Origin of the sequence: Streptomyces sp. NPDC000983, assembly GCF_040299205.1 — a bacterium.
Lineage (GTDB): Bacteria > Actinomycetota > Actinomycetes > Streptomycetales > Streptomycetaceae > Streptomyces.
In genome coordinates, this window is sequence record NZ_JBEPBM010000046.1 from 1 (window position 1) to 47,076 (window position 47,076).

Consider the following 47,076-nt stretch of genomic DNA (forward strand, 5'->3'; position numbering starts at 1 on the left):
GACCAGGACACCACCCCGGTGGCGTCGAAGCCTCGTGGAGCCGACCACAAGACCCGCACCACCCGCCCCCGCCGCAAGGCGGAGGCGGGGCGGGCAGGTGGCGCAACCCTGCCGCACCAGCGGCAGAAGGAAACGAGAGACCGTCCTCAAACCGAAGCCCCTGACGCTTCGGCGATGTGACGGACCTTCCGGGCCGAAATACCCGGAATACTGAGAGCCACTGAGGCTCTCAGCAACGGCATCGCACCCGAACAGAAGCCGCGGGTCATCCACCAGGACACCGCGGGTGTGCCCGGCACCGGCGAGGACGGTGACCAGTTCGGCATGTCCCTCGGTGTCGGCGACACCAACGGTGACAAGTACGCCGACGTCCTGGTCGGCGCGCCGGGGGAGGCCGTCGGGTCCGCGACGTACGCGGGTGCGGCGACGCTGCTGCGGGGATCGGCGGCCGGTCTCACCACGGCCGGGGCGACGGCCTACACCCAGAACACCGGCGGCGTGCCCGGCACCGCTGAGGGCGGCGACCGGTTCGCCGCCGCCACGCACCTCGCCGACGTCACGAAGGACGGCCGCGCGGAGGTCGTGGTGGGCGCACCAGGTGAGAACTCCGACGGTCTGCTGTGGACCGCCCGCGGATCGGCGTCCGGCCCTGCGGTCGGCGGGTCCACGGCGGTGAGCGGTACGGCCGCCGGAGTCAAGCGCAGGTACGCGGAGATCGACTTCGGCGGGGCGCTGCCGGGGGCTCGGTCCACGATCTGACGAGCGGAGCAGCGTCCGCGAGGGCGGCCCAGGCGTCGATCACGCGTCGTCCGAGGGGTCCGGGGCGGGATCGACCTCTCCCCAGGGGTCGTCGTTGGGATCGGGCTCGCCGTCCCTGGGATCCGGTTCCCGGTACGGGGCGAAGGCCCTGTCGTCCCAGGGGGCGGCGACCCGCTCGGGACCTTGGTCCCAGGGGAGCGGGCCGGTCCAGGACGACGGGTCGCCGTCCTCGTCGGAAGCCGGGTCCGGACCCCCGTCCCAGACCTGTACGAGGCGACGGAGGTCGGGCGCGGCGGCCCGCCCGGATGCGAGGAAGGGATGGTCCAGTGCGGCCGGGAAGGTCTGCTCCCAGAAGTGCCGCAGCGGGGTGAGGTGGTGTGCGGCGTTCGGCCCGGCCCGCATCGCCTGCCGGCGGAGCACAGTGATCTGGGCCGGTGCCACGTCGTTGAGCAGTTGGAGGAAGAGCCGTGACGGCGCGGTCGGCACCCGGGCCAGACCGGTCGGCAGGGTCTTCATGAGCGTCTGGCCGTAGGCATGGGCGACGGGGCTCTCCTCCAGCACCACCCACCGCTCGTACGCCTTCAGCAGGCCGGCCCAGGAGGACAGCCCCGCCGGGGGTTCGGCCAGGCGCAGTGTCACTCCTGCCGCATCGGCGCCGTCATGCCCGGGCGCCACCAGGAGGCGGACGCTCCGGGGGGACGCGGGATCGCCTTCCACGTCCAACTGGCCGTTCCACATCATGCACAGCAGATGGTGCAGGACGGAGGTCCGGGCACCCTCGCTGCTGACCATCCAGTCGTCCCGATAGCCCAGCCGCTGGCGCCACTTGAGAAGGTCGTCCTGGCCCTGTTGGAGGCTCGCCCTGTCCCACTCCTGGAGCACCCCGCGGACCTCGGGTACGTCGGTGAGGCCCATCTCGCTGCGGAAGAGCAACACGGAGACGGACTCGGCCCGGCTCTCCCGGAACTCGACGGACATGTGGCTCGGGAGCAGAAGCATGTTGCGGAGGTACTCCTCGGCCGCGGTGCGGTCCTCGACGGCCGGGTACTGGACCAGGACTTTCAAGGGGCCGGTGCCCTCCGGGGTGAACCAGGGTGGCAGGAGAGCCATGAGTTTGGCCCGGAAGAGTTGGGCAGCGACCGGGGGCACCGCCTCGACCGTGCTCTCCCTGCCGATCGCGGCCTGGAACAGCGCCGTCATGGACGGCAGCAGACGGCGGCCGCCCGGGTGGGTCGGGGGCGCCAGGAGTACCGTCCGCAGGTGTGCCGCTAGAGCCGCCCGGACCGAGTACACGGCCGACTGCCGGTCGCGCCGGCCGAGGTAGTACGCGATCTGCCAGTCCTCCGCGTTGAGCATGCGGAGATGCAGTGCGGGCCCGTCGGGAGTGTCCGGACTCGGCGCCTCCGAGGCGATCAGGCGTGCGCACGCCGCGGCATAGAGGTCGTCCAGGTTTTCCCGCGCCGGCAGCAGCAACGCGGTGCCGGCGCGCTCGTCGTAGAGACGTCGGACCTGCTCGGCGAAGCCGTAAGCCTCCTGTTCGGCGAAGTCGCGGAATACCGCGACCAGTTCGCTGAGCTCTCGCTGGGCCGAGGCGACCGCCGGGTACCAGCGCTCCCGCTGCTCCCGGACGGCGGCGTGCCATACGTTCCGGGCGCGCCACTCGTACCAGCGGTCCTGTTCGGCGCGGGCCGCGACCACGTCGGCATCGTCCCAGCGGGCCCTGGCCAACCCGCCGAGTCTGCGCTGGACATGAGGTACGACCGGACCGTGCTCGTCGATGCCGGACGGCCGTGGGTACTCGTCGCCGCGGCGGCTGAGCATGCCGCCGAATCCCAGCTGCTCGACCTCGTCGGCGGAACCGGGCACACCGGAGAGGGCTTGTTCGAGTCGGAACGGGTCCACATGGCGCAACAGCTTGCGTATCGCCGCCCGGGGAGAGAACTGCTCCATGAGCTGAGGGACGTGGAGCGCGACATGGCTTTGCAGCTGTGCGAGTTGGGACTCCATGCGGGTGATGCGGTCGCCCAGCGCCGCTTCGATGGCGGGGCCACCGCGTGGCGTGACCGCGGGCTCCGGCACGGGCGGGGCGTCACAGTTCCACAGGTCTTCGAGCCCGGTGTCCGTGAACATCTGGCGGATGACGGACCAGTACTCGCGCCGCGAAGCCGCCGCGGGTCCGGTCAGATCGCGCACCGCTGCGGCCAGCATCCTGGCGGAGAACAGGTCGGCCAGCTCGTCCACCGGCGTGAACATCGAGGCGACCAGGCTGGTGGAGACACCGCTGGCACCGATGCCGGAGCCGGCGCGCCTGGCGCGGTGCAGGTCGGTGTCGGTGAATCCGTGGGCGAACGTGTCGTATTCGTCCAGCGGGCGCCCGTCGGGAGCGGCCGCCGGTTCGGTGCCGATGAAGGACATGACCAGTGAGGCGGCGGAGCGGCGCAGCTCCTCGGCGGGCACCTGGCCGGACCCGCCGAACAGGAATGCGGTGGGTACCGTGGCGGGGGCCAGCCTGATGTGCTCGCCGCCCGGATACTCGATCTGCAAGGTCCGTTCGAGGGGATCGTCGCCGGCGGGCGCGTTCTGCTCGTCGACGAGATGGAACAGGTCCACCAGCGCCCGCGCGGCGTTGAGTTCCGCCTCCCGGCCGCCCCCGGCCGAGTCGGGGAAGGCGGAGGGCATGACGACCAGCGGGTAGATCCGTACTCCGGGGAATCGTGCGGCCCGGAACGCCTCGCCGATCAGGTGCAGGTAGTCCAGGAAGATGCCGGCGCCGGTGCCACCGGCCACGGAGAACGCCACGAACACGTCGCAGCCGCGGATTCGCCCTCTGCCGAGTTCCATGAGTTCACCGCCGGAGCGGGCGATGGAGTCGATGGCTTCCAGGAGCGGTTGCAGCACGGGGCGCAGGCCGCTTCGCAGTGTCTCGAAGAGCGCGGCACGCCCGACCGTGGGCAGCTGTCCGGCACCGTCGCGGAGCGGAGTGACCCGCGGTTCCCCGTCGGGGGGCGGCAGCCATGCGTTGGTCGCCTCGTGCGCCGCGGCGCGCAGCAGCCGGGTGACCTCGGGGGAACTCTCCGCATGGGGGAGGAGCTGGTGAGTGGCGCGCGCCGTGGCCTCGAACGCGGGCCGCAGTGCCCTGTCGACACTCAGATGCGGCAGCCGGGCCACCTCGGACTCGGAGTAGTCCGCGTAGACGAACTGCAGGTAGCTCGGCAGCTGGTGGCGCGGACGGCCGGTGTGGGTCAGTGCCGCACCGTCCGGTCCGCACAGCGAGTAGCGCAGCCCCGCCTCCAGTTCGGCGCCGATCCGGGCGCCGGTCCCGCCCAGACCCACGAAGAGCATCGGCTGGTACACCTTGCTGACGGGCCACAGCGACGCGCCCGTGCTCCCCGTCCCGATGTGCGTCCACGTCAGCCGGGACTCCTGGCGGTCCCGCGCGCCGGTGTCCTCGTCCCGCTCGCCCTCGTGTCCCGGCTCGGCCCGCGATCGCGGCTCTTCCGGAGCCGTCGCGGTGTCCGCGGGCACCGTCTGTTCCTGCGTGAAGCCCATGCGCCGCAGGACCTCCGGCGGCAGCCGGGCGAACGGCTGCTCGGCTGCCTCGATCGTCCTGTTGCCCGCACCCCAGGGCAGCCGCAGCAGCGCGGCGGCGTCCCGGGCCTGGCCCATGCGGGAACCGACGTAGTCGGACAGCTCCTCACCCACGCGCCTCATCTCGGACACGCGGATCGTCCCCAGGAGCACCTCGCGCACTCCGGGCACGAAGTCGTACGACGCCTGCTCCGGTGCTTCCCCGTCGTCCCGGCGGACCAGCAGCCCGCTGACGAACACCTCCGCGAGATGGGCCGGCCGCGGGGACCGCGTCATCACCCGCTGCACCAGCCGCATCACCGGCAGGGTCAGAGGCGCCGCCGCGAAGTACCCGGCGAGCCGGAACGCCTCCGGCGAGGCCGTGGCCCGGAACCGCTTGACGAGCTCCACGGCGGAATCCGCCGGCCGCGGCTCGGAGGACGCGGGCAGGACCAACCCCCGCCCGGAGCTGCGGTCCGCGCCGACGAGTGTCACCACCCCGTCCACCCCGCCGTACGCGGTGCCGGTGACGAGCCGGGCCCACGAGTTCAGCCAGTCGGGACTGATCTCCAGCAGGGGTACCGGCATGCCCTGCGGGACCGGACCGCCGGGCAGCAGGACGTGAGGGTCGATCCTGAGCCGCGGGTTGGGGCTCCCGGGCGCGCCCGCATGGATGCGGGCCGCGACCGGGGCGGCTCCCGAGCGGTGCCACAACCGTTGGGGCAGTGGCTGCAGAACGGCCAGCGGCCCCTTGTGGCCCCACAGGCCGAGGACGGCGTCCGCCTCGCCCGACCGCCAGATGCCGTCCACGCAGTCGCTCACCACCAGGACCGCCTGACGGCCCGACGGGTCGATCAGCTCACGCGGGTCGTGCGGCGGGGCGGAGGGGTGCGGGCGCGCACAGATCCCGACGCCGCCCCCGCTTCTCGGCCGCAGGTACCAGACGCGGATGTCGCGGAACGCCCCGAGACGCTCCATCACGGTGCGCAGTTCCCGGATCAGGGACTGCCATACGAGCATCGACGGCCCGGTGTCCACGACGATCACCAGGCTGAGCCAGCGCTCCGGGGCCGCGACGAGCCGTGGCAGCAGCACCTGTTCCTCGGCGATGCGGTCCGCGGTGGCCTGTTCGTCGACGAGGACATGGCGGGTCGACGGAACGTACCGCTTGAGGGGACGCAGGGCCCGCAGCAGGTCCAGCCCGCCGGGCAGGGCGGCCGCGGCCGGCACCCGGACCGCGACGGCCGGCCTCACCGGCTCGGCCGCGCGCCGTCGTTGGGCGTGTACCGCGTGCAGTTCACCGACGGGCGGCTGCGGCTCCACGGCGGGTTCTGCGGCGTCCTCGTCGCCGTAGGGATCGAGCGGGGGAGGGGAGGAGGCGAACGCATCGGCCGTCGAGGGCGCCGGCGCCTCGGACGGCTCCGGCACCGAAGCGGGGGACCGGGACTCACGGTGGGGCGCGGTGCCCTGCCTCGCCTCGATCCGGGCGGCCAGCCAGACCGCCTCCGCGACCTCGACCGCGGACGCCTCGACACCCGCCTCGCCCAGCGCGGCGAGCAGCCGCTCGAAGGCCACCACTACGCCGAGGGCGACTGGAGGTGCCGCATCAGCTGGTCGGCCAGCTCCTGCCGCCCCCGCCCTTCCTCCCGCACGGTGTGGAACGTCATGTAGACCGCGTTCAGGAGCTGGTCGGTCGCCAGGTCGCCCTCCTGCCGGCGCTCCACGAAACGGTCGACCAGGTCGTCCGCCGTCGCGCTCATCTCCTCCCCGAGCCTGGCGCGCACGATCTGCGTCAGCCGGTGACGCGACGGCGAGGGGATCTCCACCGGAGTGCAGCGGCGCAGGAACGCCGGCGGGAACTCCCGTTCGCCGTTGCTGGTGAGCACGATGACGGGAAACGCCCGGCACTGGACCCGCCCTCCCACCACGGGGACGGTCGTCGCGCCGTCGGACGTACTGACCCGCACCGTCGGCTGATCGCGGGCCGCGCGGACGAGTTCGGAGATGTCGTACTCGCCCTCCTCGAAGACCGTGAGGAGGTCGTTGGGCAGGTCGATGTCGCTCTTGTCGATCTCGTCGACGAGCAGGACCCGGGGGCGGCCGTACGGCAGCAGGGCCGTGCCCAGCGGGCCGAGCGTGATGTAGCGGCCGATGTCCGTCTCGGACTGCGGCTTCTTCAGACCCACGTCGTGCAGACGGCTGATGGCGTCGTACTTGTACAGGCCGTCCTGCAGCGTCGACCGGCTCGTGATCGGCCAGCGCAGTACGGGTCCCAGGCCCAGTTCGTGGGCGAGGGCGAGCGCCAGGGTCGACTTGCCCACGCCCGGCTTCCCGGTCACCAGCAGGGGGCGACGCAGGTAGAGGGCGGCGTTGACGAGGTTCAGGACCTCGGGATCGGGCTGGTAGGAGGCGGCTCGGGCGAGGTCACCGGGCCGCCATCCGCCGGTCACCGGCGGCAGCACGGGGCCGCCGTCGAAGTTCCGCCACTGCGGCGGCTCGGGCAGGGTGTCGATGCCGTCGTGCGGTTCGCCCGTGCCGCGGAAGATCTGCCAGTCGCTCACGTTCGCAGTGCTCCTTCACCCTGTCGGTACGGCTCGGTATGGCTCAATCCGCCGTCGCGCCCTGTGCGCGCCTCATCCCGGCGCCGGTGCCGCCAGCGCGGCGCCGTCCGTGGGGGACCAGCGCGTGGGGTCGTCCCACAGCAGCGTGAGTCCTCGCCCGCAGTGATCCACCCCATGGTCCTGCGCCCGTGCCTCCAGCCGCAGCGACTTCACCAGTTGCGGGAGATCGGACAGCGCGGTGTCCGAGAGGTGAGGGGCCACGGCAGCCAGGAACCGGTCCCCGGTGCAGTCGAACGGCACCTCCGGCGCAGTGGCGTCCGCCGACTCCTTCGCCGGTGCCTGGCCGGCCGGCGCGTCGCCGTGCGTCGGGCACGGTGTGCGGGGCCAGATGGCCGCCGGCACACCCGCGTACAACGCCGCCTGGAGGGCGAGTTTTCCGGCCTTGTTGTCGGGCTGGTACGACACCGCCAGCACGGCCAGGGAAGGCGCCCGCTGGAACGTCGCGAACAGCTTGTCGATGGTGTCGGCGTTGCGACAGTCGACCCAGTCCACGGTCGGCCGCGCGTCCCCGCCCTCGGCGGACTGCAGGCTCCTCCACCGTCTCTCCCAGTGGCCGTGCGTCTCCACCGGCCGGTCCAGGGCCCGCAGCACCACCATGAACTGCGCCCCCAGCGGAGCCCAGTCCTTTCCCAGGTTCCACTCGTCCACGTCGGCCCGGTGCAGCATGCGGCTCGGGAAGGTGAACTCCACCACCAGATCGTCGGCATGACCGGCGAGCGACCGTACGGCCCCGGGCAGGACCTTCTTGACCTGCTCCCGTATCTGAACGAGCGTCATAGGTGTGTCCAGACACAGCACCGGGACCGGCATCTCGTTGACGTCAGGGTATTTCCAGATGCTCAGCAGACTCCGGCGGTGATTGCTGCCGTCGGGTTCCAGACGGACCTCCACCGACGACAGACGGACCCGTGGCCCGCCTTTCGCCACCGCCTCGACCACGGGCGCCGCGGCAGGGTTGTAGGTCAGGCCGAGCCGGGCGGACAGGTGGCCGGCCAGGTCCGTCAGATGCCGCGCCACGGCCTCCACCGAGGTCCTGCCCGCCACGACCTCGACGAGCCGGACCAGTGGATGCGGGGCATCGAACCCGACCGCCTGCGTGTCCGCGCACTCGCGCAGCACGGCCTCGATGTCCTCCAGCGGGCCGTCGAGCGGCGGCGCGAGGTCGCCGACGGCCTCCATGTACAACGCGGCCGGCTCCAGGCGGAGTTCCTCCGCGGCCGCCACCAGAGCCCGCCGCTCCGCGTCCGACAACAGGCTTCGGTAGGCGGAGTCGTGACGCAGCGCCGACAGCGTGCGCCGCCATCCACCGAGGTGCGCCGGCGGGCGCTGGTTGCGCTCCCACAGCTCGGGGAAGTACTCGCGCACCGCGGACACCGGTACGGCCAGCCCTCCGTGGGGCAAGCCCTCCCTGCGCGTCGTCGTCACCACCGCGCACACATATCCCTCGCCCGGCACGAGCAGCGGACCTCCGGACATGCCGGGCGGGAGTTCCCCTCCCTTGACCTTCAACAGCCCATGGCCGTCGAACGCCTGGGGAAACTCGTACTCCACCGTGGTGCCGCCCAGCCGCGGCTCACCCTTCTCGTACACCGCGCTGTACCCGGCGGCGTACAGCTGATCGCCGACGGCGGGCATCGTGTCGACCAGCGGCACCCAGCCCTGATCGGGCACGGGCTCAGGCAGCTCGACCACCGCCAGATCGGGGAAGGGCCATAACCCCCGGCCGTCGTGCACCGGCGGCAGCGCGGTCACCGCGCCCGTGCCCTCCCCGCCGTCCCAGGAGACCCGAACCCGCCGCACCGCGGCCCGTTCCTCGGAACGCGGCTCACGGGCCCCCACCGCGTGCGCGCAGGTGAGGACCGTACCGGGGGCGACGAAGAAGCCCGTTCCGCCCGGCACTTCGGCACCGGAAACCCGGACCACGAAACGGCCCAGCGACGCGAGCAGCGACTCGTAGCGATCCATCACCGGTCACTGCCTCTCCGCTGTCGCGCCCTTCTGCCACTCCATCCGCACCCGGATCGTGGCCTTCGTGTCGCCGTCGACCAGGAGACAGACCAGGCGCGAGCCCTTCAGGGCCAGTTCGAACCCGAACTCGACCTCCACCACGTCCGGAGCGGCCGCGGCGACGCCCCGGTGCACGTCCATCGCCACTCCCCGCAGCGCGGAACTGACAGCGGAGAACGAAAGCGCCTCCCGCAGACCGACGTTGGCGGGCCCGTCCCCGTCGAAGTCTTCCTCGGCGGCCACTTGATGGGCCCGGACCAGAACGGTCCCTCCCTCGGGCAGATCGAGTTCGACGAGTTCGGCGTCCTTCACGATGCAATTCCCCCTCCGGCCGAGCGCCTTCGCTCGACTCCCAGCATTGTGGTGCATGGAGTGCCCCCGGTGGCCGGACTTGACTCGAAGGCTCGTAGTTGCTCCGCGAGCCCGCCCCTTGCGGAGGCCGGTTCGGAGCGCGCTCCGAACCGGCGTACTGTCGACGACCCCGCCACGGGTGCCGTACGGCGGAACGCGGCTGGGAGGAGGCCACGGTGTTCGGCGCCCGGCACGGATGCGTGAACCCGATCGGTGCGGCTCGGCAAGTACATGATGTGAACACCCACCATCGACCTGACATCCACCTGCCCCGCCGACGGACGGACCGTCCATGACCGACCTGGCCGGCGGCGACGCCGAGCTCATCGCGGCCTCACTCGACGAACCCGAGTGCTTCGCTGCGCTGTTCGACCGGCACGCTCCGGCGATCCACCGGTACGTCGCCCGGCGGCTGGGCCGGGACGCGGCCGACGACGTGACCGCCGAGACGTTCCTGACGGCCTTCCGGATACGGGACCGGTTCGACCCGGCCCGCGCCGACGCGCGGCCCTGGCTGTACGGCATCGCCGCCAAGCAGATCGGCAGGCACCGCCGTGAGGAGGTCAAGGCGCTGAAGCTGCTGGCCCGTACCGGCCACGACCCGGTCGCCGACACCTGGACCGACTCCGCCGACGACCGTCTCGCCGCCGAGGCCGCCGCCCGCCCCCTGGCCGGGGCGCTGGCCCGTCTTTCCGCCGGCGACCGGCACGTACTGCTGCTCTTCGCCTGGGCCGACCTCGGCTACCAGGAGATCGCCGAAGCGCTCGGCATTCCCGTCGGCACCGTCCGCTCCCGCCTCAACCGTGCCCGCCGGAAGCTGCGCACCGCGGCCGGCGAGGCCGGCGGCCCCCTCATCGAAGCTCGCATCCACGAAGGTGACCCCGCATGAACGAGCTCTCCGAGATCCGCGGCCTGCGCGCCGACGCACCCCTTCCCGACACCGACCGGCTCACCGTGCCCCGGGCCCGGCTCACCGCCGCGTTCCGGCAGGAGACCCGCAGCCCCGCGCGCGCCTCGCTTCCCCGGCGCCGGACGATCCTGGTCGGCGCCGCCACCGCGGGCGCCCTCGCCGTGACCGCCGGGATCGTGGCGACCCTGCCCGAGGACAGCACCCACGGCCCCGCCCAGGGCCCCACGCTGCTGTCGGCGGGCGCCTCCGCCGACGCCCTCGAACTGGCCGCCGCCACCGTCGAGAAGCACGACGGCACCGAACCCGGCCCGAAGCAGTGGGTGTACGAGAAGAGCACCGTCTTCTTCCAGGGCAAGCCGCAGAGCAGCGAGGAGTGGACCCGCTGGGACGGCACCGGGCACGCCCGACTGCCCGGCATCCCCCCGGCCGGTGACATCTCGGACTTCGATCCGGACAAGCTCCAGGTCTGGTACGGGCCCAACCAGGAGGAGAAGTGGAGGAAGCAGGGCTACGACGACCGTTCCCAGCGGCAGTTCTACCGCTTCCTCGCCACCCTGCCGACCGACCCCGACCGCATGATGAAGCGCATCCGCGAGGAGCACGCCATCGGCTCCATCGAGGGGGAGACGCGCGCCGAGCGCGACTGGCGGGAGATCGACGTCCTGTACCGGTCGGTGCTGATCCCGCCGAACGCCCAGGCCGGTCTGTTCCGGGCGCTCGCGAAGATCCCCGGCGCCCGGGTGACGACCGGCGTGAAGGACCCCCTGGGCCGTGCGGCGATCGGCGTGAGCGTGACCTACACCGACAGGACGGCCGCGGGCTGGCAGGGCAAGCAGGAGATCTTCTTCGACCCCGACAGCTACGCCTACCTCGGGCAGACCCGGGACGACGGCCTGATGGTGAGCGCCCGTGCCGCGTGGGGTGTCGTCGACAAGCCCGGCGCCCACGCCTGATCACCCGCGAGGGGCGCCCGGTGTGACATCGGGTGCCCCCACCGCCTACCGGCTCCGGTCGAGGAGTGTGTGCATGCGGGCGGCGGGGAGGGAGGGGTTGGCCGCGGCGCCCTGTGCGGTGCGGGGGTCGGCGAGGAGTTCTTCCAGGATCTGGGGCGTCAGCGCCGGGTTGGTGGCCGCTGCGTGGCGTACGGCCGGGTCGGGGTCCGTGAGCGGGGGATGCGGCAGGGCGGGGTCGGCCGCGGCGAGGGCGCGCAGCTGGGGGTCCGGGTGGTCGATGAGGTGGGTGAGGCCGGTGCGGGGGAGGGCGGGCAGGGTCAGCAGGTGGGGACGGTGGGCGGGGCGGGTCACGAAGACGTCGAGGAGGAGGTGCGGCGGGGCCAGCGGGTGGTGACAGGCCAGCCGGATCCGTACCTCCTCGTCGTCGTCGAGCGCGAGGGCCGAGGCGAGATGTGCGGGCAGGCCGGGCCAGCTCGCCGCCACCTGGCGGAGCACCGCTTCCTGGGATGTCGCGCAGGCGATGTACCAGTCGGGCAGCGGCTCGGCGCCGGGCAGTGTGATCGGGCAGGTGCAGTCGGGACCGTGCCCGAGCACCCGGTCGACGGCCTCGAACTCGGCCCGGGTACGGATGGACGGCCGCAGGCGCGCCCGCACCCGCACCTCGACGTCCGGATCCTGCCTCAGCTCCGCCGCCACCTCCGCTGCCGGCTCGGGGCGGGCGGCGACCAGCCTGCGGATCACCGGATCGGGATGGCGGGCGAGCCGGGCCAGGGCGTCGGCCGGAGTGTGGGGGTTGCGGGCCAGCGGGCGGACCTCGTCGGCCGCGAAGCACTGCTCGACGACCGCGGGCGACAGGGCGCAGGTGCCGAGCACGAACCACCTTTCGCGGTCCGCCATGGACGGCAGGGCGGCTTCCACCGCGTCCGGGTCCAGCCGGCGGTTGCCCTGCTGGGCCGCTTCCCGTACGGCGGGGTCGGGGTCGTCGAGCAGGGCTGTGCGCTGGGCGGGGGTGAGCGACTGCCACTGGTGGGCGGCGTACAGACGCATCTCGGGATGGTCGTGACCGGCCATGTCCCGCGGGAAGGACACCGGGACCTGGCGGGAGGACCACAGCTCGTCGGCGATCTCCTGCGCGGTGAGCCTGCCGTCCTCGCCCCCGTCCGTCGCGGTCAGGAAGGTGACGAGGATGTCCTCGGGCAGGGGCCGGACCCGCCGGGGCTTGTGCCGGGTGCCACCGGCGAGTTGGGCCCGGACGAGGCCCGAGGGGTCCGATGCCAGGGGCGCGAGCCGCGCGGGGTCGACGTGCAGGTTGCCGGCGAGGGCGCGGCGGATTCGCCCGGCCGGGTGGTGTACGGCCGCCTCGATGACGGCGTCGGGCAGGTCGCGGCCCTCGCACATCAGCAGGCCTGCCTCGCCGGAGGCTTCGTCCAGCAGCCGTATCAGCACGTCGGCGGGGGCCGCCGTGTTGAAGGCGAGGCCGCGAAGCCACAGTTCACGCAGAGAGTCGGACACCGCGTCATCCTGCCACCCCGGCTCCTGAACCCCGGCTCCCGGCGGGCTGCCTCGCCGGCGCCGACCGACGGTGGTCGGCCGCACCTCCGGCAAGGCCGGGACCACGGGGAGAAGGGGCTCGGGCGCCCGAAGCGTAGAGCCGCGTGCTCGGGGGCACTCGGACGGGGTTCCGCTCGACGAGGAGGGAGCCCATGGCCACAGCGCAGGCCGAGACCGGCCGTACCGTCACCACCGACATCCCAGCCCGTCTCGACCGGCTCCCCTGGTCGCGCTGGCACTGGACGATCGTGATCGGCCTCGGCACCGTATGGATCCTCGACGGCCTGGAGGTCACGGTCGTCGGCAGCATCGCCCCCCGGCTCTCCGAGCCCGACAGCGGCCTGCCGATCACCTCCGGCCAGGTCACCGGCCTGGCCGCCGCCCTCTACGTGGCCGGCGCCTGTCTGGGCGCGCTGTTCTGGGGCCGGCTGACCGACCTGTGGGGCCGTAAGAAGCTCTTCATGATCACGCTCGCGGTCTATCTGGGGGCGACGGCCCTCACCGCGTTCTCGTTCGACACCTGGTGGTTCTTCCTGTGCCGCTTCCTGACCGGTTTCGGCATCGGCGGCGAGTACGCGGCGATCAACTCCGCCATCGACGAGCTGATCCCCGCGCTGTACCGCGGCCGGGTCGACCTGATCATCAACGGCAGCTTCTGGCTGGGCGCGGTCGGCGGCTCGCTGCTGTCGATCGTCGCGCTGGACACGTCGATCTTCCCCGCCGACCTCGGCTGGCGGCTGACGTTCGCGCTCGGCGCCGTCCTCGCCCTGGTGATCCTGCTGGTACGGCGGCACGTACCGGAGAGCCCACGATGGCTGCTCATCCACGGCCGCGACGACGAGGCGGAACGCATCGTCACGGACATCGAGAGCAAGGTGGAGGCCGAGCGGGGCGAGCCGCTGCCGCCGGCCGAGGGCGAGATCACCATCCGCCAGCGCCGCAGCGTGACGTTCGTGGAGATCGGTCGCACCGTCTTCGCCAAGTACCGCAGGCGGTCCGTCCTCGGCTTCTCCCTCTTCATCGGCCAGGCGTTCCTCTACAACGCCATCACCTTCGGCTTCGGCGCCATCCTGACCACGTTCTTCGACGTGCCGACCGGAAACACCGGCTACTACTTCGCGGTCATCGCGGTCGGCAACTTCATGGGCCCGCTGCTGCTCGGCAGGCTCTTCGACACGGTCGGCCGGCGCGTCATGATCTCCTCGACGTACCTGCTCTCCGGACTGCTGCTGTTCGGCACGGCCTGGCTGTTCGACCAGGGCACGCTCAACGCGACCACGATGACGGCCTGTTGGTGCGCGGTCCTGTTCTTCGCCTCGGCGGGCGCGTCGAGCGCCTACCTGACGGTCTCCGAGATCTTCCCGATGGAGACCCGCGCGATGTCCATTGCCTTCTTCTACGCCCTGGGCACCGCGGCCGGCGGTATCAGCGGCCCGCTGCTGTTCGCCGAACTCACCGGTACCGGCAAGGTCGGCGACACGGTCCTCGCCTTCCAGATCGGCGCGTCCCTGATGTGCCTGGCCGGCCTGGTCGCCGCCTTCCTGGCGGTACGCGCGGAACGCCGCTCGCTGGAGGACATCGCCCGCCCGCTCACGGCGGTGGCCGAGCCGCCGAGTGCGGGGGCGGGGGCGGCGAAGAGCTCGGGAACGGAGTGAACACCTAAGCCAACGCGCCGGGGCTGACGGTGGCGGACTGGAGCGCATGGCCGTGGGCGCCGCATCGGACCTGCGGACCTGCGCCTCACCCGCCGACATCCCGGTAACAGCTGTTACCATCCCGATATGGCGAAAACACAGCTGGGCGCGCGAGTGGACGAGGACGTCGCGGAACTGGCGAGGCGACGCGCCGCCGACCTCGGCCTGAGCATCGGCGACTACCTCGCCCGCCTCGTGCAGGACGACACCAGTGGCCTGCGCGCCCGTGCCGTGGACGCCGCCGCCCGGTTCCTGGCCGACCACCAGTCGGTCTTCGACGAGGCCGAAGAGGCCCAGCAGGCATCCGACGGAGCACGCGCCGCCTGATGGAACTGCACATCGACGTGCCCTGGATCCTGCAGGTCGCCGAGGCCGCCGGCGCCAACGACCCGGCCCCCGACGACTACGGCGTCCCCGTCTCGGCGGTCGCCCGCCACCGGGCCGAACTCTTCGAGCAGCCCATCTACGACGGCCCCTACGCCAAGGCCGGCGCCCTGGTGCACACGCTGGGCCGCTGCCGCTGGCTGGAGCGCTCCAACATGGCCGTCGCCGCCGCCACCGGCGTCATGTACCTCGAAGCCGCCGGGATCCCCGTCAAGCCGGCCCGCGAGGACGCCGTCGCCCTCAAGGACCTGCTCCTCGACCCCATGTGCACCGCCGGGAGGATCGCCGCCCTCCTGCGCACTTGGCCCACCGCCACCTGACGCTCCGCCCGGCCGGGCACGGCTCGGATCACTCCGGCGGCGCTCCGAGTCGCGGACGGGGGCGGCCATGACGGGCACACCCGCGCTCTAGTTGTATTGCCCTGTGAGGTTGGGGACGCGGCTGGCGGGTGGTTGGCCTTTCAGCGCGGTGTGTCCGCGGTGGTGATTGTAGGAGTGCAGCCAGCCGGGGAAGGCGTCGCGTCGTTCGGTCTCCGTGCGGTAGGGGCGGGCGTAGGCCCATTCGTCGAGCAGGGTGCGGTTGAAGCGTTCGACCTTGCCGTTGGTCTGGGGCCGGTAGGGCCGGGTGCGCTTGTGGGCGATCCCGGCCGCTGCCAGCGCATCTCGCCAGTCGCGTGAGCGGTAGCAGGATCCGTTGTCGGTCAGCACCCGCTCGACCGTGATCCCGTACTCGGCGAAGAAGGCGTGGGCCCGGTGCCAGAAGCCGGTGGCGGTCTCTTTCTTCTCGTCGGTGAGGATCTCGCTGTAGGCGAGGCGGGAGTGGTCGTCGACGGCGGTGTGCAGGTAGCTGTAGCCGGCGTTCGAGCGGTTCCTGCGGCCGGCCTGGCGGCCCAGGGTCTTGTGGCCGCCGCCGTCGGGGATGTTGCCGAGCTTCTTGATGTCGACATGGACCAGCTCGCCGGGCCGGTCGCGTTCGTAGCGGCGGATCACATGTCCGGTGGCCCGGTCCAGGTGGGACAGACGGGCCAGGCCGAACCTGTTCAGGACCCGGTGCACGGTCGAGGGCACCAGGCCCAGCAGGTGGGCGATGCGGGCCGGTCCCCACCGCCGCGTGAGCCGGACGTTGATGATCCGGCGCTCGGTCCGGGTCGGCGTCCGGTGGGGGCTGCGGTGCGGTCGTGAGGAGCGGTCGGTCATTCCGGCCTCGCCGTGCTCGCGGTAGCGGGCGGCCCACCGCTGGGCGGTGGTGGGTGAGACCTGGAAGCGTTCCGCGGCGCGTCGCAGGGGCCAGCCGTCCTCGACCACGCAGCGGGCCAGACGCAGACGTCCGGTCTCGGTCAGGGGTGCATTACGGTGGGGCACGAGGGCCTTTCTGTCGGGGTAGACGTCGCAATCCACACCGAACCGGAAGGCCCTCACCCGTTCAAGACGCCTCAGCCGAGACCTGGCTCACCCGTCCACAACCTCCCGAGACAGAACATCTAGTCCCCGACGGCGCTCCCCGCGTCCGCGGCGCCCTCCCCGGTGCGGTGCGGCCCGGGCCCCTCCGGGGGCAGTTCCTGGCGGGCCGGTCCCATCAGCTGTTGGTCCACGCGGAGTTGGCGCAGGCGGGTGAGGAGGTCCTGGACCGCGGGCAGCGGCAGGGTGGAGAGGTAGCCCGAGATGTCACCGCCGCCGCCGATGAACTGCGGGACGTCGAAGCCGGCGAACTCCCGCACGATACGGATCATCGCCACGTTGTCCCGGCCGAGCGCCTCGACCTCGCCCTTGATCTCCATGCCGACCCGGCGGCTCTCCGCGCGGGCGAGGTACTGGTCGATCGCGTCCTCGCGCTCGGCGTTCTTGACGGCCTGGTCGAGCTGCTTCCCCTTCAACTCCTCGAACAGCTCCGCCTTGAGCGCGTCGAGCATGGCCGGGTCGGTGGGCTCGAAGTCGCCCAGGTTGGTCTCCAGCGTCTCCACGCCCCACTTGCCGAGCGCGTGCTTGACCCGGTCGGTGAGGTTCTTGCGGACGTCCTCGTAGCTCTCCAGGAACTCGAAGACGGAGTTGGTCATGGCGATCTCGTTGAAGTAGCCGGTCACGGCCACCCCGAGGACGTCCCGCACGAACCGCCGCATGGGAGCCGGATCGTCGACGAGTCCGCCCAGGCCGGCGGCGCTGGTACCCCCGAACTGGCTGACCAGCCGGGGCGCGACCTGCGGAGGGATCTGGAGGTTCTGCCACAGGTCGACGGCCAGTTCGAAGCGGCCCTGGACCTTGACGGTGATCTGCCCGAGGTCCGCGTCGTAGTTGTCGGCCTCGGACTGACCCTTGTTGTGCCACTTCAGGATCAGCACCCGGGTGGGAATCACCATCACTCGCACGAACCACGGGTTGAGCGCGTACGACGAGCCCTTGCCCAGCGTCTCCTCCTGCACGCCGCGCCGGCCGCCGTTCGCCAGGAAGACCCAGGGCAGACGGAAGTTGCTGTGGCCGGGCACCCGGGGTGCCACGGCGTCGTCCGGGTCGTCCTCGCCATCGGCACCGTCGAGGGTGATGACCACTCCGGTGTCGTCCTCCTCGATGGAGATCTCCCGCAGATGCGCCTCGGTCAGTCCGTCGCGGGCGGTCGTCACGTTGTCGACCGTGAACACGTCGAAGAGTTCGGGATTGATGTCGTAGGACATCCCGCCGCCCAGGATGGCCAGTTGGCGTCCCTGCTCGCCGCCGGCGGCGAGGAAGGCCTCACCGTCCTGGAAGCTGTCGCACTCCACATGGCTGCCGAACCGCCGGTCCGGCGGCCGCACCCCGCCCTCCCGCGCCTGGACGAGTCCGATCGTGCCGGCGGGCACGTAGGTGCGCGGCCGCAGCTCGACGCTGAAGAGCCGCGGGTTGATGTAGTAGGACTGGCCGCCGCTGAGCGTCCTGACCTGGACTCCCTGCTGGCCCTTGCGCCGGCCGTCGCCGAGCAGGAACCTCGCGCCGTCCTGGAAGTTGTCGCAGTCGACGTGCCGCGCCAGCCTGCCCCGCCCGGACCGGTTGTGCCCCTCCAGGGCCGTCACCACGCCGATCATCTCCGGCGGCACGTGCACCCGGGGCACGCACTCCACCGAGTCGACCAGCGGCATCAGCCAGTGGCCGCCGGGAAGCAGGGTGTGGGCCAGGACTCCGCGCGCGTTGTGCGGGTTGACGTGCTTGTACGCCCGTTCAGGACGCTGGGCCACGAACCTGCGTGTGATCACACCGACATGGTCGGCGGGCACCACGACCCTTGCCTTCCAGGCCGCCGCAGCGGCGACCACGCACAGGACGAGCAGATAGATCATGATGCGGTTCCCCATTCCCGTAGCCGCGCGTGCAGCGCCAGCACGGTCGAGCTCCAACGGTCGTACCAGTCCGGGTCGTTCTCGTGGCCCGGGTCACGCAGCGTGGGGTAGAACCCGGACCGTCCGCCGGGTCCCGCCCGGCGGGCGAAGTCGCGGTAGAGCCGGGGCACCGCCGTCTCGGCCGCCTCGCGCCAGCCCAGGGCGGCGCCGAGGTCGGGGAAGCCCGGGCCGCGGCGGCCGCCGGCCGGGGCGAGCGCGAGCTGGCGCCGAAAGCCCTGCCGGCCCTCCGAGTGGCGGTGCCACAACGCGTCGATGCCCGCCAGGAGTTCGCGCGGGACACCGGCGGCCTGCCGGTTGCTCAGCCAGCCCTCCGTCGTCCGGCCGGCCGCCTCCATGACCAGGCGCGTGGTCAGCAGGTCGGCGTGTTCCCACTCGCCCTCCGACAGGTGCACGCGCAGCCGTTCCAGGCCGGCGGAGGGGGACAGCCGTATCGCGCGGTGCGCGGTGAGAGGGGGCGGTCCGGGCAGTCGGGGCGGCCGGTCCCGGGTGACGTCGTCGTGGAGGCGGTGCAGCAGACCGAGTTCGGTGTCGTCGAGGAGGCCGCCGTGGCGGGCGTCGATGTGCCAGACGGTGGCGAGGTGGTAGTTGACCTCTCCGTCCAGCAGGACGGGGACGAACGGCCGTCCGTGCACCTGGCCTTCGAGGATCATGCGGGTGACGTCGTCGGAGTCCTGCGACCGCGGGGTCATCACGACCACGACCGCCAGGGCGTCGCGCAACTGCTGTCGGATCGTCCAGAAGTGGGTGTCGCCGGGGCTCAGGTCGGCGATGGACCAGACCGGCAGACCGGCCCGGCGTAACTGGTCGGCGAGTGCCCGGCCGTAGCGGGCGTCGGCCTTGGCGTAGCAGACGACCAGGGAGGGACGCTCGGGCGGGGTGAGCGGGCGCGGGGCGGAGGGGTGGGAGGCGGCGATGTTGTCCCGGGCGGCCGCCGGACCGGGCCGGGCGGCGTGTCCCGCGACGATCGCGGCCAGTTCGGCGGCCTTCTGCGCGAACTGCTCCTCGGTCACCGCGCTGAAGTCCCGCCAGACACGGTTGGCGGCGAACGGCGGCACGGCCACATGCCCGAGCAGCACCGGAATGAACCGAAGGCCGCGTTCGGCCGAGGCGGTGGCCAGCGCCGCGTACTCGTCCATCGCGCGGGCCGAGCGCAGGGAGGCGGGGCTGATCACGGCGATCCCGTTGGCGGAGGCGCGCAGGGCCTCGTCCAGGCGGTGGACGATCACCTCGCTCGGCTCGATGCTCCACTCGGCGCAGAAGGGCCGCAGTCCGTGCCCGGCGAGTTCCCCGGCCAGGCGTGCGGCCCAGGCGGCGTCGTCGGCCGTGTAGGAGAGGAACACGCTGTTCAACGGGCTGGACCCCCTGGGGCTGGTCTGCTTCCGCGGACCGATCCGTCGACCTGCGGGCCACCAGGCTAGGGGCTGACTAGCCCATGTACAGCAATAGTTGCGTTTGTCGTACTAACTAGGTTCTTCGGTGTAGGAGCTGGTACGGCGGGAGAGCGACGAAAGGAAGGCTCCGTGCCCGGCCGGGCGGATCGACCACCATGGCGGCGAGGGGGCCGGCGGGGTGCGGGGGAGCGGCTCGACCAGAGGCGCGGCCAGGGCGGCCAGCTCCGGCCGGCCCCCGTCCGTCGCGCCGCGCGGCGTCCGGGACAGCAGCGCTTCGGCGCGCGGGCGCAGCTCGGGCTCCTTCGACAGACCGGCCGCGAGCGGCCCGCGGAGTGGGGCGGGCAGGCCCTCGACGGGTGGCGGTGCGGTGGTGTGCTGAGCCATCAGACTGAACAACTGGGTTACGAAAAAGGGCAGTTCACCCGTCAGGCACAGGTGCAGCAGACAGGCCGCGGCGTACACGTCCGCCGCGGGGGACGCGGCACCGGAGCCTCGCCAGAGTTCGGGGGCGCGCAGTCGAGGGTCTCCCGCGGTGAGCGCCGCGAGGCCCAGCCCGGTGACCGTCACCTTTCCGTCCGCGCCGACCACGATCTTCCCCGCGTGCAGATCGCCGTGGGCGAGCCCGCGCGCGTGTACGGCGGCCAGTGCCGTGAGGACATCGCGGAACACCATGCCCGCAGCGAGCCGGGACAGGGCCCCGTGCCTCTCCAACAGGCTCGTCAGGGTGGCCCCTTCGACCGCGTCCTCGATCAGGGCCCCTCCGACGGCCGCCGACGACCGCTCGTACGCCGCCCGGAACGCGGGCGCCCGGACGAACGTGTGCGGCACGGCCGCCTCCGGCAGCCGCAGCCCCCTGAGCCGCTCGACGTCCGCCTGGAACGCCGCCGCCCGCGCCCGGTGCACCAGCAGCCGCGCGGGCACATAGCGCACCACGGCCGGACACGCCCCCGTCGCAGGGGCACGCCCGGCCCCGCCGCCTTCCCGCGACTGCGCCGGCCAGGCCAGCACGGTGCGTCCGGAGCGCCCCTGGTGCAGTTCGCGTATCTCGGTCCACCGGGGCAGCTGCCACGGCCGGTTGACGCTCATCTAGGCTCCCGCGGCGGGCCGGGCGGCGCGGATGAGCCGTACGAGCCGGGCGACCTGCTGTTCGTAGTGGTCCGTACCCGGGTGGGTCAGGTCGAGCGCCTGATGGATGGCGGCCAGCGGGGGCAGCGGATCGTGGGTGGTGCGCGCGGGCACGAACCGCAGGCCGCCCTCGTGCTTGCGGTGCAGCAGCGCCGCGTACTCGTCACGGGCACGCCCGTCGGCCAGGGTGCCGGAGCCGAACAGCAGCACGCCCCACGGCACTTCGGTCAGCGCGTGGTCCGTCCCCATCAGCGGGACCAGTCCGGGTTCGACCCAGCGTGCCAGGAACACGTGCAACTCGGCCTCGTGCAGCTTCCTGGCCAGGAGTTCCGCGGCGTCGGCGTCGCCGTCGGCGTACGCCACGAGCGCGTCGTAGGGCCGCCGCGACCCGGAAGGCTCGGGCGGTACGGAAGGCGCTTGCGGCACCGGCGGCACGGTGGGCGCGGGCGCCGGTCCCGCGCCGGCTCGCCGCGTGCGGTGCCCGGGATAGGTGAACCACACGCCGACCGCCGTGAGGAGGACACCCGCGAGTCCTATCCCCAGGTTCCCCGTCTCAACCCACGTCATGACGGCGAGTGTAGGGGTGGTGACGGGGCGTTGTGGGGGGTTCGCCCCGGCTTCCTCGGCACGGTGAACGACGGGCCCCGCGGTGCGGGCGACGGCGATCGCGGAGCGCCGCTCAGGCTCACGCGCCGGGATGTCCTCCGTCGCCGGAGCCCAGGAGGGAAACCGCGAGGCGGCGCTCGACTGCGCCGGGCAGGGACCACAGTTCACCGCGGCGCCTGCGGTCCGCCAGCCCCTGCCGGTCGGCGCGGCGTATCCCCGGCACGGCCAGCGTGAGACCGGCCAGGGACACGGCGAGCCCGCCTCCGAGGACGGCGCCGGCGAGTACGGCGCCGTCCGCCAGGGCGAACGGCAGCGCGAAGCCGAGGCAGAGCGCGCCGAGTCCGCCGAGGACGGCGACCATCCACCACAGCGGTGAGAGCGGGTGCTCGTCGCGCAGATGATCGGCCAACTGCCGGTCGGTGGGGCGCCGTCGCGGGTGCCGTCCGGCAGCGGCGAACAGCTCGGCCCGCCCGCGCAGGACCCACACCGCGTGCACCGCCACCCACACGACGGGCAACAGGAACAGCGCCGCCAGCACCAGGCCCGCCCGAACCCCTCCCGGTACCGGCACCCATCCGGCGGCGTCGGCGACCACGGTTCCCACGGCGGTTCCCACGAGTACGGCGCCCGCCGCGCTCGTCACGACCAACAGGCGCCGCGCCGCACGCACCCGGGCGCTGAGCGGGAATTCGACCACGTCCAACATCTTCTCCGTTCGATGGCCGCGGGTACTCTACGCAGCCGTAGGCGCAGGTCACGCCGTGGGCCCCCGGGAGATGCCCGTCTGGGCGTCCCGGGGCCTCGCTGTGGTCAACCCCGACCTGTGCCGGCTCCGCAGGCTGCTCGGCAAGAACCTCGACGCCACCTCGGAGAAGGCCCGGCGTCTCCTCGGCCGGCAGCCCCGCGACATCGAGGACACCATCACCGAGACCGCCGAAAGCCTCCTCGCGCTCGACACGGCACGGGCGCACTGACCCACGACGCACGGCTGGACGCCGACGGCGGCTCGGATGCCTCGCGAGGCAACACACGGGTTGCCTCCGGCACGGCGTTCTGGCAGGTCGCGGCCCGTTTCCTCCTCTGCGTGCAGGAGGGCAACAGGAAACCCGTCGACCTCGGGGAGCGGGCGGGCAACTCTGGATTCGGCAGCGACGACCAGCGACAAGCCCGAGGTGGCCGAGGGAGGTGGGGACCGTGACACGGACGCTCCTGTCCCTGTGCGTGCTCATGGCGGCCGTCACGACCGGATGCGCCGACGGCGGAGGGGACGGCAAGCGGCCCGACCGGCCGCCGCGCCCGCCGGCACTGACCTGGCAGCAGGAACTGCGCACCAGCGACGCCCAGCAGCACCTGACAGCCGAGTGCATGCGCCGGCAGGGCTTCACCTACTGGGAGGACCGCACCCTGACCCTCCAGGAGAGCCGCCCGGTGCGCTACGTCCAGGACGACGTGGCGTGGGCCCGTACCCACGGCTACGGCGGACGGATCGACGCCAAGAGCCAGCAGGCCCGCGAGGACAACCCCCTCGGCGGCTACCTCCGGCGCATGTCCGCGCCCCGGCGGGCCGCCTTCGACACCGCCCTCGACGGCGGAGGCGACGCCCGCATCCTCACGGCACCGCTCCCGGGCGGCGGGGAGATCCGCAAACGCAGCGGAGGCTGCATGGAGGAGGCCGAACGCGAGCTCTACGGCGACCCCGCCCAATGGTTCCGCAGCGGCAAGACCGCCACGGGTCTCAACGCCCTCTACGGCGCCGACCTGATGAACGACCCCCAGCTCACCGACCGGCTCCGGGCCTGGGCCCGCTGCATGAAGAAGGCGGGACAGCCCTACGACGATCCGCAGGCGGCCCGCGACGCCGTACGGGTCGACACCAGCCGGCTCGGCACCGGCCGCGCCGACGAGGCGTTCGCAGCCGAGCGGCGCACCGCCGTCGCGGACGCGACCTGCGCCCGCGCGACCTCACTCAAGGCCGTGGCCACGGCCCGGGAGACGTACTACCAGGACCGCCTGCGCGACCGGTTCGGCAAGGACCTCGACACCTACCGCACCCTCGGCCGACAGGCCTACGACCGGGCCGTGCACATCGTCGCGGAGCGCGACTGACCGTCCGAAACCCGCGACCCGCCCCGGCCACCACGCGCCCCGGTCGCGTCACGCGCCGGGCGCACACCGACCACCGGCGGCGGCACACCGGGCCTCGGCCCCCGACTCCGCCACCGGCGCACCACCGACCCACGCATCACCGAAGAAAACGAGGGGAAACACCATGCGCAAGTTCACCGCCACGGCAGCGCTTCTCGGGCTGACCGCCCTGGGCGTGCTCGTACCCGCCGCCACCTCGCAGGCCGCCGTCGCCGGCCCCGGCTGCGACAGCAAGTGGGGCCCGCGCAACGGCAACATGTACGCCTGGCAGGACCTGGACTGCTCGGGCACCCAGCTGATCGTCGCCGCGGGCAACAGCGCGAACTGGGGTGCCGGAGCCAACGACAAGGCCACGTCCGTCATGAACCGCGGCTTCACCGGCGGCCTCGACCACGTCGCGTTCTACCAGAACGACAACTACGGGGGCGGCCACGCCTGTCTCGCCCCGGGCGAGCTGTACGCCGACAACCTCACCGACAACCGCTTCACCAACGGTGTCGGGGCGAACGACAACATCACCTCCCACCGCTGGGTGGCCAGGAGCGCCTGCGGTGCCTTCCTGACCTGATCCCCGCCCGATCCGCCCACCGGCACACGGACGGGCCCGGAACCGACCACCCGGGCCCCTCCGTCGCCGATCTGGAGACTTGCACGAACGTCCGGGACCGCGCCGCGGTTCCGGACGTTCGTGTTTTCGCCACTCCGGGTGAACAGCGTGACCAACCCGACCAACCGGACATTAACCTGGGCATCCGCCGCCGCACGGCCGGCCCTGCCTTGGGGGACACCTTGGGGGACCCACGACTCGGAGACGATCCGAACCCACACGACGACCGGGAGCGGACCGCGCCGACCACGCCGTCCCTCCCCGCACAGCAGACCTTTCCCGCCCAGCTCAGACGATTGCGGCGGGAGCGCGGACTGTCGCTCACCGACCTGGCGCGCCGGACCCACTACAGCAAGGGCTACCTCAGCAAGATCGAGACCGGTACGAAACGGGCCACCGTCGACGTCGCCCGCCTGTGCGACCAGGTCCTGGACGCGGAGGGCGAGTTGCTGCGGCTCGTGCAGCAGGCGCCCACACCCCGTGACGGTGACGGCGCGTCCGGGACCGAGTCCGCCACGGTGCCCCGGCAGCCGGGCGGGACATGCCCCTATCGCGGACTGTCGGCGTTCACGCCGCAGGACGCGGAGTGGTTCTTCGGCCGGGAGCGCGCGACGGCCGCACTCGTGGAACGGCTCTTCGAACAGATCGGCAGCGGCCCGCTCATGCTGGTCGCCCCCTCGGGCGGCGGCAAGTCCTCCCTGCTCAACGCCGGTCTCGTCCCCGCCCTGCGGCGAGGCGACTTCCCCATGCCGGGCGCCGACCGCTGGCCCGTCGTGCCGCTCACGCCCACCACGCGCCCCCTGGACGAACTGCTGGAGCGCACCGCCAAGGCCCTCGGCGGCGACCTCGGCCTCACCGCGCGGGAGCTGCGCGAGAACCCGGCGGCCCTGCGCGAGGCCGTACACAGGTCAGTCGCGCACGACGAGACCGCGGAACTCCAGCCGGCCGCCCCCGGGGACCGCGAACCCCCGCCCCCTCGGCCCGTCCTGATCGTGGACCAGTTCGAGGAACTCTTCACCCTCTGCCCCGACGACGAGGAACGGCGGGCGTACGTCCGAGTGCTCCGGGCCATGGCGGACGCCGGGCCGGAACCGGACACGTACCCGCCGGCCGTCGTCGTCCTCGGCGTCCGCGCCGACTTCACCGGCAGCTGTCTGGGCCTGCCCGAACTGACCCCGGTCCTCACCGACGGCCTGTTCGTGCTGGCCCCGATGTCCGTGACGGAGCTGCGCGAGGCCATCGCCCGCCCCGCCGAACTCGCCGGCGTCACCCTCGAACCGGGCCTGATCCCGCTGCTGCTGCGCGACGCCGGACTGCGCGACGAAGGCGGACCGGCCGGCCGTGACACCGCCCGGGCCGGGCTCGTCGGCGCCGACGTGACACCCTCCGGTGCCCTCCCCCTGCTCTCCCACGCGCTCCTCGCCACCTGGCAGCGCCGCACGGACGCCGCGCTGCTGACCGTCGCCGGGTACGAACGGGCCGGCGGCCTGCAGGGCGCCATCGCCCGCACCGCCGAGACGGTGTTCGCCCGGCTGTACCCGGCCGAGCAGAAGACGATCCGCCGCATCCTGTCGCGGCTGGTCCTCGTCGCGGACGGCGCCGGCGCGACCCGCCGCCGCACGAGCCGGGACGCCCTGCTGGAACAGCTCGGCGACGCGGAGGGCACGGCCGCGGCCCTCGACGCCTTCGTGAGGGCCCGGCTCATCACCGTGGACAGCGACACGGTCCAGATCACCCACGAGGCGCTGCTGCACGCCTGGCCCCGGCTGCGGGACTGGATCCACGCCGACCGCGCCGGACTCCTCCTCCACCAGCAACTGGCGCACGCCGCGGCCGAATGGGAACGCGAGGACCGCGACCCGTCGGCCCTGTACCGGGGTACTCGGCTGGACGCCGTACGGTCGTGGGCCGACGAGTCGGACGGCCGGCGTCGCCTCGGGCCCGGCGAGGAGGCCTTCCTGAGGGCGAGTCAGGCCGAGGAGGACGCCCGTCGCGGACAGGCCGGACGCCAGGTCAGGCTGCGGCAGTACCTGCTCGCCACGCTCGCCGTCCTGCTCTGCCTCGCGGTCACCGCGGGCGCACTCGCCTACCAGCAGCGGGAGAGCGCCCGCGCACAGGAGCGGGCCGCCCGCTCCCAGGCACTCGCCGTACGCTCCGCGTCCCTGGCCGCGGGCCAGCCCGAGGCGTCGATGCTCCTCGCGGGGGAGGCGTACCGCGCCGACACCACCGCCGAGGCACGCGGCGCCCTGCTCAGCACCCAGTCCCAGCCGTTCTCCGCCCGGCTCGACGGCTACCGGGGCCCGGTCAACGCGGTGGCCTTCGCCCCCGACGACCGGACCCTCGCGACGGCCAGCTCCGACGGCACGGTGACCCTGCGCGCCACCGACGGCGACCGCCGCACGCTCGCCACGTTCACCCTCCCCGGCCGCGTCCGCGCGGTCGCCTTCGCCCCCGACGGCCGCACCCTCGCAGCGACCTCGACCGACGGGCCCGTCACCCTCTGGGACGTCGCCGCCCACCGCCGCACCGCCCTCCTTACCGCCGACACCCGGGGCGCCCGCGCGATCGCCTTCGACCCGCGCGGGCACGCGCTCGCCGTCGCGACCCCCGACGGCCCGATCCAGCTCTGGGACACCCGCTCCACACCCCGGCGCACGGCCTCCCTCACCGGCCACAAGGGCCTGCCCCACGCGCTGGCGTACGCCCCCGACGGCGGCGGACTCGTCTCCGCCGGCGCCGACCGGACCGTACGGCTGTGGGACACCGACCGCGCCCGGCCGCTCACCGTGCTCAGGGGGCACACCGACGACGTCCTGGGCGTCGCGTTCTCCCCGGACGGACGGCAGGTCGTCTCCGGCGGGACCGACCGGACCGTACGGGTGTGGGACGTGCGCGAACGGCGGACGACCACGACGTTCACCGGCAGCAGCGACGACATCAACGCCGTCGCCTACACCCCCGACGGCGCGACGGTGATCGGCGCGGTCGGCGACGGCACGACCCGGCTCTGGGACGTGCGGGGCGGCCGCCAGACCGCCGTCCTCGCCGGGCACACCGACTACGTCATGGGAGTCGCCGTCACCTCCGACGGCGCCCTCCTCGCCACGGCCGGCTTCGACCAGTCGGTGGTCCTGTGGGACCTCGGCGGACCGGTGCTGACGGCACGTCCGTTCACGGAGGTCTGGCAGGCGGTCCACAGCCCGGACGGATCACTGCTGGCCACCGCCGACACCGACCACACCGTCCGGCTCTGGGACGCCCGCGAACACCGGCTCCTGAAACGGCTCAGCGGCCACACCGAGACGGTCTTCTCGGTGGCCTTCGCGCCCGACGGCAGGACCCTCGCCTCCGCGGGCTCCGACGGCACGATCCGACTGTGGGACGTGGCCGCGCGCCGGCACCTGGCCACGCTCAGCGGCCACACCGGGGAGGTCTTCTCGGTGGCCTTCGCCCCCGACGGCAGGACCCTCGCCTCGGCCGGCGCCGACCGGACGGTCCGCCTCTGGGACCTCGCCGCACGGCACGGCGTCGCCACCTTCGAGGGCCACGAGGACTACGCCAACGCCGTCGCGTTCAGCCCGGACGGCCGCACCCTGGCCAGCGCCGGCGACGACCTGACCGTGCGGCTCTGGGACGTCCGCTCGCACCGGGCGCTCGCCGAACTGACCGGCCACACGGGCGCGGTGCGCGGCGTCGCCTTCGCGCCCGACGGCCGCACCCTCGCCAGCAGCGGCAACGACGGCACCGTACGCCTGTGGGACGTCCGCGCGCGCCGCTTCGAGGGCGCCCTGACCGGACACACCGGCTCCGCGCGGGGCCTCGCCTTCTCCCCGGACGGCCGGATGCTCGCCAGCAGCGGCAACGACAGAACGGTCCGGGTGTGGGACGTCGCCGAGCGGCGGACGTGGGCGACCCTCACCGGCCACACCAACGCCGTGTGGGGCGTGGACTTCGCCCCGGACGGGCGGACGGTGGCCAGCAGCAGCACCGACGGCACCGTTCGGCTGTGGGACCTCGACCCCGGTGCCGGGCTGGCGAGGATCTGCCGGCTGAGCGCGGCGATGAGCGCCGCCGAACGCGACCTTCTGCTCCCCGGCATCCCCCTGTCGGCGGAACCGGCCTGCGCGGGCGGCTGACCCCGCATCGCCTGGTCGGGGGGTGTTTCCCAAGGGTTTCCCCGTTGCCCGTTCGGGTGGGGCGACTCCCGGTTCTCGACGCCCGGGGCGCACCACCGGCAGGCTGCGACACGACCACACCCGCTGTGATCCACACAGCGTTCGATCCACTCAAGACCGGAAACGGGGGTCCCGGCACGGTGAACCGGACCGTACGCACACGCACCTTCCTCCGCACGCTCGTCGCGCTGCTGGCGTTCGCCTGCTGGGCGCCGCCGGCCCTCTCCGCCACCGCCCGGGCGGCACCGACCGCGCCCGCGGCGGACTGCCGCGCCCTCGCGCCGGGCGCCTCCGCCGCAGCCGAACGGGCCATCGCCGCCGCGTGCGCCGAGGTCGCGGCCGGCACCTGGTACACCTGGGGCGGCGGTCACGGCGCCCAGCCCGGCGCCACGTACGGGCAGGTCGACCCCACCGACCCGGCCAGCGAACACGACCCCGAGCGGCGCGGTTTCGACTGCTCCGGACTGGTCCGTCACGCCTACGCGCAGGCCACCGGCTCGGACATCCTCAACGGGATCGCCAGCCAGCAGTACTACACGCACCGCGCGGCCGCCCGCTTCACCGCGGCCCAGGGACTCGCCCCGCTCCTCCCGGGCGACCTCCTCGCCTGGGGCACCGAGCAGGACCTGCACCACATCGCCCTCTACCTCGGCGCGGGCAAAATGGTCGAGGCCAGGCAGTCCGGCACCAAACTGATGGTCAGTGACGTCCGCCTGGGCAGCGGCTACTTCGGTGCCGTACGCGTCAACACCGGCCAGGTCACCGGCCATGTCCATCAGACCTGGGGCACCGGCGTCTGGACCAAGGCCGAGCCCAGCCTCGCCGCCCGCCGCGTCTACGCCTTCCCGTACTCCACCACCATCCGCGTCCACTGCCAGAAGCACGCGGAGCGGGTCTTCGCGGAGGGCTACGACAACGACGTCTGGTCCTACCTCCCCGACTACAGGGCCTGGGTCACCAACATCTACATCCAGGGCCCGGCCTGGCTCGACGGGGTGCCGGACTGCGGTCAGAACCCGCCCTCGCCGTGACGCCTCCCACGGGGTGAACCGTCCGACCCCGGTCGGCGAGCCGTGTCCGGTGCTGCCGAGGGGCCTTCGGGCCGACCCCCTCGGCAGCACCGGCCCCGGTGCGCCGGGCGGGCGGCGGGTCGTGTCGGTCGTGGCATCACCGCGGCGGTGATGATGCTCTCGGGTCCCGGCGTCCGGTGCGGACGCCGACCGGTGCGGCCGTGCGCGGCCGGGAGCAGATGGATCGGAGACCACTGTGGTGAGGGCGCGTCCTCGTCGTCTCGTCTTTCGTTCGGCCGGTGCGACGCTGGTGGCGGCCCTGGTGGTGGCGGTCGCGCTGACCGTGGTGGACGTTCTGCTGGCCTTCCGCGTCTACACCGGCAACGCGATGACCGGCAGCCATGCCGACGACGCCAGCCGCAACATCGGCAGGCTGTTCGCGACCGTCCACGCCGCCGACGAGACCCGCCACCGCATCGGCCTCGGCACGGGCGGTCCGGTGGCCGCCGTCTACGCGAACCGGGCCAGGGCGCTGGCCCGGGACATCGACGCCGACGCCCGTCCCCTCGGCATGGCCGCCGAGAGCGAGGCACTCACCGCCGCCCTGCCCGCCTGGATCGCCCGGCCCGACACCGAACTGCACCGGCTCCTGGCCGCGGCCGACGCCCTCGCCGCCGCCCTCGACGAGCACAAGGCCCAGGACCGCCAGGACGCCGTCGCCGCCCAGAACACCCTGCTCGCCCTCCAGTTCGCCTGCGTGGTCGTCCTGCTCATGCTCCTGGGCGGCCTCGCCTTCGTGGTGTGGCGCAGGATCATCCTTCCCCTCACCGACCTGGAGGCCCACCTCGGGAGCATCAGCCTCGGCACCGCCCCGCCCACCCGCATCACCCACCACCCCACCCAGTGGCTCGGCGGCGTCCTGGGCCAGGCCGAACGCACCCTCCAGGTACTGAAGGAGTCGCAGCACCAGGCCGACAAGGACCGCGAGGCCCTGCGCACCGATGCCGCCGCCTCCGACGGACTGAGCCGCATCCTGAACATCCAGCACGCACCCGGCCCCGGCGTGCGCGCCCACGGGCGGGTCCAGAGCGCCGAGGGTGTCATCGCCGGAGACTTCCTCGACACCCTGGCCCTGCCCGGCGGCCTCACCGTCCTCCTCCAGGGCGACGTCGCCGGCCACGGCACCGACGCCGGCCTGCTCGCCGTCCGGGTCAAGAGCGCCGTCGCCGCGGCCCTCCACCTCGCCCCCGACGCCCGCACCGCGGCGGCCGCGGCCTGGACCGTCATCGCCCCCGAGGACGAACGCTTCACCACCCTCGTCATCGCCGTCCTCGACCCCGCCCGCCACCGCCTCAGCTGGCTCAGCGCAGGTCACGAGATCGCGCTGCTCCGCCACGCCGACGGCACCGTCGAGGAACTCGAACCCACCGGACCGGTCATCGGCCCGTTCCTCACCAGCCCCGACGACGTCTGGGACGTACGACAGCGCCCGCTCGCCCCCGGCGACCTGATCGTGCTGGCCACCGACGGCCTCACCGAGGCCCGCGACCGCGACGGCACCATGCTCGGCCGGGAGGCCGTCTCCGACACCGTGTCCCGCGCCGGGAACGACCCCGAGGAGGTGGTCGACGCCCTGTACCGGGCCACCGCCCGCCACGACGCCGACTGGAACCGCGACGACATCACCATCCTCGCCGCCACCTGCGGCGCATGACACCGGCCCGGGTCCGCGGGTGAGCGCTCACTCGGGCTTGCGCAGGGCCTGGAGCAGCTCGAGGGTCCTGGCCTCGGGCATGTAGGCGCGGGTGAGGGCGACACCGATGCGCGGCAGGTCCACCTCGTCGCGGTACAGCAGGTACAGCGGCTCGTAGCGCGGGTTGAACTTCTGCTTGAAGGCGTGCAGGGACCGGAACCCGTAGTACGGCTCCATGAAGACGCCGAGCTGGTCCAGGAGCCGGTCGAAGGGCGTGGCCGACTCCGACCAGGCGCTGTCGCTGTGGGCGAGCGGTGCCCCGGACAGGGACACGAACTCCGCGCCCTCCTCCTGGAAGGCCAGGAACGCCGAGGCGATCATGAACTCGACCACGGGCGGGAAGGGCCCGTCCGCCCGCCTGCGCATGACGTCGAGCGTCCACCCGCGGACCCGGCCGTCGCCGGCGTACACGGGGATCCACGAGGTCACCCCCAGCACCGTCGAGCCCTCCGTCGCCAGCCCGACACGTACATGGGGATCGAGTGCCTCGTCGACGCCGCCCAGCGTGAATCCCATCTCCGGCAGCCCCTTGTCACCCACCCACTCCTCGGAGATGGCCCGCACCTGGCCGACGACCTCGCGCGGCTGGTCCGCCAGGCGGACCAGTTCGAATCCGACGTCCAGCTTCCTGCCGCGGTTCAGGGCGCTGCGGACCTTCTGCCACCGCTTGCCGGTGAGTTCCAGTCCCGGCAGGGGCACCACGGTGTCCTCCGCCACCTGGACGCTGTGCCAGCCCAGCGCCTCGGCTGCCTCGGCGACCGGGCGGGTCGTGGAGAACAGGCAGGGCACGGTGCCGTGGTGCTCGCAGAAGTCGACGAAGTCCCGCACGGCCGCCCGCCGGTCCTGCGGCGCCCCGGCCGGGTCACTGAGGGCGATGCAGACGCCCGCGTGCTTGCGGTAGGCGACGTAGGCCTGGCCGGAGGGGGCGAAGAAGTACGAGTTCTCGGGCCAGGTGGTCATCCAGGACAGGTTGGTGCCCCCGTACCGGACGAGCACGTCCATGGCCCGCTCGCGCTCCTCCCGCCCGGTTGCCTCGCGCGAGCGGCGCAACCCGCTCAGCAGCGAGGTCGGGACGCGGAACGCGGACCGGCCGGCCAGGAGTACGACGAGCTCGGCGGCCCAGACGACGCCCACCGGCACCAGCACCGGCAGGTCGTCGAGCACGTCGCGCCGGTCGGCCTCGTCCGCCCACGCGTACGCCACCGCCACCAGCGCCCCCAGCAGCACCGACAGCGCGGCCAGCACGGTACTGGCCCACCAGGCCGCGCGCCGGCCCTTGCGCAGCCCGTCGACAAGTACGGCGGCGACCACCGCGTGGACGGCCGCGTGGAGCGCGGAGCCGCCCAGCCCGTACGTGGAACCCATGGGTCCCTGGGCGGGGATCAGCCATACAGTGACGGTGATGGCGAGGAGGAGCACGATGCCCGAGGCGGCGAGCAGGCGCCACTCGCGGCGGCTCAGCCGGCCCGAGGCCGGGGACCGGCCCGGTACCGGCAGCCACCGGGCGGCGGGCAGGCCCAGCGCGACGCCGACCAGGTGCTCCAGGTCGGCGATCCCGCCCACGAAGAGGAAGACCACCAGCACATAGCCCGACAGGGCCAGCCGCACCCGCAGCCGCCAGGGGGAGGGCAGGGTCGCGGTGGCCAGGACCGCCGCGGCCAGCGCACCGGCCGAGGGCCCCACGTCCAGGTCCCGGGAGACCTTCTCCGCCCACGACCAGTCGACGCCGCGGCCCAGCCACAGCAGCCCGGAGCTGGCGAGCACCGCGACGACCTGGCCGGCGAGCGTCGCGGCCGCCGCCCACCGGGTGCCGAGCCGCCACTCCGCGAACCCCACCAGGAAGATCACGGCGGCCACGATGACCAGGCCGGCGCTCGGCCGGGCCCCGAACACGAACCCGCTGAACAGCGTCCACCAGCGGTTCGCCTCGAACGACGGCAGCCCGTAGGCGATCTGGGGATACCAGGACCGGTCCTCCACCGGCCGCCACAGGGCCTGCGTGGCCAGAGCCACCACGAGCATGGCCACGAGCAGCCCGAGGGTGAAGGGCAGCCGCCGCACCACCCGTACGACGCGGCCGGAGCCCTCGCCGTCGGCGCCGTCCGCCGACCGGTCCGTAAGGCTTGGCAAGAGCTCTCGAATACCCACGAAAGCCATTAAAAGCGGCAGTCGGACGCGGTGCGCGTCGATGACCGGGCCCGGGGTGCCGCAGCGGCTCTACGCCGTGAACCGGGAAGCGTGCGTGCCGGCCCACTGTTCGAAGGTGCGGGGAGCGCGGCCGGTGAGTTGTTCCACGGTGGGGTGGACGGTGGTCTCGTCGATGGTGCGGTCGCGGTAGAAGCTGAAGAACGCTCTGACGTATTCGCCCGGCATGGCGGCGTTCATCCGCGCGCGGGCGTCGTCGTCCGACTCGGGCCGGAACCGGAGGTCGCGGCCGAGTGCCCGGCCCAGGATGCGCACGCGCTCTGCGGGCAGCAGGGCCCGGGGTCCGCTGAGCGAGTAGGCGCGCTTGTCGTGCCCCGGCTCCAGCAGCGCCGTGGCCGCCACGGCCGCGATGTCGGCCGGGTCGACGGTGGCGATCGGCAGGTCGCCGAAGGCGTCGGTCACGGTGTCGCCGGTCCGCAGTTGGGGCAGCCAGCGCAGGGCGTTCGACATGAAGGCGGCCGGCCGCAGGAACGTCCAGCCCAGCCCGGACTCACGGAGGGCGTCCTCCGAGCGGACCATGAACTCCGAGATCGCGTTGTCGGTGTCCGTGGCCACGGCGGCCTGGCTGGAGAGCAGGACCACGTGTTCCACGCCCGCGCTCGTGAACCGGGCGGCCAGCCCGGTCATGTCGCGGTAGCCGGGCAGCAGGAACACGCCGCGTACGCCGCGCAGGGCGTCGGCGAGCGAGTCCGGCCGGTCGAGGTCGCCGACGGCCTGTTCCACCGGCAGGTCAGCGGGTTCGCGGACCAGCGCGCGGACGGGCTCGCCGGCGTCGACCAGTGCGCGCACGACTTCACTGCCGACGTCGCCGGTGGCTCCGGTGACGAGGATCACCGCGGTGTCCTTTCGACGGGGGCGGTCGTGGTGTTCACGGACGCGGTCACGCTCGGACCCCGTCGTCGGACTTGGCGTCCGGCATCCGGCGGGTACGTGTGTGGGTGGTCTCCGGTTTCCGCATGCGGACCAGCTTGTCGGCGCTGCGGGGGCGGCGGGCAGGGGGACTGGCTGCACGGGCGGGTGCAGGATCGTGCACCCGCCCGTCGCGCCTCGCGGCCGGTTGCGGTGTGTCTGCGGCGAGTGCCTCCGGTCGCCCGGGGCGGTCGCCGTCGGCACCGGCGCGCGGGGTCCGTCACCGGGCGTATGTCTCGATCCGCAGGCCGGAGTCGAAGCCGCGGGTCGAGACGGGCAGGAACGTCGTCAGGTTGAACGGGCCCTGGAAGAGCGGGACGCCGGAGCCGATGACGAACGGATTGCGCTTGATGACGAGTTGGTCGATCTCCGGAAGGAGGGCGGAGGCCAGTTTGCCGCCGCCGGCCAGCCAGATGTCCTTGCCGGACTGCGACTTGAGCTTGCGGACGGTCTCGGCCGGGTCTTCCCGCACGACGTTGATGTCCGGGTCCGTGGTCTGCAGGGTGGTGGAGACGACGTACTGCTCCAGATGGGCGTACGGGCTGGTCAGGCCCGCCTGCAGGGCGGGTTCGTAGGTGCCGAGGCCCATGATGACCGTGTCGAAGTGCCGGTTCGGGGTGTCGGTGAGGCCGAAGGCCACGCGGGCCGGGGTGGGCATCGTCTCCGGGTACTCCGCGAGGATCGCGTCGCGTCCCTCGCCCTCGAAGAGAAGGAAGTCGTACTCGCCGTTGGGGCCGGCGATGTAGCCGTCGAGGGTGGCGGCGACGTAGTAGACGAGCTTTCGCATCTGGTGAGTCCTTAGCTTCGGGACGGGATGTGAAGGGCGGTGCAGCCGCGGCGCCTCAGCGGCGGGGGCCGGGCTTCGGGAGCGGCCGGGGACGCGGGAGCTGACGGGGCCTGAGCGGACGGGGGTCGCCGCCGCGAGGGGCGTGGTACGGGGTGCTCCGCGTGAAGGGGGATCGCATAAGGCTCCTGTTGGGAGGGGTCGGTTCTCGCCTGCTCTGCCGCAGAGATGTACTCTGACTGCAGTGGTTAGAACGTAGTACTGCACTTGCAGTGGCGTCAACGGGTTTCCTGAACCCGTCCGGATCAGACAAGGAGACCGCGTGCGTCAGAACCCCGCCCGCCGTACCGCGCTGCTCGACGCGGCCATCGAGGTGCTCGCCCGTGAAGGGTCCCGCGGCCTCACGCTGCGGGCCGTGGACAAGGAGGCCGCCGTCCCCGTCGGCACCGCCACCAACTACTTCGCCAACCGCGGCGAGATGCTGGCCCAGGTCATGCAGCGCATCCTCGAACGGCTGACACCGGATCCGGCGGAACTGGAGGAGGCGATGCAGGCCGGCACGCCCCGGGACGTCACCGTCACACTGCTGCGGCAACTGCTGGAGCGCACCCGGCGCGAGCGCGGCAGCCACCTGGCGCTGCTGGAGATGCGGCTGGAGGCGACGCGGCGCCCGGAGCTGAACGCGGAGCTGACACGGTTCTTCGAACTCCAACTGGAAGGCAACATCGCCTACCACCTCGATGCCGGACTGCCCGGCGGCCAGGAGGGGGTCGTACTGCTCTACGTCGCCATGCTCGGCCTGATGATCGACGACCTGACCGTCCCGACGCTCCTGACACCCCACGACCCGAACCGCCTGATCGAGGCGATGGTGGACCGACTGCTCGTATAGGCGCGACCAGCGGGCGTCCCCCGAAGCGCGGTGGTCGGCGTCATCCGTCGGCGCTTTCGTGCCAGCGGCTTCGTACGGTGACGAGGCGCGTCAGTCGATGCCCAGTTCCGCCTTGGAGGCTGCATGGGACTTGTCGAGCTTGCCGATCAACCCGCACCGCGCCAGATCGCGGCCGGTGTCCAGGAGGTGTGGCCGGCCGCTGGTGGAGGAGGCGGCCGAGGTCCGTCATTCCGGGGCTGCCTGGAGACAGGATGGGGTCATGGACGACATCGACGCACTGCTGCGTGAGTACGACCGGGCGCGCGCCTACACCGACGAGTTGTGGAAGGACCTCGCGCCGGACGAGGTGACCTGGCGCCCGCACGAGAACTCCAGTGCCATCGGCTGGCACTTGGGTCACCAGGCCCACGTCGCCCACTTCATGATCCGCAACCTCACCGCGGCCGAGCCCAGCCCCGACCCGGAACTGGACGCGATCATGGACTCCGCCAACCCGGAGAAGTTCCGTGGTGCGCTGCCCACCGTCGAACGGCTCACCGCGTTCCGTGACACCGTCGCCGAACGTGTCCACGCCCGTATCGGTGACATCGCCGCCGGCAGGGTCGGCGCGCCCGCCCAGTTGGACATCGTCGCCCGTCATCTGCTGCTGGTACTCGTCAACCACGAGTACCAGCACGACCAGTGGATCAGCGAGGTCCGTGCCGACAATCTCGGCCACGCGCTTCCCCCGGACCCCGCCTCGGACTGGGTCGGCCGCGTCGACGGCTACCTCGTCTGCAATCCCTGCACCTGACCTCCCGCGACCGGGCGCGCGGCCGGTCACGCGTGCGGCACCTCCGCCGCGGGGTCGCCGTCCTGGTGGGGGTGCCGGGCGAGGGGGAGGGGGAGTGGTTCGGTGTCGTCGGGGGTGATGGTCGTGCGTCCCGGAGTCAGTACGAGGACCTCGTCCTGGGTTGCCCACACCCGCCGTTCGGACTGTCCGGGGCAGAGGTGGACCCCCTGCGGCGAGGTATTGGCGCCGGCGTCGTGGATGCGGTAGCCGATCGCGGCCTCGCCGCGGGCGAGTGCCGCCGCGGTGACCGTGGCGAAGGACGCTTCGCGACCGGGGTGGACGTAGTCGCCCGCGGGGTGCAGGGCCAGCGCCCCGCCGCGCGCGGTGAAGATCTCCTCGAACACGGAGCCGAGAGCGGGGTTGTGGGAGATCTGGGTCATGAGCAGCGCGGTCAGTTCCCCGCGCAGGACGACGTCCGACGTGGCGCCGAGCGGGGCCAGCAGCCGGCTCCCGTGGTCGTGCAGCTCGGCCACCACATGCAGGGGGTGACCTGTCTCCTCCTCGTAGGCCCTGAGCATCAGCAGGGTCAGCAGGGTCCGGTCGTCGGGCCGTCCGGGGTCGGGCGGGTCCTCGTCCCGCAGGACGATGACGCTGTCGTAGCGGGAGGGGTCCAGGGCGCGGAGGGTGGCGAAGCGGGTGGGGTCGCCGGTGCGGTGGCTGACGCGGAGGCGGCCGACGCCGTCGGAGCGCGACAGGTGCGCGGCCGCGGCGCGCGGGTCGGTGTCCGGATCGGTGACGACATCGAGGACCGAACCCGGCCGGGAGGTCCGGCGCAGGATGTCCACGACGAACGGCGCCCGGCGGTTCCAGCCCAGCATCAGGGTGCGTGCCGGGCCGTCGGCCCGCTCTCCGGCGGGTGCCAGGGCCCGCGCGTCGATGTGGCCGCGGCAGTCGGCGACGGTGGCCGGGTGGTCGTCGTGGGCGACCGTCACCAGCCGGTCCCCGGGACGGAGCACGGTGTCCGGCGGCGGCGTGAGGTGGGGTGTGCCGTCGGCCCGTACGATCCCGACCACGCACGCGTCCTCGAAGGACAGCGCCAGCTCCTCGTACGGCCGGTCGGCCGCGCCGGAGACGTCGAGGGTGTGGAACTCCGCTCCGGAGAAGTCGAGGAGGTCGCGCAGGGCGGCCGGCAGGCCCGGCTGACGGGCCGACTGCACGATCAGCCGTGCCGTGGTCCGGTCCGCCTCCAGCACCGTGCTCCGAGGCCCGGCCGCGAGCCGCGCGGCCCGCAGGTGGTGGCCGTCGCGCACCGTCGCCACCAGGCGCGGTCCGGACGACGGGGGACGGAGCAGGGCGCGCAACGCCAGCAGGGTGCGGATGACCCGCGCGTCGGCGTCGGCGCTGTCACAGGGAAGGATCAGTACCGACCGTGCCGCGCCCGGAGTCACCAGCGCGAGCGCCTCGGGGTCGGTCGGGTCACCGGTACGGCACACCAGCCGCGAGGCGTCCGTGATGCCGAGCGCGGCGGTGAGCTCGGTGTGCATGTCGGCCGAATCCCGGTCCGCGAGCACGGTGACCACATGTCGGCCCCGCCCGGAGTGGGCCGCGAACAGCTCGGCCACCACGGTGAAGGCCTGCTCGGACCAGCCGAGCACGACGGTGTGACCGGATTCCAGCACGGTCGAGCGGCCCCGCCGCAGCTCCGCCAGCCGGTCGCCCAGCCCCGTGGTGATGACCCCCACGACCGTCGACACGCACAACAGGGCGATGAGACCGAGAACCGCGGCCAGCAGCATCCGCAGGGGAGCGCCCGTCACTCCGCTCAGCCGCATGGTCTCGGCACTGGTGCGCCATACGGCGGTCAGGCGCCCCGTCACGGAGTGCGGCGCCTGCGGGTCCGTCCACACCATGAGCGCGCTGACCGGAACCACGAGGGTCAGGCAGCCCAGGGCGAGCCAGCCGAGCAGTGCTCCGGTGCTGCGGGCCAGGGTCCTGTCGAAGAGGTACCGCGCCCGATCACGTAAGAGAGGCGTCTCCTGACGCCGTCCCGCATCCGCCACCTATGCTCCTCACTCGGCGTTCCGAACTCGGCGATCCGAGTCGAAGCGTGCAGAATCCGGAACCGGCGACACGCCGCCCCACCGGGACATTCATCCTTTCGGGCTCAGGGGGCGGGGGGCGGAGCCGCGTCACAGTAGTGCGGCCGGACCCCGGGTGCCGGTCGGGCCGGCCGGTGCCGAGGGCCGGACGCGTCAGGTGACCAGCTCGTAGATGCTCGCGGCCGTCAGCCACACGCCGGCGAGGAGGGCGAGCGTGACGATCAGCTGCTCCTGGTGCCGTGCCAGCCAGTTCCGCAGGGCGTTGAGGCGGGCGTTCGCGGCCTCGGGTGCCCAGACGGCGTACATCTCCATGACGATCAGGCTGAGGGTGGCGAGCAGGCAGTAGCCGGTCAGCGCGACCCAGTCGATGGCGGTGGAGAGGTTCGCGTCGATGGCGGTCGCGGCGCCGGCGGCGACCAGCCCCCAGGGCTGCGTCAGCCAGGCGAGACCGGCCGCCGTGACCGGAGAGGCGTTGTCGATCCGGGCGGCCCAGCGCGGCGGGCCGTGCGGGCGGGGCGGCCTGCGGTGCCGGTACGCGCCGTACAGCACCAGCGCGAGACCGATGGCGAGCTTCGCGGCGACCGCGGCGGTCGAGGGGGTGGTGTGCCGGGCCGGGGGCTGGCCACCCGTCAGCAGTACGACGACGGCGATGACGGCGACCAGGTTGGCCAGCCACGACAGCAGGAACGCCAGGCCCTGCCGGATGCCGCGCCGCGAGGAGAGCAGCAGGATGAAGACGCTGTTGTGCAAGGGCCCCAGGGTGATGGCGGTGCCGATCACCACCAGGTCGAGGACCATCGGACCAGTCGCTCCCGGGCGTCAGGGCCGTCCGTCGCCCATGGACCAGGGACGCGCCGGCAGAGGGATACGGCGCCGTCACGGCGCCGCACCCCGACTTTGCAGGCGGCCGCGTGGCCGGTCAAGCAGGCCACGCCATGGCGGCCCCGCCGGACCCTTCCCCGGGTAGGCCGGACGGGCGTGGGGCCCGAGCCGTATCGAACGCGGCGTTCGGCAACCTTGACCTCACCCAGGGCGGACCCTCCCGGTCGCCCTCATCCAGCCCATACGATCATGCGCATGTCGATCACATCTCCCATACCGGTCCTACGCGGTTCCGGCGGCACGGTGCTCCAGCTCGACGACGATGCGCTGGTCCTGCGCCGGACGGCCGAGGAGCTGCGGATTCCGCTGCGGGCGATCAGGCGCGTTCGAACGGAAGGACGCGCCGTCGCCGTCGAGTTGACGGCCCCGGCCGGGGCGGTGCCCGCCGTGCACCGTGTCGACGACGTCAGCGAGGCCGCCGTGGCGCTGTTCGCCGACGCCGTCAACGCGGCCCTTCCCGCGCCCACCGACGAGGCCGATACGGTCGACGGTTCGGACCTGGTCACCGTCCGTGCCGTGAAGGAATCCGATGCGGAGCGACGAAAGGGCAGGTGGAAGATCTGGGCGTTCGTCGTCTTCCTGGTGCACTTCGCCGCGGGGCTCGCCGTCGGAATCCACGGGGAGTGGACACTCGCGCTCTGCATCCCGCTGGTCGGCCCCATTCTCGGGGCCGGCGGTATCGCCTTCGGCGCCATGGGGGCCGAATCGGTGTACCGCCAGTGGTACCTGCCCAGACACGGCATCACGGTCGAGGCCGCGAGACTGGGCAACGCGCGTGTCCTGGGCGGCAGTTTCGGGACCTACGTGTACACGGACCTGCACGGCGAGCACCGCAGCGTCTACACCAGGAGCGGCGCCCCGACGGTCCAGGTCGCCTACAACCCGAACAAACCGCATGTCGTGGTCGTTTACGAGAAGCGGTCCAGCACGATCGGGGACGCGGCCCTGGCCGTGGCCGCCCTGCTGTTCGGCCTCTGCGTCGAAGCCGGTGTCATCACCGTGGCCGTCGGTGCCTTCCTGGGGTGGTACCCGGGCTACTGACGGGCCGACGCCGCCTGAGCTGAGCCCGGAACCGGGGTCTCACGGGTGGTACGGGCCGCTTCTCGTCCTCCGCCGCTGAGAGGCGATGCCCATGCGGGGTCGTGGCGGGATCTCCTCGCGAGGTGGGTCAGCAGGTGCTCCGCCGCGGTGGAGGCGGTGTCCGGTGGCGCGCCGACTTCGGTGAGGTCGGAGATGAGCCTTGCCGACGCCGCTTCCGGGATGTCCGGGTCGGTGAGGAGAGGCAGGAGCAACAGGAGCCGGGCGGCTGTGTCCTGGGCGCCCTCGGCCGCCGGGGACGGGTCGTCGGCGATGCGGATCAACTCCTGCCAGGTCAGCCCGGTGCCGGAGAAGTCGCCGTCCCAGCCGGCGATCTGTTCGACGTGGCTCCTGCCCGGACGGGTCAGGAGGTAGTCGGTGCCGTAGTCGCCTTCCAGGTTGCGGTAGATCACCACCACGCCGGGGCCTGTCCGCGCCGGCACTCGGAACACGGGCCAGTGTCCGGGATCGAAGAGGTCCTCGGACACGGCGTCGACATCGGCGCCGTCCTCACCGAACCACTCCGGAACGGGTCGCTCGGTGCACGTCCCGTCGCTGCACATCACCAGCAGGTGGTTCGACCAGAAGCCCGGGTGGTTCAGCAGTGACTCGCCCGGCACCAACGGGCCGGCCCCGTATCCCTTGATCAGCATCCTTCGATCCTGTCACCAGCCACTGACATGGCGGGATCGGGGATCGGCGACGGGGACGTGTGACCTCGGGTGTTCGCGCGCGACAACGGGACAACGGTTCGTTGTTTCGTTGCCCGGCTGGAGTAGGGTGCCGGTATGGCACGAGATTCCCGGCAGCAGGCCCGTGAGCGGCTGTCTCTGCTGGCAGCCGGCGGTGATGAGAGTACGGTCGCGTCCCGGGTGGAGCAGGACGCGTCGCTGGTGGGGAGGCTGCTGGCCGCCGCCGCCGTCGGCGGAGCGAGCGGTCACGACGGCCCGTCGGGTGTGGTGCCGGACGACGTGGGTGCCGCGCTGGGCCTGTTCGAGGCGCTGCGCGAGGAGTTGGACCGCCTGGAGACGCAGGTCGTCATCGAGGCTCGGCGCTGCGGCATGGACTGGCGTCAGATCGCCGGGTATCAGGGGCTGAACTCCTCCCAGGCCGCCTCGCAGCGCTATCAGAGGCTGATGACGCGGCTCGAAGAGATCCGCCAGGGGGTGCGGTGAACGGCCAGCAGGATCCGCGGCTGACGGATCAGCCGCCACAGTTGTTCAGCGCGATCGACTCACTGCTGGCCGCCGTCGACGACGGCACGGTGCTGCCCGCTCCGACCGAGCGCGTACGGCTGCGCGAGGCGGCCGGCCTCACCCAGGCCGCCGTCGCCCAGGCGCTGGGCGTACGGGTGCCGAGCATCGCCGCCTGGGAGGCGGGGCGCGCCGAGCCCAAGGCGGAGCGGCTGGAGGCGTACCGCCGACTTCTGGAAGGGCTCGCTCACCGCTACCCCGCCCCCGAGGCCACCGGCGCGCGGCAGGCTTCGAGGTTGCCGGAAGCGGCGCTTTCGGCGTCCGCGCAGCGGCCAGAGGCTCAGGACGCCGTTTTCGGGCCGGCCACGCCCGAGAACAGGACCGAGGCTGCGACGCCGGAGCGCGGTGTCACCCGACCGGCCGTGAAGCAGGCCGTCGGGCTCGCCGATCCTCACTTCCCGCACGGCCCGCTCGCCGTCCTGGACGGCGACGGCCGCGCCTACGGCATCGACGGCATCGTCCTCGACTGCCCGGCCCGCACGGTCCCCGAACTGGTGGAGTGGACGCTGCGCGAATCCGGTCTGGGCGCGGGCAAACTGCACCGCTACGGGAAGGACTCCGATCCGCTGGTCGTGCTCACCGCGGCGGCCGCGGTGAGGCTCGGCCTGCCGGAACGCCTGGAGGGACACGAGCAGCGCCGCTCCCTGCGCCTGCCCGCAGACCATCCGGTCGTCAAGCAGGTCGCGAAGGCGAAGTGGCAGCTGACCCAGCGTGGCTTCGGCCCCTGGGCGCGGATCTACCGCAAGGTGCAGGGCCGCGAACGGCAGTGCGTACAGCTGGCGATCCTGTCCTGGGACGCCCTCGACGAACGCGCCTGGCCCGGCGTGACGGACATGGAGCCGCCCGACATCGCCCGCGTCCTCGGTGTGTACGCGGCCCGGGTCATCACCCCGCGCGGATCGACGGCCGTGTCGGGGCTGGAGCTGATGACGGCGCTGCGCCCGCCCACCCGCGCCGTGCAGGACGAGGCGACCGGAACCTGGATGTCCGGCCACCACCCCGGCAGCCTCGGTACGGAGCCGATGGACCCCGCCCCGCCGGAGGCCACCCAGGAGCACCCCGTCGTCGTCAACTCCGGCTGGAAGGGCGGCTTCCTGAACGAGGAGGCCTACCAGTGGGTCCGCGACGTCGACCTGCTCACCGCCGAGGAGTGCACGCTGCCGTACGCGGTCGGCCTCGACCTCAACACCGCCTTCCTCGCCGCCGCGGCCCGCCTGACCGTCGGCCTGTCCGCCCCCGACCACTTCCACACCCCCACCTTCAACCCGAAGATCCCCGGCAGCTGGCTCGTCGACCTGTCCCGCATCGACCTGGACCCCCGCCTGCCGTCGCCGTTCACACCGGACGGCTCCCGGCCAACGGGACCCGCCTGGTACCAGACCCACACCGTCGCCTACGCCCAGGAACTCGGCCACCACGTCACCCCGATCGAGGCCTACCTGCGCCGCGAGAAGGGCGCCTACCTCGACCCCTGGCACGACCGGCTGAAGAACGCCTACGTCGCGACGCTCGCCGACCTCGGCGTCACCAAGGACCTCACGGACGCCGAGTTCCTTGCCGCCATGGACGGCCACCAGCAGGCCGACCCGGCCCTCGCCGCCGTCCTGTCCGCGATCAAAGCCACCATCAAGGGCGGGGTCGGCAAGCTCCGCGAACGCCCCCAAGGACGCCACTACAAGGCGGGGGAGCGGTGGCCGGCCCTGGAACGGCCGACCTGGCGCCCCGACATCAGGGCCGCCGTGATCAGCAAGGCCCGCGTCAACATGCACCGCAAACTCGCCAACATGGTGCGGATGACCGGCCTTTACCCACTGGCGGTGCTCTCCGACTGCGTCGTCTACCCCAGCCCCGGCGACAGCCCCCTCGCCTTCCTGCCCTACGAGGCGTCCGGCAAGCCGCAGTTCGGCGGATTCCGCCTCGGCCCCACCCCGGGCCTGGCGAAACTGGAAGGCGTCCAGCCCATGGCCTGGGCGGTCGACCTGATGGAACAGGGCCTCAACCCGGCCCGCCACATCAAGGGCGGCGACGCCGTCCTGGACGAAGGCGAGTAGCACCATGGCCGGAGAGATCGACGACGCCATCGAACGCGCCGACCGCGAGGCGTTCACCCGCGAGCCGCCCAAGACACTCAAGGGCCAGATCGGCTACCTCATCCGTCAGCTCGGCAGCGCGAGAGCGGTCGCGCAGGAGATCGGCGTCACCGCCGACTCCGTCAACCGCTACCGCCGGGGCGCCCGCAAGCACGCCCGCGCCGACGTCGCCGCGAAGATCGACAGCCTGGTACGGCAGCGCTGGCAGCCCCGCGTGCGCAAACGCCGCCAACGTGAGGCCGCCACCACCGGCGGCATCACCATCGAGACCCGGGCCCGCTTCGGCTACACCGCGCCCGTGGGCTCCACCGACGACGGCCGCTTCCGCCGCCTCACCGTCCACCTCCCCCCGGCCTACGCCCAGCGCCTCTTCGACGCCCGGGAGGCCGGAGCCGGCGACCAGCAGCTGCGCGGCATCATCGCCGAGGGGTTCAAGGAGGTCTACTTCCAGGACGGCGGCGTCCGCGCCATGGGCCTGTCGGAGGTGGAGATCAACGACATCGACTATCTGGACCTCGACTACTGACCCGGGGCCCGCCCACGGCGCGTACCGACAGACGGCTGAGCCGGGACGGGGTCTCAGCTGCCGATCCCGGCCTCCCACTTGAGCCGGCGCAGTACGTCCTCGCCGAAGAGATGCCGACTCCGGTCGAGCAGTTCCCTCAGCTCCGCGTCGCCGCGCGGTTCGTCCGGCGACGGGTGCCAGCGCCGCACCGATTGCGCGGCGCGCGTACGCAGCTTCACATCCGGGTCCTCGACCAGCCCGACCGCCGCCCGCAGCGCCACGGTGCCACCGCGGGTGTCCAGCAGCCGGAACGCGCCGACGCGGACGTGCCGCGGCCGCCCGGAGCGGGTGCGCTCCAGGAGCAGGTCGGCGGGCAGATCCTCGGCCGAGGGCAGCAGGGCGGTGGCGGTCTCGCGGACGACACCGGCGGAAGGGTCGTCGAGCAGCGGCCACAACAGCTTCACGTCCGCGCAGTCCAACGCCCGCAGTCCCGCCACCGCTCGCGCCCGCACCCCGGCCGCCGGGTGCAGGAGCAGCGGCCGCAGCAGCTCGGCGTCCGAGCGGTTCCCGCACTCGGCCAGCCCGATGACCGCGCCGGGCGGCAACCCGAGATCGTCCGGTGCCGCGCACCGCTCCCGGTACCAGGCCGCCGGATCACCACCCTGCTGCCGTACGACATACCGGGCGCAGGCACGTACGAGTCCGGAACGGTCGCCGAGGAACGGCACCGCTTTCCGCGGCCGCCCCGCCCGTCTCAGCGCCGTGACGCCGGCCGAACGGGTGCGCGGGTTGTTCGCGGACAGCAGGGGAGGCAGCACACCGTCGTAGTCATCCTCGTCCCGCAGAGCCGCGAGCGCGGCCGTCGCACACAGGTCCTGCACCACGGTGTCCTGGTCATGTGCGGCCGCGCGGGCCAGCTCGGCGGGACGCAGTAGTCGGCCCTCGACGGCCAGCCGGTACGCGAACCGTCGGACGACGCGGTCGGGGGCCGTGAGGAGTACGGCGAGCCGGTCGCGAGGTGCCTGGCGCAGGATCTGCCCGAGTGCTTCGACGCCGAAGGCACCTCTGTCGCGGCGGCCGACGCGGAGGACGAGCGGCGCAAGGCCGAGGGCGGAGTCCACGGTGAGGGCCTCGCGCAGCAGTTGCCGGGCGTGTTCGCGCACCGGGCCGACCCAGTCGGTGCAGCGGATCACGACCAACGGCAGCAGACCGGGGTGTCGGACCGACTGACGCACCGCTTCCTGACGGATTCGCCCGTCGCGGTGGCAGAGGGCGAGTGCGAGCCGGGACTCGCCGAGCCGTGTCAGGTCGGCGGGCAACGGGGCGGAGTGCTCCCACTCCGGCAGGAACCGCTCGCGGTACCAGGACATCTCGCGCACTGCCGCGTCCAGCGCGAGCCAGTCACCGGGGTCGGTGACATCGAGCGTGCCGTGAAGCGGCGCGCCTTCCGCGAGCCGCGTCGCTGCCGCGGCCCCGTCCGCGATGTCCTCAAACATTCCCGCCCCCTCGGCACTCGATCGAGTGATCGTAAGGGGCAGGCTCTGCGCAGGGCGCGCGAAATACGGCCGGTGATCGCCGGGGCCGCTGCGTGGGCCCGCGCCTCACCGCGCCGACGGGATTGTCAGGGCGCCGGGAACACCAGGCTCACGTCGTGGTCGGCCGCTGCCTTGCGTAGTGCTGGGAGCAGTGTGCGGCGGAGGGTGTCGAGTTCCTCGGCGTGTGTGGTGCGGAAGCGGTTCAGGAGGTGTTTGCGGGCTGGTTCGCGGATCGCCTCGACCGGGCGCATGCACCCTGCGTACGCCTGTCCGAGGGCACGTTGCTCGCGGGGCAGGTCGGCGGGGTCGGTGGTCTGCATGCGGGTGTCGGCGAGGGCGAAGAAGCCGTTCTCGTCGGGGACCTCGATGCCGCGCTGGGCGAGGCAGTCGGGCAGGGCGCGCAGGGCCCGGACCGTCTCGGGGTCCCGGCGCAGGGAGACCAGTTCGCCGAACCACTTCTGCTGGAGCGGGCCGTAGAGGTCGCGGAGCGCGTCGGCCGCGGCCTCGCCCTCGGCCGCGCAGCGGCGTTGCACGGCGGGACCGGCGGGCCGGGTGGCCGTGGGGCTTGTCGCCGGGGCGGGTACCGGCGCGCTGGCGCTGGTGCCGTGCAGGGCGATGAAGTCGAGATCGGGGAGTTCGGAGAAGCGGATGAAGGCGGGCGGCGCCGCCTCGGGAAGCACCGCGCCCCGCTCGTTCGCGCAGGTGGTGGCCGTGGCTCGCGCGACCTGCCAGACGAAGACGTCCAGCCCCTGCGTCCAGCGGGTTTCCGCGCCGGTTGTCGGCAGCACCATACGGGCGGGGTCGTCGGGCAGGCTCCGGCTGAGCCCTGCCCGGGTGACGGCCGCCGCGGCACCGTCGCCCCGAGCACCGCCGGAAGCGTCCGACCCGGCCGAGCAGGCGGTCAGGAGTGCGGCCGCGATGACGGCGAGGGCGGGCAGGCGCGGGCTCGGGCGCCGTCGCGGCACCGGGCTGTCGATCGGCATGGTCCTCCCTCGTCTCCTGGCGGCCCTCCAGTTGCTGCACGACCAGGATGATGGCCAGCACGATCAGCGCGTCGGTCAGGCCGTTGGAGACCAGCGCGATGAGGACCGCGACGAAGC

General features: G+C 72.8%; 37 protein-coding genes and 1 pseudogene. 19 read left to right on the forward strand and 19 right to left on the reverse strand.

The window, feature by feature from the left end; genetic code table 11:
* A pseudogene (locus ABT296_RS33215) lies at positions 1–180 on the forward strand (hypothetical protein); the annotation flags it as partial.
* A 108-nt stretch (positions 181–288) separates the two neighbouring features.
* Positions 289–759 (forward strand): integrin alpha, encoded by a 471-nt coding sequence (locus tag ABT296_RS33220; protein WP_351932927.1) that lies wholly within the window; start codon positions 289–291, stop codon positions 757–759.
* 39 nt (positions 760–798) lie between these two features.
* Here ABT296_RS33220 and ABT296_RS33225 read toward each other — a convergent pair whose 3' ends face one another.
* The 4 genes from ABT296_RS33225 to ABT296_RS33240 form a co-directional block, all read right to left on the reverse strand.
* The gene (locus tag ABT296_RS33225; protein ID WP_351932929.1) at positions 799–5,904 is read right to left on the reverse strand and encodes an SAV_2336 N-terminal domain-related protein; all 5,106 of its coding nucleotides are present in this window, start codon (positions 5,902–5,904) and stop codon (positions 799–801) included.
* Positions 5,904–6,887 carry an AAA family ATPase gene (locus tag ABT296_RS33230; RefSeq protein ID WP_351932931.1) on the reverse strand — a complete coding sequence of 328 codons (984 nt, stop codon included), beginning with the start codon at positions 6,885–6,887 and terminating at the stop codon, positions 5,904–5,906. Before ABT296_RS33230 ends, ABT296_RS33225 begins: the two co-directional genes overlap by 1 nt.
* A gap of 72 nt (positions 6,888–6,959) precedes the next feature.
* A complete protein-coding gene (locus ABT296_RS33235; RefSeq protein ID WP_351932933.1) occupies positions 6,960–8,912 on the reverse strand; it encodes a VMAP-C domain-containing protein in 1,953 nt (650 codons plus the stop codon).
* 6 nt (positions 8,913–8,918) lie between these two features.
* Positions 8,919–9,266 carry a CU044_2847 family protein gene (locus ABT296_RS33240; RefSeq protein ID WP_351932934.1) on the reverse strand — a complete coding sequence of 116 codons (348 nt, stop codon included), beginning with the start codon at positions 9,264–9,266 and terminating at the stop codon, positions 8,919–8,921.
* Between the two features lie 331 nt (positions 9,267–9,597).
* Between ABT296_RS33240 and ABT296_RS33245 the strand changes: the two genes are divergently transcribed.
* The gene (locus ABT296_RS33245) at positions 9,598–10,194 is read left to right on the forward strand and encodes an RNA polymerase sigma factor (RefSeq protein WP_351932936.1); all 597 of its coding nucleotides are present in this window, start codon (positions 9,598–9,600) and stop codon (positions 10,192–10,194) included.
* Positions 10,191–11,168 (forward strand): CU044_5270 family protein, encoded by a 978-nt coding sequence (locus ABT296_RS33250; protein WP_351932938.1) that lies wholly within the window; start codon positions 10,191–10,193, stop codon positions 11,166–11,168. The genes ABT296_RS33245 and ABT296_RS33250 overlap by 4 nt, the downstream gene beginning before the upstream one ends.
* A 45-nt stretch (positions 11,169–11,213) precedes the next feature.
* On the opposite strand, the gene ABT296_RS33255 is transcribed toward ABT296_RS33250, so the two are convergent.
* Positions 11,214–12,680 (reverse strand): hypothetical protein, encoded by a 1,467-nt coding sequence (locus tag ABT296_RS33255; protein ID WP_351932940.1) that lies wholly within the window; start codon positions 12,678–12,680, stop codon positions 11,214–11,216.
* A gap of 191 nt (positions 12,681–12,871) precedes the next feature.
* On the opposite strand from ABT296_RS33255, the gene ABT296_RS33260 reads away from it, so the two are divergent.
* From ABT296_RS33260 to ABT296_RS33270, 3 genes are all read left to right on the forward strand, one after another.
* Positions 12,872–14,374: an MFS transporter gene (locus tag ABT296_RS33260; RefSeq protein ID WP_351932942.1), complete on the forward strand. Its 1,503-nt coding sequence runs from the start codon at positions 12,872–12,874 to the stop codon at positions 14,372–14,374.
* 126 nt (positions 14,375–14,500) lie between these two features.
* Positions 14,501–14,740: a hypothetical protein gene (locus ABT296_RS33265; protein ID WP_351932944.1), complete on the forward strand. Its 240-nt coding sequence runs from the start codon at positions 14,501–14,503 to the stop codon at positions 14,738–14,740.
* The gene (locus ABT296_RS33270; protein ID WP_351932946.1) at positions 14,740–15,117 is read left to right on the forward strand and encodes a fic family toxin-antitoxin system, toxin component; all 378 of its coding nucleotides are present in this window, start codon (positions 14,740–14,742) and stop codon (positions 15,115–15,117) included. The genes ABT296_RS33265 and ABT296_RS33270 overlap by 1 nt, the downstream gene beginning before the upstream one ends.
* 87 nt (positions 15,118–15,204) lie before the next feature.
* On the opposite strand, the gene ABT296_RS33275 is transcribed toward ABT296_RS33270, so the two are convergent.
* From ABT296_RS33275 to ABT296_RS33300, 6 genes are all read right to left on the reverse strand, one after another.
* Positions 15,205–16,158: an IS481 family transposase gene (locus tag ABT296_RS33275; protein WP_351932948.1), complete on the reverse strand. Its 954-nt coding sequence runs from the start codon at positions 16,156–16,158 to the stop codon at positions 15,205–15,207.
* A gap of 119 nt (positions 16,159–16,277) precedes the next feature.
* Positions 16,278–18,101, reverse strand: a complete 1,824-nt coding sequence (locus ABT296_RS33280) for an SPFH domain-containing protein (RefSeq protein WP_351932950.1) — start codon at positions 18,099–18,101, stop codon at positions 16,278–16,280.
* Entirely contained in the window at positions 18,098–19,501 is a 1,404-nt protein-coding gene (locus ABT296_RS33285) for a TIR domain-containing protein (protein ID WP_351932994.1), read from the reverse strand. The genes ABT296_RS33280 and ABT296_RS33285 overlap by 4 nt, the downstream gene beginning before the upstream one ends.
* 120 nt (positions 19,502–19,621) lie before the next feature.
* Entirely contained in the window at positions 19,622–20,638 is a 1,017-nt protein-coding gene (locus ABT296_RS33290) for a protein kinase domain-containing protein (RefSeq protein WP_351932951.1), read from the reverse strand.
* Positions 20,639–21,244 (reverse strand): TIR domain-containing protein, encoded by a 606-nt coding sequence (locus ABT296_RS33295; RefSeq protein WP_351932953.1) that lies wholly within the window; start codon positions 21,242–21,244, stop codon positions 20,639–20,641.
* 118 nt (positions 21,245–21,362) lie between these two features.
* Positions 21,363–21,980 (reverse strand): hypothetical protein, encoded by a 618-nt coding sequence (locus ABT296_RS33300; protein WP_351932955.1) that lies wholly within the window; start codon positions 21,978–21,980, stop codon positions 21,363–21,365.
* A 79-nt stretch (positions 21,981–22,059) separates the two neighbouring features.
* Between ABT296_RS33300 and ABT296_RS33305 the strand changes: the two genes are divergently transcribed.
* The 6 genes from ABT296_RS33305 to ABT296_RS33330 all read left to right on the forward strand — a co-directional run bounded on the left by ABT296_RS33305 (position 22,060) and on the right by ABT296_RS33330 (position 30,934).
* Positions 22,060–22,257: a hypothetical protein gene (locus tag ABT296_RS33305; protein WP_351932957.1), complete on the forward strand. Its 198-nt coding sequence runs from the start codon at positions 22,060–22,062 to the stop codon at positions 22,255–22,257.
* 220 nt (positions 22,258–22,477) lie between these two features.
* Positions 22,478–23,389 (forward strand): hypothetical protein, encoded by a 912-nt coding sequence (locus ABT296_RS33310; protein WP_351932959.1) that lies wholly within the window; start codon positions 22,478–22,480, stop codon positions 23,387–23,389.
* Positions 23,390–23,552: 163 nt separating this feature from the next.
* Entirely contained in the window at positions 23,553–23,996 is a 444-nt protein-coding gene (locus ABT296_RS33315) for a peptidase inhibitor family I36 protein (protein WP_351932961.1), read from the forward strand.
* Positions 23,997–24,217: 221 nt separating this feature from the next.
* The gene (locus ABT296_RS33320; protein WP_351932963.1) at positions 24,218–28,171 is read left to right on the forward strand and encodes an nSTAND1 domain-containing NTPase; all 3,954 of its coding nucleotides are present in this window, start codon (positions 24,218–24,220) and stop codon (positions 28,169–28,171) included.
* A gap of 179 nt (positions 28,172–28,350) precedes the next feature.
* Complete coding sequence (locus ABT296_RS33325) at positions 28,351–29,241, forward strand: C40 family peptidase (protein ID WP_351932965.1); 891 nt, start codon at positions 28,351–28,353, stop codon at positions 29,239–29,241.
* Positions 29,242–29,530: 289 nt separating this feature from the next.
* Positions 29,531–30,934, forward strand: a complete 1,404-nt coding sequence (locus tag ABT296_RS33330; protein ID WP_351932967.1) for a PP2C family protein-serine/threonine phosphatase — start codon at positions 29,531–29,533, stop codon at positions 30,932–30,934.
* A 27-nt stretch (positions 30,935–30,961) separates the two neighbouring features.
* Here ABT296_RS33330 and ABT296_RS33335 read toward each other — a convergent pair whose 3' ends face one another.
* From ABT296_RS33335 to ABT296_RS33345, 3 genes are all read right to left on the reverse strand, one after another.
* Complete coding sequence (locus tag ABT296_RS33335; RefSeq protein ID WP_351932969.1) at positions 30,962–33,103, reverse strand: bifunctional lysylphosphatidylglycerol flippase/synthetase MprF; 2,142 nt, start codon at positions 33,101–33,103, stop codon at positions 30,962–30,964.
* A gap of 87 nt (positions 33,104–33,190) precedes the next feature.
* The gene (locus ABT296_RS33340; RefSeq protein ID WP_351932970.1) at positions 33,191–34,012 is read right to left on the reverse strand and encodes an NAD(P)H-binding protein; all 822 of its coding nucleotides are present in this window, start codon (positions 34,010–34,012) and stop codon (positions 33,191–33,193) included.
* A gap of 295 nt (positions 34,013–34,307) precedes the next feature.
* Positions 34,308–34,874 (reverse strand): dihydrofolate reductase family protein, encoded by a 567-nt coding sequence (locus ABT296_RS33345; protein ID WP_351932972.1) that lies wholly within the window; start codon positions 34,872–34,874, stop codon positions 34,308–34,310.
* A 319-nt stretch (positions 34,875–35,193) separates the two neighbouring features.
* Between ABT296_RS33345 and ABT296_RS33350 the strand changes: the two genes are divergently transcribed.
* Positions 35,194–35,763 carry a TetR/AcrR family transcriptional regulator gene (locus ABT296_RS33350; protein ID WP_351932974.1) on the forward strand — a complete coding sequence of 190 codons (570 nt, stop codon included), beginning with the start codon at positions 35,194–35,196 and terminating at the stop codon, positions 35,761–35,763.
* 259 nt (positions 35,764–36,022) lie between these two features.
* Positions 36,023–36,556: a DinB family protein gene (locus ABT296_RS33355; protein WP_351932976.1), complete on the forward strand. Its 534-nt coding sequence runs from the start codon at positions 36,023–36,025 to the stop codon at positions 36,554–36,556.
* A gap of 26 nt (positions 36,557–36,582) precedes the next feature.
* On the opposite strand, the gene ABT296_RS33360 is transcribed toward ABT296_RS33355, so the two are convergent.
* Positions 36,583–38,595 carry a CASTOR/POLLUX-related putative ion channel gene (locus ABT296_RS33360; protein ID WP_351932978.1) on the reverse strand — a complete coding sequence of 671 codons (2,013 nt, stop codon included), beginning with the start codon at positions 38,593–38,595 and terminating at the stop codon, positions 36,583–36,585.
* A gap of 192 nt (positions 38,596–38,787) precedes the next feature.
* Positions 38,788–39,432 (reverse strand): GAP family protein, encoded by a 645-nt coding sequence (locus ABT296_RS33365; RefSeq protein WP_351932980.1) that lies wholly within the window; start codon positions 39,430–39,432, stop codon positions 38,788–38,790.
* Between the two features lie 279 nt (positions 39,433–39,711).
* Here ABT296_RS33365 and ABT296_RS33370 point away from each other — a divergent pair, with 279 nt between their 5' ends.
* Positions 39,712–40,557 (forward strand): hypothetical protein, encoded by an 846-nt coding sequence (locus ABT296_RS33370; protein WP_351932981.1) that lies wholly within the window; start codon positions 39,712–39,714, stop codon positions 40,555–40,557.
* Here the strand turns inward: ABT296_RS33370 and ABT296_RS33375 are convergent.
* On the reverse strand, positions 40,551–41,246 hold the full coding sequence (locus tag ABT296_RS33375; protein ID WP_351932983.1) for a hypothetical protein: 696 nt from the start codon (positions 41,244–41,246) through the stop codon (positions 40,551–40,553). The two genes, ABT296_RS33370 and ABT296_RS33375, sit on opposite strands and share 7 nt — an antisense overlap.
* A gap of 135 nt (positions 41,247–41,381) precedes the next feature.
* On the opposite strand from ABT296_RS33375, the gene ABT296_RS33380 reads away from it, so the two are divergent.
* Genes ABT296_RS33380 through tpg form a run of 3 tightly spaced genes read left to right on the forward strand, consistent with a single transcriptional unit; the run spans position 41,382 to position 44,462 of the window.
* Complete coding sequence (locus ABT296_RS33380; protein ID WP_351932985.1) at positions 41,382–41,768, forward strand: hypothetical protein; 387 nt, start codon at positions 41,382–41,384, stop codon at positions 41,766–41,768.
* Positions 41,765–43,897: a telomere-associated protein Tap gene (gene tap / locus ABT296_RS33385; RefSeq protein WP_351932987.1), complete on the forward strand. Its 2,133-nt coding sequence runs from the start codon at positions 41,765–41,767 to the stop codon at positions 43,895–43,897. The genes ABT296_RS33380 and tap overlap by 4 nt, the downstream gene beginning before the upstream one ends.
* Positions 43,898–43,901: 4 nt before the next feature.
* Positions 43,902–44,462: a telomere-protecting terminal protein Tpg gene (tpg, locus tag ABT296_RS33390; protein ID WP_351932989.1), complete on the forward strand. Its 561-nt coding sequence runs from the start codon at positions 43,902–43,904 to the stop codon at positions 44,460–44,462.
* Between the two features lie 53 nt (positions 44,463–44,515).
* On the opposite strand, the gene ABT296_RS33395 is transcribed toward tpg, so the two are convergent.
* Both ABT296_RS33395 and ABT296_RS33400 read right to left on the reverse strand, forming a co-directional pair.
* Positions 44,516–45,937, reverse strand: a complete 1,422-nt coding sequence (locus tag ABT296_RS33395) for a hypothetical protein (RefSeq protein WP_351932991.1) — start codon at positions 45,935–45,937, stop codon at positions 44,516–44,518.
* A 125-nt stretch (positions 45,938–46,062) separates the two neighbouring features.
* Positions 46,063–46,959 carry a hypothetical protein gene (locus ABT296_RS33400; protein WP_351932992.1) on the reverse strand — a complete coding sequence of 299 codons (897 nt, stop codon included), beginning with the start codon at positions 46,957–46,959 and terminating at the stop codon, positions 46,063–46,065.
* Positions 46,960–47,076: the final 117 nt, after the last annotated feature.

Bases quoted from the DNA above. Each gene is read 5' to 3' on its own strand.
- ABT296_RS33380 (WP_351932985.1), top strand. From the start codon at position 41,382: ATGGCACGAGATTCCCGGCAGCAGGCCCGTGAGCGGCTGTCTCTGCTG.
- ABT296_RS33265 (WP_351932944.1), top strand. From the start codon at position 14,501: ATGGCGAAAACACAGCTGGGCGCGCGAGTGGACGAGGACGTCGCGGAA.
- ABT296_RS33250 (WP_351932938.1), top strand. From the start codon at position 10,191: ATGAACGAGCTCTCCGAGATCCGCGGCCTGCGCGCCGACGCACCCCTT.
- ABT296_RS33260 (WP_351932942.1), top strand. From the start codon at position 12,872: ATGGCCACAGCGCAGGCCGAGACCGGCCGTACCGTCACCACCGACATC.
- ABT296_RS33280 (WP_351932950.1), bottom strand. From the start codon at position 18,101: ATGATCTATCTGCTCGTCCTGTGCGTGGTCGCCGCTGCGGCGGCCTGG.
- ABT296_RS33365 (WP_351932980.1), bottom strand. From the start codon at position 39,432: ATGGTCCTCGACCTGGTGGTGATCGGCACCGCCATCACCCTGGGGCCC.
- ABT296_RS33395 (WP_351932991.1), bottom strand. From the start codon at position 45,937: ATGTTTGAGGACATCGCGGACGGGGCCGCGGCAGCGACGCGGCTCGCG.
- ABT296_RS33295 (WP_351932953.1), bottom strand. From the start codon at position 21,244: ATGACGTGGGTTGAGACGGGGAACCTGGGGATAGGACTCGCGGGTGTC.
- ABT296_RS33270 (WP_351932946.1), top strand. From the start codon at position 14,740: ATGGAACTGCACATCGACGTGCCCTGGATCCTGCAGGTCGCCGAGGCC.
- ABT296_RS33305 (WP_351932957.1), top strand. From the start codon at position 22,060: ATGCCCGTCTGGGCGTCCCGGGGCCTCGCTGTGGTCAACCCCGACCTG.
- ABT296_RS33400 (WP_351932992.1), bottom strand. From the start codon at position 46,959: ATGCCGATCGACAGCCCGGTGCCGCGACGGCGCCCGAGCCCGCGCCTG.
- ABT296_RS33370 (WP_351932981.1), top strand. From the start codon at position 39,712: ATGTCGATCACATCTCCCATACCGGTCCTACGCGGTTCCGGCGGCACG.
- ABT296_RS33355 (WP_351932976.1), top strand. From the start codon at position 36,023: ATGGACGACATCGACGCACTGCTGCGTGAGTACGACCGGGCGCGCGCC.
- ABT296_RS33235 (WP_351932933.1), bottom strand. From the start codon at position 8,912: ATGGATCGCTACGAGTCGCTGCTCGCGTCGCTGGGCCGTTTCGTGGTC.
- ABT296_RS33375 (WP_351932983.1), bottom strand. From the start codon at position 41,246: ATGCTGATCAAGGGATACGGGGCCGGCCCGTTGGTGCCGGGCGAGTCA.
- ABT296_RS33345 (WP_351932972.1), bottom strand. From the start codon at position 34,874: ATGCGAAAGCTCGTCTACTACGTCGCCGCCACCCTCGACGGCTACATC.
- ABT296_RS33245 (WP_351932936.1), top strand. From the start codon at position 9,598: ATGACCGACCTGGCCGGCGGCGACGCCGAGCTCATCGCGGCCTCACTC.
- ABT296_RS33315 (WP_351932961.1), top strand. From the start codon at position 23,553: ATGCGCAAGTTCACCGCCACGGCAGCGCTTCTCGGGCTGACCGCCCTG.
- ABT296_RS33290 (WP_351932951.1), bottom strand. From the start codon at position 20,638: ATGAGCGTCAACCGGCCGTGGCAGCTGCCCCGGTGGACCGAGATACGC.
- tpg (WP_351932989.1), top strand. From the start codon at position 43,902: ATGGCCGGAGAGATCGACGACGCCATCGAACGCGCCGACCGCGAGGCG.